The organism is Pedobacter sp. JCM 36344 (assembly GCF_046546555.1).
In the GTDB taxonomy this organism is placed as follows: Bacteria; Bacteroidota; Bacteroidia; order Sphingobacteriales; family Sphingobacteriaceae; genus Pedobacter.
Genome location: NZ_JBKHKK010000010.1, coordinates 57,672 through 115,342, shown reverse-complemented (window position 1 = coordinate 115,342; position 57,671 = coordinate 57,672). Strand labels below are relative to the sequence as shown.

Below are 57,671 nucleotides of genomic sequence, written 5' to 3'. Positions count from 1 at the left end.
ACACTTTCTGCGGCGTTTATTGGCTTTCAAACCTTGAATAAGCAATTCAGCTTTGAAAAGGGAAGTATTTTTGATGTTGCCGCTCTCAAGTTAAAAGTTGAATCAAATACTCTGGACGGAGTTGTAATTTCTGGTGTCCCACCGGTTAAGATTACAGAAGATACCGTTAGCTTTAATGCAACCTCTTTTCCAGTAAGACAGGGCGATGCGGTAGATGAAATATTAAAAAAGCTACCCGGCATTAAAGTAGATAAAGACGGCAATGTAACTAGCCAGGGAACCCCGGTGAGTAAAATCAGGGTAAATGGTAAAGACTTTTTTGGAACTGACGTTGCCACCGCGATAAAGAACTTGCCAGCTGATATCATTAAAAACCTTCAATTTATTGACGACTATGGAGATCAGGCTAAGCTTACAGGATTAAAGACAGGGGAACCAGAAAAGGTACTGAACCTGACTATACAAGAGGACAAAAAGAAGGGCTATTTTACCAGAGCCTCCGCAGGACTTGGAAATTCTGACAGGTACAATACCAGTTTGAGGGCCAATAGCATGAAAGGTGAGCGTCAACTTAGTTTTGACGGCACGGTAAATAATGCCAATAACCGTGGCGGTGGTGGGGATGGCTTAACTACCCGCAATGCAGCTGGATTAAATTACCGTAATGAATGGACTAAAAAGCTCTCTGGAAATGGTTCTTATAATTTTGAAAATGTAAAGAACAATACCGTTAGTACTGCGCTTACCCAAAATTTCCTTCAAAATACTGGCGGTCAGTTTACAAGATTGGAAAACTCAAGAAACGACAATACCAACATGCGTAACAATCACTCCTTCAACGGAGAGTTAGAATATAAACCAGATACAGTAAACTACCTTAAAATCTCCCCACAATTTAATAACAACGCGAATAACGGAAAGTATAGTGGGATCTCGAACATTGCACAACAAGATCTGCTGACCAAAAGAACAAGCAACAATAGCAGCGCCAACAATTCACTAAACCTTAAGACTAATATTTTTTATAACCACAAATTCAGTAAAAAAGGCAGAAATTTCAGTTTTTGGGGGAATGTCAACTTTAACAATGGAGGTAACAGCAATAATATTTACAATGATTACCGAATTACTGATAATGGAGTAGACTCAACAAGAATCCAAAACCAGCTAAACGATCAGGCAACCCAGAGTTTCGGTACCTATGCCGGAATGTCTTATATGGAGCCATTGTGGAAGAAAACCTTTATTGAATTCAATTATAACTACGGTAGAACTTCCAATACTAACAATAGAAATGTGCATGATGTTTTGGGCGGTTTGGAGCAATATAATACGGAACTGAGCAACAATTACGACTATCAATTTATCACCAATAAACTGGGTGTTAATTATCGATATATAGCGGATAAATTGAATTATACATTAGGTTTGAATGCGCAACCGACATTGCTTACGGGTCAGAACTTAACCAGGGATATCCAGACGCAGCAAAGAACTTTTAATATCATCCCATCAGCACGACTAGCCTATAAGTTTACAAACCAGAAATCGTTTGACATCAATTATTGGGCTAGAAACAATCAACCTGGTTTTTATCAATTGCAGCCAATTACCGACAATTCCAACTTACAGAATACGATTACAGGTAATCCTAACTTAAAGCCTGAATTTGTGCACAGCGTAAATGCACATTATAAGCAGTCGGATTGGAACCTCGGGCATGTGTTATTTGCAAATGTATCTTATAGTCAGACCCAGAATAAAATCGTGACTACCAAAATCCTGGTTCCAGGTACTTTAAATCAAACTACCAGCTACACCAATACAGATGGTTTTTATAACCTAAAGGGAGATTATTATTTTAGCAAGCCTTTTATGGAACGTAAATTCTCTATTGGTTATTCCGGATATGGCGAATTAAATAACAATGTTGCCTTTATCGACAACAATAAAAACTTTGGTAAGAACACCGTTTGGAGACAGGAACTAGAGTTTAAGGTTGACCTGGCAGAAATTATGAACCTGGAGATTGAAACTTCCTATTCGCAAAATAAAACCGAATATTCTCAAGAGGGTCTTGATGACCGACTAACCAGACGCTATGAATATGGAATTGAGGGGAGGAACTACTTCTTTAAAGACCTGACTATTGGGTATGACCTTACCAAGCAGATAAACTTGGGATTTAACAACTCTCAAGTACGTAACCCGACTATTTTGCGTTTGTTTATGGAGTACAAGCTAATGAAAAAGGATAGAGGCACATTACGTATTGATGGGTTTGACCTTTTTGATCAGAACTCAGGGATTTCCAGAGATGTTTTTGATAACGTGATTGTAGACAGACAGGTCAATCGGTTAGGAAGATATTTTATGCTGTCGTTCATATACAGATTAAATAAGTTTGGATAGACGCCAGTAGTCTTCTCTAATGCCACGGATCAGGTTTTTGAAGCGTAATTGTTGGCTGTCGGGAAGTGTCAGTTAAATATTGTATTTTTACAAATCTAGCTTTCCCAACTTTTTCACCATGAGTAACGTTGATAACGATATCAATCCTCCCGAAAATAATAACTCTGAAGCCCTCACAACTTCTTTTTTAGAGGCAGATGTGGCGCTGGTTGCACTGGACTCTGCGAATGTTGGAATTTGGATCATGGATGCTCACTCCGGCGAGTTCCGGTCCTCTAAGCGTACGAAAATGTTGTTTGGACATGAGCCGGATGAGGAGCTCAGTTTTGAGCAGGCAATGCAAAGTGTGGCGGAGAAACATCAAAAGATTGTGCTGAAAGCAGTTCTCACTGCTATTAACAATAAAACCAGCTTGTATATTGAGTGCCCGGTGTTCCTTCCTTCAGATCAAAAACACAGGTGGCTGAGTATAACAGGCGGATTCGGTTCCGCAGACACGGTCGACAGCTTCTTTTCTGGGATTGTAATTGACATTACCAAACAAAAGCAAAATGAGATGCGTAGGAGTAAATTCATTGGCATGGTCAGCCATGAGCTCAAAACACCGCTTACTGCGCTAAAAGCATATGTACAGTTGCTCAGCAACTGGGCAAAGAAACAGAAGGACAACTTTACTATTGGGGCCTTGTCAAAAGTAGAAAGGCAGGTAAAAAAAATGCTCAGTATGATCAATGGGCTGCTAAGTCTATCTGGAGCAGAAGCTGGAAAGATCCATCTCACCAAACAGTCTTTTTCCATATCCGAACTCATGGATGAAGTGATCGAGGAAACGATGTTTTTAACTTCTTCCCATCAAATCATCAGAGTGCCTTGTGAGCCGATCACCGTGAATGCTGATCGTGATAAAATCGAACAGGTGCTGGTTAATCTGTTAAGCAACGCAGCCAAATATTCCAGCAAAGACCTTCCAATTGAGATCGCCTGTACTCATATTAATAATTTTGTTGAGGTAGCGATTAAAGACCAGGGGATGGGTATAGCCGCTGATAATTTAGCTCAGCTTTTCGATCCCCATTACAGGGTAGAGCGCGTAGAAACAGAGAAAATTGCCGGATTCGGTATCGGTCTTTACCTCTGCGCCGAGATTGTAAAACGACATAACGGAAAGATCTGGGTTGAAAGCGAACTCGGCATTGGCAGTATCTTTAAATTTACGCTTCCCTTGTAGCATCTTTTGAAAGTATCTTTAACTTTGTGGCTAAGCTAAAGGGATGGATGTGGTTTCAAACCCCGTATCGATAGCTTTATAAATTTCCATTTGAAGCAATTTCTGGGCAGCTTTCTTATAAGCTTTATTTTTTGCTCAATTGAACTAATCCGGGTTCGTCAACGATGCCCAATGCCTTGCCATTTACCTTAATCAGGCGTTCAGCAAGTAATTCGTTCATGGTTCTAAATACAGTCTCGTAAGTTGCACCAGTGTAGGCCGCCAAGTCTTGCCTGCTTAGCTCCAACGCTAAAAATCCATCCTTATCTAATCCAAACTGTTCTTTCAATTCTATGAGGGATACTGCCAAACGGCTTTTTACCGACATTAAGGCTAGGTTTCGCATTTTTTTTTCTGATGAATGAAGTTCATTTGCATAGAACATCAGCATCTGATGAGCAAAGTCGTGATTAACTTTTAGGGTAGTTTTAAAAAACTCAATATCCACAACGCAAAAATGAGTAGTTTCTAGCGAAGTAGCAGAAATTGGATAAACGTCAAATTTAGTCGTGATCCCCCTATGACCAAAAATGGCACCATCGTTGGCAAAACGTAAAATTAGTTCTTTGTCTCCCCATTTTTTATGAATTTTAACATTTCCAGACGTTACAAAATAAACGCCGGCGACAGGCTCGCCTTCAGTAAAGATTAACTCCCCCTTTTTAACTACGAAATTCTTCCTGTTACTTGCAATTGCAGGATGCCACTCGGATAACGAGTGCTGGCACATAAAACATGTTTTAAGGTCGCAACCGCTATCTTTTTTCATAATTCCAATCTTGTATCGATGTAAAAATAGCAAATCATTAGAGAATTACGATAAAACAGACACATACATTGCCCTTCAAATTTCTTAGAGTTATTCTTACTTACAGAAAAACATACTGCACATTTGGTACTCCTTTATAAATAAGATTCTCATCGTTCAAGTATGCATCCAGTAACACTCCTTAACGATTTATGATCTGATGATTGGTAATTTTCCGCGTAATAAATTGGCGATGTTAGAAACGATCAAGGTTTTTTTACTTAATTCTTTGCCTCAACCGAAAATATATAAACCTTGCGGCCTAATCTTCCTTCCGCATCAATACCTTCTATTGTTACTTTGTAAGTACCCGGTCCATCTGCATTAAAAAAACTAAATGTAGTTTTACCACTTATATCCGTTTTTACTCCCGGATTCCAATAAATAGTAGAACGAAGGTCGGGAAAGTCATCTTTGCTACCCGGACGATCATATTGGGGACTATAAAATTCCTTGGCTTTGTCAAAGCTTTTAGGTGAGATATTAACGATACTAGGATTGTAAGCAGCCGTGTGGCTACCCCCGTTTTTTGTGGTGATTAATATCACACCGTTCAAGGCATCTGGTCCATATATATTTGTGTAATTGACTGATCTTAAAATCTCTACGTTGGCAATCTGATCTGGTGGAGGGTCATTTTTGTTAAAAATAGCGTCTATGGCGTCTGCATCTCGTGCTGGAGACAATGCACGTCCGTCCAACACGACTAACATCACCCCGGTAAGTCCGTCCCCCCCATCTAATGTTGGACTTGCTCTAGTAGAACGAGGAAGTCCCCCCTTAAAAATGACCCCTGTTATTCTACCCTCAAGGCAAGCCATTAAATTCGGACAGGTCTGGAATTCTTCGTTCTTAATAATCTGGTCGTATCTCCCCGGACCATTTAGATTAAAATTTCTTTGTTTGGGAAGATTTTTCTGGTAAGCCTTCGCTACAATATTAACTTCCTTTAATTTTTTTGTCCTACTCAAACCGCCAAGTTTTTCCAACACTTCATCCTGCTTTCTGCCGTTATCAGCATAAGATTTAGTGCTTCTGTATAGATCTGTATTCAGTGCAGCAATATTTCTGTTTTTTAGGGTATTTATTTTAGGTACCGTGTCCAGGATCACCTCTACATTACTGCTCTTTTTTTGAGAGCGTGCCTGTATTGAAAACTTCAGGCTATCTGCCAAAAACATCCCATCAAATTTAAATCTTCCTTCTGCATCAGTAGTGGTTCCTTTTACCATGTTAGCCCTTACAGACATTAACGTAACAGCTGCATTTACTGCAGGTTTATTGCCAAGTGTTACCACCTTTCCAGAGATGTAAGTTCTCAAACCTTCTGCCTTAAATGCGGGTGTTGCCGCAGTACCTGGCTTTACATCTGACCATACAAATCTCCTGTACCCTTGAGTAAGCATCAGGTTGTCTAAAGCCAGGTTTACCTCATCATTGTCTGCTGTAAAATAGTAGTTAGGTTTTTCTACATATCCTTTTATGTCAGAAGTTAAAAGCAGATTGGAAAAAATAGTACTTGCGCCGGCATCGTCAAAAGGCATCTTACTTTCATCAACAACAGTGATTGAAAAATTGCCTGTACTAGGTCGATCCTCCGAATCCTTAGCTTCCAGCTGCAGCTCTACCTTTTCTTTACTTTTATAAATCTGTTTTGGTGTTTTCAGAGTAAGTAAAAGCTGGTCTTTGGTTTTAATAAAGGCAATTCTTTCGTTTAAAGGTTCCCCTTCAGCAGAGAATAAAGTGAACTGCGCTATGCCAGAGGGAAATGCTTTTTTTTCCAGCCAAAGGGACGTCGTAGTTTTGTTTATTTTTAGCGGTGTGGCAGCAATTATTTCTCCACCAGAATGAACAATGCAGTTTGCAGTGAGTGCTGACGGACCAGTAATCATTTGTTCTGGCACGCGAATTCTTACTAAAATGCTATCTGCATTGGGCTGAGACACACTCAATACATATCCATTAATCAATGGCCTTGGTAGAGCAACTGATTTTTGAGATCCATCGGGAAAGGTTATTTTTGCGGTATAAGTTTTACCTGCTTCTGGTCTGATCGAAAAATTGCCCATCCCTGCATGACCGCTTGTGAAGTCGGCAATATGATGTTGTTCCTCGTCTAAAACTTCTCCTTTTACTGATATTCCATTACCGTCTGTTCCTACAGCTTTAAAAGCCAGTTTGGAAGCGACACCATAGACCAGATTTCCACTTTCCGGGAAGAACTGGATATCGCTTTGCAATAGGGCAGCTTTATTAAGTAATTGTTTACCGTCTGCGGCTGAGTAGCTGTAATCTGCTTTTGCGATAACCGCATTTTCAAATGGACTTATTACCGTAAACGTATGATCAAAAAAATAATCTGCTCCTGCATTGCGCATCCATTGTGTATAAGCCCTGATCCTGTAGTTACCCTCTTTTAACTCATCGCGTAATGTAAAGTTACCCATACTCATACCAGCGCTCAAGGGAAGTTTCAAGGCACTTACAATAGAATCTTTTTCATTAATAAGGTCTATATACAGTGCTCCGCTTATTGCCGAAAGTTGGTGCCGGGAGCCAGTAGTAACATAAGCCTTAAACCAAACCGTATCGCCCAGAGCGTAATAAGGTTTATCCATATGAAGATAAATCTTTTCCTGCGGAAGGCTATCCGTCCATTGATGCATTGCGTTCACCAGCTTGTCCAAAGGATCGTTAACATTTGGGGCAAAGGCCAGAAAAGCCATAACTATTAAAAAGCATCCAATTAATTTTTTGAGAGAAGTTATCATTATGCAAGGATATATTTGGTTGTAGATAAAGGCAAGTTGGAAAGGAATAATGGGTACAACACCTGAAAATATTCTACAGAGGCGTAAGTTGTTAGAGCCCAGTGCTCAGCACCTCTTCAAGGCACAAATATTTGGTTTGTGCCTTTTCAATTAAAAAAGAACGTCCTAAAAATCAAATCCACCCGTTTTAAGCCTTTCTGTTAGGTCAAAACGAGAGCTTACGTTTATAAAAGTTCATTATTTAATTGATGACAAGCTTAAATGTAACATAGTTTTTAAATTACGTGGTTCGGTGCAAGACAGAGATCAAGCCACATCGAATACTTTCTGAGACCCGCTTTTGTTTGCAGAAGCATTTCCAAAAAATTATGGATGCGTAGATGAGGTAACTTTCAAATTAGTATTGCCAGCGATGCCTGATAACGAAGAAAAGCTTGAGGATTACCAGCAACATTCCATCGATTATAAGTTTGATTCTTTTCTGATCTAAAGCTGTACAGCCAAGTATTGAGATGTGGATGAGGAGGATTAACTAGCCCCTGTCTATAGACAATTTCACCGCCTCTGCAAATTTAGCCACACCGGACAGGCGTAAAGGCTATACAGAGCGGGCAGCTTTTAATTATTTCCATTGACTTGCCCGGCCTTGATACCTGTCCGGCTATCCGCTCTTTGCTGCTTAAGCGGTAAAATGGGCAAAACTGTTCAATGTATAATAGAATAGAAGCTGAAAACAAATCGCAATAGTCATTTGGTAACTATTAAAATACGAGATACTGTCTCGTATTTTCGGATTGATTTATTAAATGTTTCAATTAGGGTTAACCGATAGCAGCGTTAAAAGCCAGAGAGTAAGTAAAACCATTGGTTGTTCGTTATTAACATCATTCCTAATTCTATACCTTAGTAGGACTAATGAATAATCAAGTATTAAACTCGTACCTCCAAAAGCTAACCCGTCTCAACCGAGCAAATACCCTTTATGGCAAAGCACCACATAAGCCAGTTCTGTTAATCTCTATTATAGAACTTATTGAAAAAGGGTTAACTCAAAACAACCGCGTTTATGTTAACACAGATTTAGTAGGCACTTTTCAGGAGAACTGGCGTTTATTGGTGAATACTTTACACCAACCAGATTTTACACAGCCCTTTTATTATCTGCAAAGTGAGAAGACTGGAGGAGAGCAATTCTGGTTCCTGCAACCCAAATTGGGGTGCCAAATCAATGCACATATTAAAAGTGTAAATAAACTGGCTGAAGTATTGGATTTTGGTTATTTCGCAGAAGACCTTTATCTGCTGTTAACTGATCCGGTATCGCGAAGCATTATCAAAACGGTTTTATTGGACACCTATTTTCCTGCGACTAAGGGCAATTTTATTGAAAGCAAAGTAAAAGGAGATGGATATATCCACGACCTGAAAGAGTATATATTAAATGAACCGGAAGCGCAATACAAGCATATTAAAATAGAAACAGAAGAAGATGTATTTGTACGAGGGGGATTGTTCAAAAAACTGGTGCCCAAAGTTTATGATTCAACATGTTGTTTTTCGGGTATGCGCCTGGAATCCATTTACGGACATAGTTATATAGATGCCTGTCATATAGTTCCGTTCAGTTTAACACATGATGATAAGGTAAATAATGGGATCGCACTTTGCCCCAATCTGCATCGCGCATTTGACAGAGGTTTAGTAAGCATTGATACGGATTACCGCATTCTAATCAGTCAACAAATAACCGAGATCGAAGAACATCCTTATAGCTTGAAGCAATTAGAGGGAAGAAAAATGCGCTTACCTTTTGGTAGCAGGCACTATCCTTCATTAGAAAACATTAAATGGCATAGAGAAAATCTGTTTTCTATAAAATCTTAACCCCTGAAATAGTTGACTAATCGTGAACAAACGAAATAATTCCGCTCCGATCTGAAATGAATTGCGCAATCATTTATTGCGTAATTTCCATAATTTCTGGTTTATGTTCTTTGTATGAGAACTATAGCTCAACGCATCGTGTTTTATAGCTCAAAATTGCGATTGTTTGAGCTATAAAGATCAAGGTAATGAGCTGTAAATTATAACCAGTAAATAATATAGCTCAAATTATTATTAAATATAGCTCATTAATTAAAAAATATGAGCTATATTTGTATTTGTGCTGAGCTATAAATATTAAAAATGAACCTGAAGGACCAAATTATTACGTTCATAAAAGAGCACCCATCCTGTTCTTCTAATGAAATACACCAGAGCCTGGATGTTAGTATAGCCACCGTAAAACGGATGCTGTCCAGGCTTATTTCGGAAGGTTTGATCCTTGCTGAAGGGAAATTAAAGGGGACAAAATACATTTTAAGCCCTTCCTATGAGTTACTTTTTCCTGTTGACGTGGTAGAATATTTTAAAAAGGAGGTTGACGAACGGCAAATCAGGGAGAATTTCAATTTAACGTTGATGCCTGAGGTTTTAACGAAAGCAGCTCTATTTACAGATGCTGAAATGCAGCATCTTGAACTGCTGCATCGGAAATACCAGGATAATATATCGCATTTGTCCAAAGCAGAATATGCCAAAGAATTGGAACGGCTTGCTATTGATCTGAGCTGGAAATCATCCCAGATAGAGGGAAATACTTACTCGCTTTTAGAAACAGAACGCCTGCTGAAAGAAAAAGAAACCGCAGCAGGCAAACCGAAAGATGACGCAACGATGCTTCTGAACCATAAGGAGGCCTTAAATTTCATCATTGAGCATCCTGATTATGTCGCACCACTGAGTATCCGTGGAATAGAAGATATTCATAGTCTGCTTATTAAGGATTTAGGTGTCGACCGGAATATCCGCCAAAGAAGGGTAGGGATCTCCGGAACAAATTATAAGCCTTTGGATAATGAACATCAGATCCGGGAAGCGCTGGAGGAGATGTGCAATCTGATCAACAAGAAGGAAAGCGCGTTTGAAAAAGCACTGCTGGCTTTGATATTGCTTTCCTATATCCAGGCATTCGGAGATGGTAACAAAAGAACGGCACGTATTGTAAGCAATGCCCTGCTGATGGCATATGGCTATTGTCCTATTTCATTCAGGACGGTAGATTCTGTTGAGTATAAAAAAGCCATGTTGATATTTTACGAGCAGAACAACATAAGTGCCTTTAAGGAAATATTTAAAGCTCAGTTTGAATTTGCGGTGAAGACCTATTTTTGATCAGATATTCCTTGTTTTTTTGCCCTCTTTTGGGTGTATTTACATAGTCAAAATAGGTGTTACTTAAGTGACTACCTGAAGATTAATTTTCTTTATAAGTCGTTTATATAGAGATATTTACCTAATTCGGTTCGAGCCCAGGTGGACGCACAAAACGGGTTTTAAAGCCCTTCGAAAACCCTCTAAGTTGCTGATTTAGAGGTTTATTTTTTAGTGATCTTTTTCTAATAGAAGGCCCGGTAGGTGCGTCATCAACTGGGTTAATTCAAATTGGCTTCAAATACTTTGTTCTGCCGGATATGGTCGTTGTCAGTTGGTAAGTTAGGTGTTAAAATCGCCTTGCGAGTTCATAAAGGCAATTTTATAAGGTTTTTACCCACATACCACAATACGTCAAAAATGTAAAATACAACGTTCCCATCTGCTTCACTTTGCCAGTTCTGCACAGCATTAAAGTCTGGCCTGATACCCCTATTTGTGTATTTTATCGCTAATGCGTATATTTACTATTCCTTAATCAGGTTTTCAGCTATTGTGCAGCAATATGATGTCTAAATTTTGTGCGGTACTGCTATGCTGCCTTTTTGTTTCGAACGCGCAAGCGCAAAAAAGTATAAAGGATAGCCTGCTTGGCCTGTTGTCGCAGGTGAAGACGGACACGGCTAAGGTGCGGTTATTGAATGAATTGAGTTACGAGGTGGTGGAAGCAGATACTGCGCTGGCCCACAAGTATGCGAACGAGGCTTTGGTGAAGGCACGGTCGGTTGGGTATTCCGAGGGAATGGTCTCGGCCTATTATAATATCGCATACGTTTACGAATTATTATATAAGCAGCGGGTCGCTGAAAGTTATTATCTGAAGGGGATCGCAATCGCGAACCAAAAGGCGTTGCCGAGGTCGGCTGCTTTCGGTTACCAGAATTACGCGGTGCTGCTGAAAAAAGAACGGAAGTTCAAGCAGGCTTTGCAGACCAATTTACAGGCGGTGCATTTATACGACCGGTTAAGGGATACACTGCATTTAGCGGTGGTCTACACGAATGTGGGCAACTGTTATTCCAATCTGAACTTGCCGGAACTGGCGATCACTTATTGCAATAATGCCTTATCAAGAGTAAATCGTATATTTGAATATCAGTTTGAGAGCACTTAGAATTTGAAGTACTTCATAAGTTAATAAAAATGAGTTATTTATAAAGATAGGCTCGAGCCCAGTAATTTAATGCCTCCCTTTTAACCGCTGCAGCGGTCATAGGCGAGCATTAATTGGCCTGCCATAAAACCATTTCTGATCAAACACTCGTTTATTATTAATACGTCAATGAACTTCTCGTCCCGCTTCGCAGAAGGCAAATATATATTTATACAAAAATACCTATATAGATGCCTAACAACTAATTATCTAGGAAAATGTCCGCGAATGTCCGCCGTTTATGCAAAATGTCCGGTATTATGTCGGCGAAACTTTTGGTACTTTTCGATAAATCCGAAAACACTGGACTCTAGATGACAGGCTGAACGACCGATTTGCTTTAAGATACAAACTCATATCTAGACCGGAGCTCAGAGGTATCTCCTAGGATACTCCTTGCGGTATTAGTGCGTAAAGGCCGCCCTTATCCCAACGAATATGCTCTGAGTATGCTTTGAGTGCTATGGTTGTATAGTCCTAGAATAGCTTTACACTAGTCCTGGAAAAACTTGACATGGAGTTGCTACATGGAGTTGCTACATTTGAACAGACATTAAGTTAAGGGAATTTGATAACTTAACATTATGTCAGGAGAAAGAAAAGCGTACTCGAAAGAGTTCAAGGTGCTGAGCGTTGAACTGAGTAATACCAGAAACGATTTGACAGCTCTAGCCAAAGAATTGGACATTCCACCGTCGTTATTATATCGCTGGAGGAAGGAGTATTCAAGTAAACAGAATAGTGTTTTCCGGGAAACGGAAAAGTGATTTTAACACAGGCAGAGCAAGAGCTAGCCATATTGAAGAAAGAACTGCGTGAAACGCAGATGGAGCGCGACAATCTAAAAAAGGCTGTAAGCATCTTCTCCAGGAGCGATGGCAAATATTCGGGTTCATAAAGAATCACAGAGGAATGTATTCTATTGGGAAGATGTGTTCCGTATTTCAAGTAAGCAGAGGGGGATTTTATACCTGGTTGAAAGGCAAACTATCAAACCGGAGTATTGAGAATCAAATGCTGGAGCAGGCGATATTAGAAGCTTTTCAGAACAGTAAAAGCATTTATGGAAGTCCCAGGATCACCCGGGTGCTCAATAAAAAGCAAATTAAAGTATCCAGGCCAGTAGTAGCCAGAATAATGAAAAAATTGCATTTGAGAAGTATTGTGAAGAAGAAATTTAATGTAACTACAGATTCTAAGCACAAATTACCAGTACACGAGAATAAACTGGATCGGGATTTTAGGCTTGGCACTTTAGCGGCAGCCTGGGTAAAAATACTTCGATGAGTTTGCTTTCAGATATAACTATCGTAATTTAGCAACACAAGATCAATTCAACATGGTTATTAAGAACACAGGTTGCAGATTAAAATACAAAGACTTAATATCATGAAACAACCCACAAAAAAAAGCACCACTACCAAGAAGGTAACAGTGCGAAAGAAAAAGGCACCACCAGACCCAATAGAAACAAGTGGTGATGATAATTTCGATAATGCTATTGATTTGTTTTTGAAAAAACCTAAATAGTTGTTTAAAACCTTTTTTATAACCTATTAGCCACTTTTTAGTGGCTTTTTTTATTCCTAAAATTATGTGTTTAATGTAATATTTAAAAGGAATGGCCGACATATGTGGCACTAGTGTTTTTTAAATGCTATGGAATCTTTTGCTATGGATGGTGGCGTTTTCAGGACTTCTTTCTTGTGTTTTAATGCTTGTTCATGCTTTTCTTCATGCTTGTCGGTTGATTTGAAAATATCATACCCAGTAAACAGCGCAGAAATACCTGCAATTATTAAAGCGACTATAGAAAATAAATTAGACCTTATACTTGTCTTATGTTCTTTGTGAAATAAAAATCCAGAAACAGTTAAGCTACAAAAAAGTGGACTATTTTCTGATACTCCAAAATTATAAACATCATAGTCAATATGACCTGCTTTCATCATTTGCTCTAAGAATTTTAATGAATTTTCTTTTTTTAAATCCCAATAACCATCTATTATATCGTTATTCTTGAAGTATTCATTCATTAAGGTAGTTACATCCATTTTAGAATTTAATCCCCCTTCTTTATATAGATAACCAAGTACTATAAAATATAATTTTGGTGAACCGTTATTCTTCATTTTCAATGTATTTTATATTTATTGTAAACATGCCTTTTGCTTTGTTGATGATTAAGTCAACCATTACTTCACCTTCTTCATCAACCCATTTATTTGTTCCTGATTTGATATAGGTTTCATTAATACGCTTGATATAAGATAGTACATAATCATTGGTAGAACTTAATGTATATCCAACACATATTGAATCTCTAAACCAATACATTTTAAAACAATCTTCTTTATCGTCAAAATAAGAAACAGCCTCCGTTTTATCTGTTGATTTATTGTGTGTCTGTATTTTATACTTTATTTTACTTAAAATAAGTTCTTTTTTCTCACCTAAAAAGGCTTGTGATTTAACAGTGCCAATCATGCATAAAACACACATCAGCGATAGTAGAATTTTTCTCATTAGTCGTAATTTGAGTTATAAAAAAAGGCGTGAATGTAATTCCTTTAGCTTACTCAGGGTTACGACGCCCTACCGTGCATAAAGACACAGGCAAGCCTTATCGGCGTACTACATCGTTTATATTGCATGGTGCTTAAAGTCGTAATTCGAGCAGCAATAAACCTAGTACAATCTCTTTCCTATTGCTATACCTTATAGCATTGTTCCAAAAGTAATTAACAAATCATTATATAATCAATATTTAATCAAGAAAAATCATGGAACCCAGTGCCAATCCTCTAACTGCTAAATTTGATTTAGTAGAAAAAAAAAGAAAAAATTAGAAAATAAGATCAATAAAATGCTAGTCGAATTTCAGGAGAAACACGTTATAACGTTTAGTGTGTCAAATACACATTATTTGCCAACTAGAATAGGCTTGACAATGTTGATCGACTTAGATAAACACTAGCTTAATTTTTTATAAAATTGATACTCAATTCTAGGCCCTATAGCATAAACTTCATATTGATTGTTTTTACTAAATAGCCTAGCTGTATCGTCGGTTGTTTTATTTGCTTTATAAAAGTCAAAGAATGCTAATATTTCATCGTGTATTTGCGGTGTAATATGAATAGTCATTTTTACATCAGCATGCATAAAAGGATTTTCACGAGTTGCTTTAAAAGTTAAGGCTTCTTCAAAAGTCATAAGAACAAATTAGACTACAATATAATAAACTACTTAAATAACCGCAAGGCTTTGGTTAGCTTTGTATATAATTACCCTTATTTAATCTTAATTTTTTATTGATAAACGTATCAGAAGGTAACTGGGTAAAAGAGCTTAATTCTCGTTAGTGAGGAGGCAGGCCTACTTCGTCTTCATAATACTGAATTTGTACTGGTAGTTTAGCATCACATATCGCCTGAGTATAAGTTGCTCATTAGTGATCACGGCATTCAGGTTGCCATACCTGCTAACGGCTATGTTTTGATTTAAAAGGTCATATACCGAAAGTTTAAACTGTCCGCGGTCCTTCTTTTGAGTTAGTAAAGATAACGCCACGTTTACGATATGAGAACTCCGAGGGAAACCAGGTGCAATTTGTGGGTTAAACCGGTAGGAGTAGTTTGGTTCCAATACAATTTTCTTAGGAAGTCGAAAAGTCGCGGAGGTGCCCAGACTATGTGAATAGGTGACTACGCTGGAAAAACTCTCATTGTTGTAATCTACTGTCGACCTATTATAACGATAATAGAGATTTAGTATAGCTACAGACCTATAGTTCATACTAAAATTCTGTGAAAATCCCACTGATGCAGATTTTTGCCTTGCTTCTGCATTGTTTAAAAACACTATATTATCTTGGAAATAGGCATTTAGACCAGTACCGAAGCCAAGTTGCCAGTCCTGAGATTTTTTGAATTGCTTACTGACATATAAGCCGCCGTTGGCCGAATAGCTACCATCTTTATTTACTACTGTGGCGGTTGTAAAACCATTAGTATCGATGAGCGCACGTTGCACAAAGCTGTTCTTATAGAAGCTGGTGTTTGCATATCCACTAAAGCTAAGCATACGTGGAGTTATGTACTTATAAAAGTTACCACGCAAGATTCTTTCTCTGACGGCTTTAAGGTTTGGATTTCCTACGAAGGTGTATTGCGCAGAACTCTGACGTTCCATTGGCTGTATGTTAAAGATATCAGGCAAATTTATCCACTCTTGATAGGACAATGAAAATCCGCTGTAGTCAATCGATAGCGAAGGGAACCAAACCGCAAATTTCTGGCGGATGTCATTAGCAGTTGAATTGAACTTGTTGTTTACATCTTGAATTTCCAAATCTATTGCTAACCTGACTCTCAGCTTACTGGTGATCTGGTAATTGAGCAAGGGCTTAATATTCTGGAAAAAACCTGTTCGCACGAGGTCATTGCTTTGATTAGGCAGGAACTGGTCATACCGGGCTGTTGACGGATCTTTGTCGTACGTAAAAAGCGGCTCTGCCCAAAAATAATACCTGCTGTTCGAGAAGAGTTCTGCAGTAAGCTTCTTAGTTAAAGGTAAATTATACAATACCGACAGGCCCGTCCATCGGGTCTTACTTCCCGAGTTGACGTATCGGTCAAATAATGAAGATGGAATATCAGGAGTAAATGAATTCAATTGATTGAAGTTGTAAGAGTCGTTACCGCCACCATTTAACGTCAGTAGATTGTTGATCGTTAATGACCTGCCTTTCTTAAATCTTCTGTAATAATTGAGGTTGTGTGAAAAAGCGTCACTGTAGGTTCTATTGCTGGCCAATCCTTCCGTCTCACTCAATTTGCTAACCAGGGTGTTAGACTGATTTAAAAAGCTTGAATAGTTTACTTTTCCAGGAGAAAAGGTCAGGCTGGGTCGGTAGCGGATCGTAGTGTTCGTATCTGGCTTCCATTCTACCAATCCACCAATCGAATGGCTCGTAGAATTTCTTCGGTATTCATCGGTACGCAGGGAAGAAATAATGGTATTATTTAAAGATTGTTCGTTAAGGTTCCTGGTTTCATTGGTCTGAATGGTGTTGCCATAAAAGTAAGCGAGGTTCAGTTTCAGCACTTTCCCGTAATCATTATTTATGTTCATACCGCCCGATTTTACATTGGTAAGGCCGCCCGACTGCTGTCCACCGAAATTGCCATTATCTATTTGATCTGTGCCCGACCTATTGAATCCGCCCATGCTGTATAGTTCGTCGCTACTAAAGCCCGTGCTGTTTAAATTGTTGCCATTTCCCATAACGCTGAATTGCAGCGTATCCCTGAAGCTGCTCAGGATCCCGCTGGCTTCATAGCGTTCTCGGGACCCAATACCGCCTGCAAACCTGCCTATGGTACTTTTCTTTACAGCGTTTTTTAACTTCAGGTTGATGACGTTCTGCAAATTGATCTCATTAACCCGCTTATCAGGATCATTTTCCCTGTCCAGATACACTTGAATCTTATCAATCATCTCCGCATCGAGGTTTTTAAGTGCTATCAATTGATTTGTACCAAAGAACTCTTTTCCATCAATAAGAATCCTGCTGGTACCTCGACCGTTAACCAGTATTTCTCCGTTGTTATTTACCTGCACACCCGGCAGCAGTCTGAGTAGCTCTTCGACCGCGGCGTTCGGACGCGTCTTGAAGGCTTCGGCATTAAACTCAATCGTGTCTTTTTTTACCGTTACGGGCGATCTTGCACCCGCAATTATAACCTCATCCAAGCTTCTGCCATTTAAATTGATGACACCAAAGTCGAGCACACCGGCCTTTAGATCCAGGTCTTTACGGTAAGTATTATAACCTACATAGGTAACAATCAGTTTCAAAGCTCTTGAAATAGGAAGTCGTGAGAGCTGGAAACTGCCATCGTCTTTAGTAACCGTGTAAGATACAAGGGAAGTGTCTTTCGAATTTACCACCGCTACAGTTGAAAAGGCAAGAGGCTTTTTAGTTAGTGAATCGGTAATGATACCTTTTATTGAGGCGGTATTTTGACCATAGGAAAAAGAGGTTGCAACAAAGCAAAGGAATAGTAGGAGGGAAGTATTCTTCATGAGAGCAGATACTTGTTTAAGTATATTTTTCGGTTAAAGTAGTAAATTTTAGTTACAACTTAACGTTAAAATGTAGCCATGAAGAATATGGGATTGCCTTTATGGCTGTATATCCGGCTTCATCAAATATTAGTTATCTTTATTAATAATAAGCTCATTAACCATTTATAAAGCCACTGGGGAATCATGTAATATTTTGATCCGCAATTAGGAAGCTACCAAGTAGATAGTTCTACTGCACTTACAAGCGTCCAGGAAATAACAGGTATGAGATAATAGTGCAATTAGGCACATAAGCAATATCACTCTATAATTCTAAATAATCATGAAAACAAAAATTATAATTCTAATTTCGGTGTTTTTACTACCCAGCATGTCGTTTGCTCAATCGGCAAAAGAGAAAGTTACGGCCGTTTTTATTGTAAGGTCTGATTCTTCGAATGAGGTTATAACTCACGCCTTAATTGCGCCATTTTCTAGTGTAAAAAGTTTTGACTTTTTGAGTTCTCAGGCTACAACAAAAAGATTCCCAAATTCAGAAAACTTAGTAGTTGCTGTTGTAACACTAAACCCGAATGTTAAGCTTATTAGTCTCGAAGATTTTTATAAACGTAGAAAAATAACAAATTGGAAACAAAAAGGTCTAATAGTAGACGGAAGTACCATTCCTAATACTAATTCGTACGACGCATTAATAGAGGAAAGTGCAGTCACTTCCGTTGATTTTAAAGGCGAGAACGTAAAGATAGAAACTGTGAGCAAAGACAAATTACACGCCTTAAAACCTTCTCAAAAATAATTGACTGATGGTGCAAACCAATCGGCTATTTACATTGCCTTCAATACGAAGTTTTTTATCTCCAGCCTAGCTTTTACATACCGCCAAAGGCCCGAGGTTACTTGTACCATTAATTTTACTAACGCGTCCTGCTTTGAAGGAATGGAATAAAAATCACATAATCAAGGCCAAATGCTGTGGAGCAGTGATTAAGGATCAAGCGGAATTCTTGGGAGGAAGGATTTAAGCATAGATTTTTGATAATTTGAAAAGAAAGAAATTGATGTCTCTAACCCTATGGGGGTAGCTCTGTACGCTTTGACTTTAGCATTGAAAGATTCAGCCAATGCATTTATGCTTCTATTGATGAAGAAGTTTAATATTGAAAGGTAATGTAATTGTATTGATCTGGCCACCGTCCGGAAAGCTTCAATCCCTCAACCCGCTTGTACCATATTACGAGTTTTTTAAAGGCCTGTTATTTACTCTTGCAGACTTTAAAGATATCCCCCAGCCCTAAAAATAGATCATAAGCATCTTCATTTCTGGATATCTTTCAAACAAAAGTTCAGCACGTTTGCTTTGTATACTTATCCATTTTGAATGATGCTTGAAAAGCAGTTATCTGCTTCTGGCAAATAATTGATTGAGCGTATCTTTGTTAGAAAGCACTTCTGGTTGATAACCTACTTTGAGGACAAAAGACACCTAGTGAAGATAATTTTTAATGGAATGTTGATTTATGGCAAAGATGAGTATCAAACTACAAATCTCAACAGCATTGCCGCGATAACATACCTAAAAAACAAAGAGTTACAGAGACAAAAAAAAGGGGAAAAGTATCTTTAAAAGATTCTTTTCCCCAACGATGGGTGGAATATGGGGCTCGAACCCACGACCCTCGGTACCACAAACCGATGCTCTAACCAACTGAGCTAAAACCACCATGTGTTTTTCAACGCTACAAAAGTACGATTTAAAATATTTTAATCAAATAATATTAAAGTTTCACACGCATTATCTTTTAATCCTTTCAATCTCAACCTTTTGAATTTACAGGGGGATAGAAATTCTATCCCTTAAATTGCTTATTGGCGTTAAAAACATAGATTTGCCACTGTATGATCGAGATATATACTGATGGAGCTGCTAGTGGAAATCCTGGACCGGGGGGTTATGGAGTGATCTTGAGGTCAGGAAATCACTACAAGGAACTCAGCGCAGGTTTCCGTATGACTACCAATAATAGGATGGAACTATTGGCAACCATTGTTGGCTTAACGGCCCTGAAAACACCTGGGCAGGAGGTAACCATTTTCTCCGATTCAAAATACGTCATAGATTCTGTGGAGAAGAAATGGGTCTTCGGCTGGCTAAAAACTGGCTTCAAAGGGAAAAAGAACAAAGATCTATGGTTGATGTTCCTTAACGTACACAAATTGCACAACGTCAAATTTGTTTGGGTAAAAGGTCACAACAATCATCCTGAAAATGAGCGCTGCGACGAACTCGCTGTGGCAGCTTCTAAAAATAAGACAGCCCAAACTATTGATACTGTTTTTGAATCAGAAAACAGAAATCGTAATCCACAGAATAACGATACATTTAGTGTTGGTTCTTAAATCATCTTATATCTACTGATAATTGGGACATCAGCCTATTTACAAGCAATTTTTATTCCCAAAAATTAAGCTGTTTGTCTACTGAAAATAAATTAAATAATTTTGCCCCGAAGCATGTTACTGGTTGATATGGCGTTTTCCCAGCTATGTCTCGGCTTCGTGTTAGCAATGTGTTTGCTACCGGAAAAGACATAGGAAACATACTGGAAGTACGTATTCAAAACTACCTAAAACTCTTCCGAGGTAACTCCATATCGACCAAAACATTTTTCGTTCATAAGATTATTGATCGTACAAACCTGTTATAGATTTTAGCTATCATTTCATAGAATTAAATGATTGTGTTTCCATAATTTAATACCTTAAATTTATAGCTATACGTAACAGCCATTGATAAACCCGGCTGGCGTATTAAACGAGAACTAAAACTTATTAGCATGGAAAACAATTCAAACGATATCAGTAAATGTCCTGTAAATCATGGAGCTTTGAAGGCCAATGTCGGTGGCGGCGGTACCAGAAATAACGACTGGTGGCCAAAACAATTGAAACTTAATATTTTACGTCAGAATTCATCTTTGTCTAATCCAATGGACAAAGATTTTAACTATGTTGATGCTTTCAATAGTCTCGATTTGGAAGCTGTAAAAGCCGACCTTCATGCCCTCATGACGGATTCTCAAGACTGGTGGCCAGCAGATTTTGGTCACTATGGAGGATTATTTATTCGCATGGCATGGCACAGTGCAGGTACTTATCGCGTGGGTGATGGTCGTGGTGGGGCAGGTGCAGGTCTTCAACGTTTTGCACCGCTTAACAGCTGGCCCGATAACGTGAGTCTGGATAAAGCAAGAAGATTACTTTGGCCAATCAAACAAAAATATGGTCGTAAAATTTCCTGGGCAGATTTAATGATCCTTGCCGGCAATATTGCCTTGGAATCTATGGGCTTCAAAACCTTTGGTTTCGCAGGTGGTCGTCAGGATGCCTGGGAAGCAGATGAATCCGTTTACTGGGGTTCAGAAACTACTTGGTTAGGTGGTGATTTAAGATACAGACATGGTTCTGATGGGGCGCCAAAAGATCATGGCGTGTTGGTATCTGATGACGATGCCGATGGCAACATCCATTCCAGAGATTTAGAAAATCCCCTTGCTGCTGTACAAATGGGATTAATTTACGTAAATCCTGAAGGTCCAGACGGAAATCCCGATCCAATTGCCTCTGCAAAAGATATCCGCGATACTTTCGGTCGCATGGCTATGGATGACGAGGAAACAGTTGCCTTGATCGCCGGCGGACATACATTCGGTAAAACTCATGGTGCAGCGCCTTCAGATCATGTTGGTAACGAGCCAGAGGCAGAGGATATCGCTTCGCAGGGGTTTGGATGGAGTAATAGTTTTGGTTCGGGTAAAGGTTCAGATGCCATTACAAGCGGTTTGGAAGTAACCTGGACAACAACGCCTACACAATGGAGCAATAACTATTTCGAGAATTTACTGGGTTTTGAATGGGAATTGACTAAGAGTCCTGGAGGTGCGCAACAATGGGTGGCAAAAGATGCGGGTGAAATTATTCCGGATGCTTTTGATGCCAATAAAAAACACCTTCCGACAATGCTTACAACTGATATCGCACTGCGGGCCGACCCTGCATATGAAAAGATTTCCAGACATTTCTTACAAAATCCGGATCAATTTGCTGATGCTTTCGCTAGAGCATGGTTTAAATTAACACACCGTGATATGGGGCCACGCGAGCTGTATTTAGGTGCGGATGTTCCGCAAGAAGTATTGATCTGGCAAGATCCAATACCAGCTGTAGATCACCCTTTGGTAGATGAATCTGACATTGCTACGTTGAAGTCAAAAGTGTTATCATCGGGTTTGAGTGTTTCAGAACTGGTTTCTACTGCTTGGGCTTCGGCGTCTACTTTCCGTGGCTCAGATAAACGTGGTGGCGCAAATGGTGCTAGAATTCGTCTTGCTCCGCAAAAGGATTGGCAGGTTAATAAGCCAGTACAGCTACAGAAAGTTTTAAAAGTACTGGAAGGTATTCAGGCTGACTTTAACGGTTTAAATGCAACTGGTAAAAAAATCTCGCTCGCAGATTTGATCGTGTTGGCTGGCACTGCAGCGGTCGAGAAGGCATTTTATGATGCAGGGCACGCTGCTAGTGTTATTTTTACACCAGGTAGGATGGATGCTTCGCAAGAGCAAACAGATGTAGAATCGTTCAGTTATCTGCAACCGATCGCTGATGGTTTCCGTAATTATCGCCGATTAAAGTTCTCCGTTTCAACAGAAGAATTATTGGTTGATCAGGCCCATCTGCTTACGTTAACCGCTCCGGAATTGACAGTATTGTTGGGTGGGTTACGTGTATTGGATATCAACGCAGACGGGTCAAAAAATGGGGTGTTTACACAGCAACCTGGCAAGCTTAGCAATGATTTCTTTGTCAATCTGCTTGATATGAACACTGTCTGGAAATCGACATCAGATGATAAGGAAGGCTATCTTGGAACGGATCGCATTAGCGGTCAACCGAAATGGACAGCATCCCGCGCAGATCTTGTGTTTGGTTCCCATGCAGAACTAAGGGCTATTGCAGAGCTTTATGCCGGCGCAGATGCGCATGACAAGTTTGTGAAGGATTTCACAGCTGCATGGACTAAAGTGATGAACCTGGATAGGTTCGATTTGAAGTAAAGATTTTGTAGGTTGTGCTTAAAGCTGATCATCTCGAAAGGAAGTTGATATGTCGATCAATATTTCCAACTTTTGATGATCAGCTCATCGCCTACGCTACAAATAACTTCTCCCTGGTGAATTATTGCTTCATTTCCGCTTTCCTCATTGGCATTGCATCTATGGTATCATAGAGCTTTTTGAGTGTTAGCACTGACTTAGAGCTGAGCTTCTTGGTGCCGTCTTTACCGGTGAGGGTGATCTTGAAGGCCGTACTACCAAAATGTTCTTTTATACTGATATCCCTGACTTTAATTCCTTTTGGATCTGAAGCTAACACCTTCAGCTGCTCCTGAAATAGTTTATCAGATTTGTTAATGGCATAAACGTCTAATACTCTTTGATCCGAGTTATTCTGCAATAATGCAAATAGTATAAAAATCATGACTTTCATTTTATGGATTCGTTTTCTGTCTATTTATTTCCCAGTTGTTGTCGTAAAAATCAGCATATTCAACTTGGTCTACGCCAGATTGCAACATTTTTAATCGGAAGAGCATGATGTCGGGAAAGCCGCTACCCCCCGCAAAATACTGATTGGCATTTGCTGCATTCATTCCTGGCAAACCGGTTCCGGTGATTACGGAAACTGTATTTGCAGCTGTTCCGGAAATCGGCCAGATAAAGTAGGCTGCTAGATCATCACCTTTCCAGTTCTTATTGCCAATACTTGCCTCGTCTTTACCAACCTTAACTGGACAGTCTGAGAGTAACGTTTTCCAGGCAGAATTGGTATTGGAATTCCCAATCAAAACCACATTTCGATTTGGATACTTGCTGCGGGAATATGCATTGTCTTCAATAATATCTATAGCCCCATTACCCCGGTAATACCAGCTTTCGGCATCAAAATTCGCCTTTGCCATACTCCATTCCTGCTCGGCTTTGGAACCACCCGTACCATAGACATAAAGCATGTTCTTATTAAAGCCTTCCTTAAATGTTCCGTAGCGGTGTGGACCTTTCACTTCTAATCCAGGCGCTTTAACAATCTTCCAGCTATTTGCTTGCTTTTCAAGAAATAGGCTGTCGTTGCTTTCAGTGACCTTATATTCAATAGGAGACAAGCTATCCAGGGTAATGGTGATGGTTTTTTCTTTAGCGAAATCCGACAAATTCAGTTTTAGTAGCGCTACATTATCGAGGCTACCCTTTATTGTTCCCGTCTCTAGATTTCTGGTAAGTTGCACCCGACTATATTTTAAGGGTACCTGCTGTTGATGGATGCTGATCCAATGATTGGAAGCCGAAATACCCGGACTCGCTGTCGTAAAGTCAATCACATTTGTGGCCTTTGATACGGGAATGGTGTGCCATTTAAAGAAATCAAACAGTGGTTGCCAGTCTACGCTTTGATCTCCATACCAATGTGAGCCACCAGGATATTCATAATAACTCATATCTGCATGGAAACTTGCAAGCTGCGTTTTCATTTGTCGGGCATAATTCACAGAAACGGTTTCATCTGCATCTCCATGCAAAATGTAAACGCCTAGTTGTTTATAGTTATAGGCTAGCTTTGGTACATCACTTTGATTGCTGCTACGTAGCAGCACCTGCCCAACGGCTGATGAACTGGTATCGGGAATGAGGCCATCTGCCGAGCCATATCCTTTTAAAGTCGGATATCCTGCGCAAGGAGCCATGGCAGCCCATTTATCCGGATAGGTAGCACCCAGAAACCATGTCCCATGGCCACCCATGGAATGACCAGTTAAATAGATGCGCTCCGGATCAGGTTGCAAATCTTTTTTTGCAAGTGCCAGCACTTCAAGTGCATCTAATCTACCCCAATCTTCCCAATTGAATCCTCTTGGTCGCCTATTGGTTGGCGCAACCAAAGTGCCCCAGTCTTTCGATTTATAGGCTCTGGCTTGTCCAATTGCTTCCACACCTGCACCATGCACAGAAAAGAACAAGGAAGCACTTTTGCGTTCGCCGCCAATTTGAGGTGCTATAGCGTAATATTGCAGACTTCCATCGATACCGCTGATGAAGGTTTTACTGTATTTGTCACCTTTCTCTACGCTTTCAATCTTCAGGATTTGCTCGTCTAGTACTTTCCCCTTTAATGATAGCGTTAATTTGCATTCGTTCTGCGCCTTAACCGTCACTTGTTGTGGGTCAAAACTAAAGTAAACTTTCCTGGTTGCATAGCCTGGAATTGGAGGCAAGGAAGTTGTACATTCTTTACCTTGGAGGCTGCTCTTGATCTTGAGGTCTTTTAAAATGTTAGGAGAGGTGTTGACAACAACTACAGCTGCCTGGAGTTTCTGGCTGGTCAAAGGGAGCGCAATGCTCGGGAGGGTGGCATCTCTTAAGTCTAATGAAATCTTTTTGGTAGGGAAGGTTAACATTGCCTGAGTAAAAAGGCCTCTGACTAAAAACTGATTCTTTCCTTGCTTTAATTGGATCGGAATGTTCATCCAACCAGCAGCATATGGGTCTCCCATGTGTGGTTGACCGTTTATAAATACAGCAGCATTTCCAACGATATTTAATATGGCGGACTCAGATTTGGAAGACATATATTCCAAATAAACGTAACTGCCAGTGCCGCCGCGAGCCCTAAACTGTCCAGCAGTATCGCTCATTATTGTTGTCCAGCTGATCTCCTTTCCGTCCTTATCCTTTCCAAAATTACTCCCTTCAATTGCTGGGGTAAGTGTGTTGGTATATAGCGCATAGACGACTGGATCTGTGTAGATTGCTTCTCTGCCGTACTTCAGGCTGGTACGTAGCGTAAGCGCTTTGGTAAAGTAATATTTACGTTGAGCAAAGAGCGTTGTTGGAGCAGTTAAAAGGAGGGTTATAGCATAGATGAGTAGCCTTTTTTTCATACAATGAATCTACAAATATTTGCTCAAATGCGGCAAAATCTTGCTTATTATTCTTATCGCTTAAGTAGCCTTTAAATGACAGAACAATTAGGGAAATTCAGGTAAATTGCGCAAGTGAATAAAATTGACCAGTTACGATCATTACTCATTGAATTTTTTTACGGGGAATATTTTAAAGATGCGTTGCGAAATACGTTATGTGTTGTTTCTCCGGTTGCGCTGTTTTTCATGCTGGGATATAAGCAAGCTGCTATTGGAATTGGACTAGGGGCTTTAGTTATCAGTCTCACAGATCTCCCAGGTCACAGAACAGCCAAGCTTAAAACAGCATTGTTAAGTGTTGTTCTGTTTTTTATCACAACTTTCCTTGTCGGCCTATCTTTTTCCAGTCAGTGGCTCACTGCTTTTTGTATTTTTTTCCTCACGTTCATCTACGCGATGATGAGCGCCCTTGGAACTCGCGAATCAGTAGTAGGTACTATGTGTATCATCCTTGCAGTTTTCGTGTTGGGTTTGCATCCTGGAGACAACCTGTTTTTTAGTCTGATGATAATGGCCGGGGGAGCATGGTATTACACTGTAAGTTTGATTCAGACCGCCATATTACCTTTCAGGTCAACCCATCAGGCGATTCATGAATGTTTGTCGGCAACAGCTAGTTTTTTGCTTACAAAAGCAAAGTTCTACGATCCCTCAACCAATCTTCAGGAATGCTACCAGGAAACTATATTTCAGCATCAGCAGGTTTTTGAGAAACAGGAACTGATAAGAAACTTATTGCTTACAGATAAGCACGCAATGGAGCCAACAAATGCCAAGGGGAGGCGCTTGCTAAATATTGTCAATAGTACCTTTTCACTTTATGAGCAGGTAACTGCGATACATTATAACTACGATGATTTGCGCCGGCGTTTCGCTGGCACAGGTGTATTGGAGACGGTAATTGTATTAATTGAATACCTCGCATCAGATTTGAAGAAATTGAGTGTGAGTTATCTACAGCGTTCCAAAAGATCGATAACTGCGAATAGGTCGTATGAAGATCTATTAAAAAATCTGGAGCATGCCGCTAATGGTTGCAAAAGTAGTGACAGGGAAACTATACTAAATATCAAATTGAACCTAAGGCAAGTAGGGATCTACGTTCATCAGGTTAACGATTCTGAGGCTGAAGATCAATTTGCGAAAATCAAGTTCAGTGATTTTGTTGCACCTCCTGCAACATTTGATCGTATCGTTAGTAAACTTACGTTGAGCTCCCCGACAGTTAGATTTTCATTAAGACTGTCAATTCTTTGTCTTGCCGCCTGCCTTATTGGCTTCGCTTTTCCTAACGCTAAGTATAATTATTGGGTTTTGCTAACAGTTGTGGTGATAGCGAAACCAAGGTTTTCAGTCAGCTGGAATAGGAACATACAAAGACTCGTAGGGACTTTTATCGGCATTGTCGTGGGTATGGCAATGTTGCTTTTGATTAAGAATAGTTTTATTCTTTTAATACTGTCGGCGATCTTTTTAACTGGATTTTTTACTTTCAATCGCCCCAGATATGCAATCAGTGTATTTTGCATTACACCGAGTGCCTTAATTGCGCTTAGTGTCCTGCAGGGCTATTCCACTGAGATATTGTTGGAAAGAAGTCTATTTACAATTCTTGGCTGTGCGATAGCATTCGCAGCGGCGTACCTTTTTCCAATATGGGAAAGCGATACTTTGAAGCCGGTGCTTGCCAGGTTGTTGTCTGGGAACTATCAATATCTCGAAACAGTTTTAGCCTCGAAATCAGGAATAAAGAAACTGGATGTTTCTACAAAGTTGGCGAGAAAAATAGCCGATAATACTCTTGCTGGATTTTCTGAAGCCATCCAGCATGTTCTACAAGAACCTCAGCGGAAGCGGATAAATATTCAGATGCTCTATGAAATACAGGTGATGAGTTATAGGATCAACGCGATGACGACCGCGCTAAATATTAGTTTGCTGCCGGGCAATACGGAATCGATACAACCGATCCTTAATGAGGCATTAGCGAATATAGATTTTGCTACGAAAAATGCAGCTTCTTTTGATCCTGGAAATATGAAATGCTTTTCGCCTAAGGAAATTGAGAGTTCTAAGAGCCTGATGGAAACTATAGCTGCCCTAAGTTTGCAGCTTAGGGCAGCGGTAACAAATTGTTAATTTGAATTATTTGACGCGCTCTATGTATTCGCCTGTGCGGGTATCGACTTTTATCTTGTCACCTACGTTTACAAACAAAGGCACTTTGATTTCTATACCATTTTCAGTTGTCGCGTATTTTTGCGCGCCAGATGAGGTGTCACCTTTAACAGCTGGTTCAGCATAGGTGATTTCCAGGTCAACAAAATTAGGTGCTTGTGCCATGATCGGTTCTTCGCTTTCCAAAGAAACAACAACATCCATTCCTTCTTTTAGAAATTTGGCTGCAGGGCCGAATAGCGCTTTTGGAATATTGAACTGGTCGAATGTAATGTTATCCATTACCACGAAATAATCACCTTCATCATATAGATATTGGTAATCATTGGTTTCGACGCGGCAAATTTCTACCTGTTCATCGGTTGCTAAGCGGGCTTCTACTATTTTGCCTGACTTAATGTTACGGAATTTACCTAAATAAAAAGCGCCACCTTTACCCGGTGTACGGTGTAGGATTTCTGTAACGGTAACCAATTCTCCGTTGAAACGTAAAATATTACCAGTTTTGATGTCTGAAGCCTTTGCCATAAAATATTTTGTAAAAATTTGAGCTCAAAGATATATCCTTTGTTCTAATTATAAAGTTTTTTTAATTAAACGGAGTTAAAGCGTTGGTTCAGAATAACGAATGTGCTAAAATAGCCCTCCGCATAAAAAATAGCCCGCTTTTCTACAAACGGACTTGCTGGTTTACTCCTGAAGTATGATTTACAAATTGATTAGAATCTGTTAGCCTTTTAAAACAACTTTCTTTCCTGTCTTTACGGCCAAATAGATTGCATCGATAATTTTCATGTCTTTCAATGCCTCCACACCGTCTATAGGAACTACAGGTACCTTGCCCTCCAAAATGATCTGGGCCATCTCTTCCATTTGTACAGTTTGGTGCGTTGGTTCTGGCTGGTTCAGAACCCCTTTGTGCGTTCTGCCTTTGATGGGGCCATATCCGGTAGAAGGCAATAGCTCTGCAAAGCCCTTTTCACCTGTAAGGAAGAAACGGTCAAGGTTGTTCATGTTGTAAGTGGATAGGCAAGAGGCGACTGCTCCACTGGGGAAGCCAAGTTGGAACTGGATGGTTTCGTCCACACCTTCTTTAAACTTCACCGGATCAGTTTTTGTTTCTTGTGCGGTAACCCAAATTGGCTCTTCACCTATCATATACCTCGCTCCATTCAATGCGTAAATACCGATATCCATCATGGAGCCTCCACCTGCGAGTTGCTTATTTAAGCGCCATTGTTTTGGGTCACCTGAAGTGAAACCGCAAAGACCCTGAAAGAATTTGATCTTTCCGAATTCTCCAGCCTTTCTCATCCGGATAATCTCTAGCGTCTTTGGCTCGAAGTGCATTCTGTATCCAACTAACAATTTAACATTTGCTGTTTTGCAGGCATCAATCATCTCCTGTGCTTCTTTAGCGTCTAAAGACATTGGCTTCTCGCAGATGGCGTGCTTTCCGGCTTTGGCGACACGGATGACCTGATCGTGATGTAACGCATTTGGGGTAATTACATAAATTGCATCGATATCAGGATTGTTTTTTACCTGATCGAACGTTTCATAGTTATAGCAATTCTTATCCGGGATGTTGTATTTTTCCTGCCAATCTTTAATTTTTGAAGGCGTACCGCTAATCAAGCCAACGAGTTTTGCCCGGGTGCAGGATTCCATGGCCTGGGCAACTCTAGTTCCATAGCTGCCCAGACCCATAATTGCAACGCGAAGTACTGGTCCTTCATAAGGTGCTTCTGATTCGCCGGGGGTGTTGGACCATGCAGCGCTAGCATTCCCAAGCTGCAACATTAAGGCAGTAGCGCCAATCTTTTGTAAAAAGTCTCTACGGTTATTCATAGGTCAGGGATTTTATTAATTAATGCCATCTAATTATTTAGCATAATATTAAGCAATATATTCAAAGCATAGAACTATCCATCAATTTAAGGTTTTTTAAATTGGATTATAATCTCAAGCCATTACATTTGAAATATCCGTCGAATGACCGGTAATTAATTACCACAAAAATTACCAAATATGAACACAAGAAAAATCAACTTTCTTTCAGGATTATTTTTTCTGATTGCACTGCAGCTAAATGCCCAGGAGAAGCAGGCAGGAGCGTCAACAACTCACCTGAAATTATGGGATAATCGTCCGGCTAAAACCTGGATGGAAGATGCGTATCCGATTGGTAACGGTCGCATTGGAGGGATGATTTTTGGAGGTACGCAGAAAGAACATATTCAATTTAACGACAATACACTTTGGACCGGAAATGAAACTGAACGTGGGATGTACCAGGCCTTTGGCGATCTCTATGTCGACTTTGTGAAGGTTGATTCAATTGCTCCGGTCGACTACAAGCGGGAACTTAATCTCAATAATTCTTTGCATCAGATAACTTATACCGCTAATGGCATAAAATATAAACGGGAGTACTTTTGCAGCTTTCCGGATAAGGTCATGGTGCTGAGGTTTACTGCCGATAAGAAAGGCGCTTATTCAGGAGTGCTGACGTTAAAAGATGCGCATGGTGGTCTGGTAAACAATTCTGGTACTGATGGAAAAACACTACAGATAGGTGGTAAACTTGATAATGGGATGCTTTATCAGGCCAATGTAATGGTGAAAACGGAAGGCGGTTCAGTAAAAGTCGAATCAGATGGAAAAAGAGGAAGCCAACTGCGGATAGAAAATGCAGATAGTTTTATCATTCTACTTGCAGCGGGTACAGATTTCCTTAATGATCGTAGTAAAAAGTGGAAAGGGGAATTACCGGACTCGAAAAATAAAAAGATTCTGGCAGCTGCTTCTGGAAAGCAGTTTACTGTGTTGATGGATGCCCATGTTAAGGATTATAAGTCGTTATCTGCCCGTGTAACTCTTGATCTTGGTAAAAGCAGTGCTGCAACGCTAGCTATGCCGACTTACAAAAGATTGCAGAATTATAAGAAAACACCCGATCGGGAGTTAGAATCGTTGATCTTTCAATATGGCAGATACCTATTAATCAGTTCTTCCAGAAAAGGTGGCTTACCAGCCAATCTTCAGGGGCTTTGGAACAACACTAATAACCCACCGTGGGGAAGTGACTACCATACAAATATAAACTTGCAGATGAACTATTGGTTGGCAGAGCCAACCAATTTATCTGAATGTGCTGTACCTTATCTGGATCATATTAACGCAATACGAGAAGTTAGGAAAATCAATACGCAAAAAGAATATCCTGGTGTTAGGGGCTGGACGCTGAGAACCGAAAGTAATCTGTTTGGAGGGGAAAGCTATCTGTGGAATACTCCTGGAAGCGCCTGGTATGCTCAAGCCCTTTGGGAGCACTATTCTTACGCGAGGGACAAAGCTTATTTAAAGAATTTTGCTTACCCAATTATTAAAGAAGTTTCTGAGTTTTGGGATGACCACTTGAAGCGCAGACCGGATGGGACCTTAGTTTCGCCATTGGGATGGTCGCCAGAGCATGGACCTACAGAAGATGGAGTCAGTCATGATCAGCAGATTGTTTATGATCTGTTCACAAACTACATTGAGTCGGCGGATATTTTAGGAGTTGACAAAATTTACAGAGATCATATTGCGGATTTGAGAACACACTTGCTTAAACCGAAAATTGGTAAATGGGGACAATTGCAAGAATGGGAAACCGATCGGGATGATCCTAAAGATACACACCGCCATGTTTCACACCTATTTGGCTTGCATCCCGGTAGAGAGATCACGACGATTAACACACCTGAATTGGCAAAGGCTGCAAGGACTAGCTTGCTGGCTCGTGGCGATGCATCCACCGGCTGGTCGATGGCATGGAAGATGAACTTCTGGGCACGTTTACAGGACGGCGATCATGCTTACCTGATTTTGAAGAATTTTATCACTCCAGTAGGTGGATCAGCCATAAATTACAATGAAGGTGGCGGAATCTACGCTAACTTGTTGTGCGCCCATCCCCCTTTTCAAATTGATGGGAATTTTGGATACACAGCCGGAGTTTCAGAAATGCTTGTGCAAAGTCATACTGGTGATCTCCAGATCTTGCCTGCTCTGCCAACAGCTTGGGCAGACGGCAGTGTCAAAGGGTTGATTGCGCGTGGTAATTTTGAAATCACAGACCTGGAATGGAAAAATGGCATGTTGGCGAAGCTGACCATCAAATCGCTTTCAGGAAATGATTGCCAGATCCGCACATTAAATTCCGTTCAGGCTGGTTTCAACATATTGTCAAAAAAGGAATCTGGAAAGGACTTTATATATAGCTTTAAAACACAGGCGGGTAAGTCTTACAGTTTTAGCGCTACAAACTAATGTTTGGAATACGATGATGTTTAAAAGACTTTAACTCTTGCAGCATTGTCTTGCTTTTCAGCCATTGTTTGTCTGGGACAAAAAAGACCATTGAAACTGGAATACAGTGCTCGATCAAAAAAGCGGGAGAAAACCCTGCCTTTGGTGAATCGGAGGACAAACTGAAAAGCATACCGACTCCCGGAGAGGGTGAATTATAGTACAGATTTTGCCTTAAAGAACGGTTTAGTTACCTCCTATAAAATAAAATCAGCTGTCCAAAGGAAAGATATAGTTAAAGTTAGCGGTGTGTTAAAGGAAATCTTTACGATTAAATAGTTGGTAGATAGTTTATTTTTCTTTTATATTAGATACTTCTAACCAATTCACTTATTCTCTCTTTATGAATTTTAAACGCTCAGTTCTCGCATTAGCCCTTATTTCGTTAATTTCATTCGCTTTTATTAAGAAAGGCGTAGATCCTGTAGACAACATTGTAACTGCGTTGCAAAAGTGGAACGATACCAATCCTCAGGAAAAAGTTTATTTACAGACTGATAAACCGTATTACGTAGTGGGAGATACCATTTGGTTTAAGGCTTATGTTACTATAGGTAACAAGCATCAATTGTCTGCAATGAGTGGCGCCTTGTTTGTTGACCTCATTACCGAGTCGGACTCCCTTGCTACTGCTTTAAAACTACCTATTACTGCAGGGAAGAGTAAAGGCAATTTCGTGCTTGCAGATAGCAGTTTTAGGGAGGGTAATTACCGAATCAGAGCTTATACCCAGTGGATGCGTAATGCTGGATCGAGCTATTATTACGATAAAGTGTTCAGTATAGGTAATTCAGTTACCAACCCCGTATTCGCTAAGATTGACTACGAGTTTAGTAAAGACGGCGCTAAGAATGTGGTAACCGCTGTGTTGACTTACACCAATGACAAAGGTGAGCCTATGATCAACAAGAGTGTTAATTACGACTTGTTGGAAAATTATGAAGTGATTACTAGTCAGTCAAAAAAGACAGATGGTGAGGGCATTGTGCGAGTGGTATTACAACCCGGAAAATCTGGAAAGATAGATGGTACTGTAATACATACCAAAATTAATACGATAGATAAAGAGGTTATTGTTAAGGATTTCGCGGTTAATGCGGTTTCTTCTCAAACTGATGTGCAATTCTTCCCTGAAAGTGGACCGCTAGTTAATGGCCTAAGAAGTCGCGTAGCTTTTAAGGCGACTGGACCTCAGGGCATAGGAGTTCCTGTAAAGGGGATTGTTACTGACGAATCTAATACTACGGTAGCTGAATTTGAAGCTGCTAATTTCGGTATGGGGTACTTCAGACTGCAACCTGAGGCTGGAAAGAGCTACCAGGCAAAAGTAACTTATCCTGATGGCTCTGAAAAGATAATTAAGCTTCCTGCTGCAATTGACAATGGTTACGTATTGAGCGTATTTAATAATCCTGAAACAGATACTATTTTAGTAAGGGTAAACGCAAGCAAAGCTGCAGTAGCTGCGGGACAATCATTAAGCCTGGTGGCGCAAACCGGTGGAAGTGTACATTATGCTAGTGCAATCCCTCTTAATAAACCAGCTTTTTCCATAATGATCCCTACTAAGGAACTTCCTTCGGGAATAGTACAGTTTACTTTATTCTCTGCAGCTGGAGATCCAATTAATGAAAGAATTGCTTTTGTGCAAAGTAATGATCTAATGAATCTGAAGCTTTCTACAACTAAACAAACATATGCACCAAAAGAAAAAATTGAGGTTACGCTTGAGGCCCTAGATCAGAAAAGTACGCCTCTAAGAGGTGATTTTTCCGTGTCTGTAATTAATGAAGCATCAGTGCCAGTTGATGAAACTAAAGAGTCGAGTATTTTATCGCATATACTATTGAGCTCAGACATTAAAGGATATATTGAAAAACCAGGGTACTATTTTAGCAATCCTTCAATCGATACCAAAACTAATTTGGATATTTTGATGATGACTCAGGGCTACAGAAGATTTGCCTGGAAAGACATTATGTCTGCTAATCCAATGAACCTGCCATTTAAAGCGGAGAAGCTTACATCCGAGATCAAAGGAAAACTGGTGACTTTAAATAAAAAGGCACTTCCGGTAATAGGGGGACAAGTGGTGCTAATGAACAATAAGCTAGGGTTGATAGGAACACAAATCACAGATGCAACAGGTAGCTTCAAGTTCAGCGATTTATTGATGACTAATGAGCTCAAGTTCACGGTGAGCGGTCTAAGTGAAAAAGGGAGTAAAAATGTGGAAATTTCAGTAGATAAGGTGCGACAGGAAATAATGACCCCTAATCCGAATCGTGGTGATTTGGATACTGACCTTCGCAAAACCTTACAAGCGTCCTTTGACAATAGCAAGAAGCAAGAGGAAGATATTCAAAAACGTGGAATGTTAGGTCGTACGCAGCAGCTGAAGGAAGTGAAGATTACTTCTGGTAAAAAGAAGAGGAGATTCGGTTTGGACATGATTATGGACGGCCATGCTGATCAGACCGTGAGGTTTCAACAAGGTGATGTAACTTTTATGAATCTCTTGGAATGGTTAAAATTCCGGGTTCCGAATATTCAATTCAGACAGGATGATTCCGAAGAATGTGGTCTGATTTTCGTAGCTGTTAGTAGAAATGAGGTCATGAAAATTCTGGTCGATGGACGACCGATTAGTCCTTGCGAGAGTCAGGATTTCTTCCAAATAGATCCGGCTGACATTGATCGGTTAGATATTGTACGTACCAATCAGGCATTAATTAATATGATTGGTGGAGCTGCACTTTCATTTACTACCAGGAGAGGGGTAGGTATGTTGCGTACAACTTACACGCCTAATGTAATTAACATAAGTCCTAGAGGTTATAATATTGTTAGGGAATTCTATTCTCCGGTTTACAAAAATGACGGAAATGATAGCCGCGTTGCGGATTTAAGGTCGACATTATACTGGAATCCTTCCGTTATGACTGGTGTGGATGGGAAAGCGAAGTTTAGCTTTTTTAATTCAGATGGACTTGGTACACATCGCGTATTGGTTGAAGGCATAAATGCAGAGGGTATCTTAGGTCGCCAGATTTTCAGATACGAGGTTAAATAATATAAACTTGGCGCAAACGTTTTCGACGATAAATGACAGGAATCAATTAAACATATTTTATCTTTAAATACTGAAGCAGGACATCTAGTCCTGCTTTTTTGCACAAGTAGAATAATGGAATGAGCGAAGTAAAGAAGATTTATAGCATGACGCAAACTATGCGGTGGTTCGGTCCTTCGGATTCCGTGAGATTATGTGATATCAGACAGGCTGGTTGCAGTGGAGTGGTAACCGCTTTACACCATATTCCTAATGGCGCGGCCTGGACTGTAAGCGAAATTCAGCTACGTAAGCAGATGATTGAGGAGGCCGGGCTTGAATGGAACGTAGTGGAGAGTGTTCCTGTTCACGAATCTATTAAGACACATGCGGCGGGTTTTGAAGCTTATATTGAAAATTATAAGCTGTCCATCTCAAATCTTGCATCTTGCGGTATAAAAGTGGTGACCTACAACTTTATGCCGGTATTGGATTGGACGAGAACGAACCTAAGTTTTGAGCTGGCTACGGGGGCTAAGGCACTGAAGTTCGAGAAGGCCGCATTAGTTGCTTTTGATGTTTTTATGCTACAACGACCAGGTGCGACTGGCGATTATACTGCAGAGGAATTAGAACGTGGTAAGAAAAGTTATCATGAGATGAATGAAGCCCAAAAATTGTTGCTTCAGAGAAATATCATTGCTGGTCTCCCCGGAAGTGAAGAAAGTTTTACACTCACACAGTTTCAGGAAACATTGAATACTTACGATGACATCGATGCCAATCAGTTAAGTGGTAATCTAATTTCGTTTTTGAAGGAAGTCACACCTGTTGCAGAAGCTGTTGGAATCAAGCTAGCCATCCATCCTGATGATCCGCCATATCCTTTATTTGGTTTGCCGAGAGTTGTGAGCACTTCCGATATGTTACAACGGTTGTTTAGTGCGGTTCCTTCTCTTGCAAATGGTTTGTGTTTTTGTACTGGATCATTTGGTGTTCGAGAAGATAACGATCTTATTGAGATGCTGAAAGCATTTGGAGATAGGATTCACTTTATCCATTTGCGAAGCACAAAGAGGAATGAAGATGGAGATTTTTATGAGGATAACCATCTGGAAGGTGATGTGGATATGTACGGCGTAGTAAAGGAATTGCTTTCGATTCAACAGCGTCGAAAAATTAGTTTGCCAATGCGGCCTGACCACGGTCACCAGATGCTCGATGACCTAAACAAGAATACCAACCCTGGATATTCAGGTATTGGAAGGTTAAAAGGATTGGCTGAACTGAGAGGTCTGGAATTTGGAATCATAAATGCGAATTTTGTATGAAAGAAGGAAACGTAATCGCGGAAGATTTTCTGCTGACTAATAAAGCTGCGGAATTGCTTTACAACGACTACGCAAAGCATTTGCCAATCATTGATTACCACAATCACCTGCCTCCCGATGAGATTGCGGCCAATAAACAATTCTGTAGTTTAACTGAAATCTGGTTAAAGGGCGATCATTACAAGTGGCGCGGGATGAGGGCGTTGGGTGTCGAAGAAAAGTACATTACCGGATCAGCGTTAGATAAAGATAAGTTCGCGGCCTGGGCCAAAATTGTACCTTCAACCATCAGAAATCCACTATTTCACTGGACACATATGGAATTAAAGAATCCGTTTGGGATCAATAATTACCTTAATGCTGATTCTGGAGAGCGTATTTATGAGTCTTGTAACGAATTGCTTAAAGAACCTGCTTTCTCTACACAGGGTTTATTAATGCATTTCAATGTGAAAATGGTTGGTACTACAGATGATCCATGCGACGATCTCCAACATCACATTGCAATTAGGGAATCTAATTTTCAGGTGGTTGTTAAGCCTTCTTTTAGGCCTGATAAGGCTCTAATGATCGGAAATCCGGGCTTTCGTGATTATATTTTGAAACTCTCCCGTATCTCTGAGATAGAGATTAAGGATATTGATACCTTGCTAATTGCCCTGGCTAAACGGCTAGATTATTTTGAGCAAAATAATTGCAGTATTTCAGATCATGGGCTATCTTCCTTGCCCCTAAAAACACAACTAACTGGGAAAGAAGAGCAAGAATTCCGTTCATTTCTAAAAAGTGAAAATACTACTTTCTCTAATCCAGATGCATTTGCTGGTCATATACTCACGGCATTATGCAAATTGTACCATCAGAAAGGCTGGGTTCAGCAGTTTCATTTAGGTGCTATACGCAATAACAATCTAGGGATGCTGAGCAAACTAGGAGCGGATTCAGGCTATGATTCAATAGGCGATTTTAAACAGGCAGAGCGGATGTCTGCTTTTTTAGGTAACCTAAGTATGACAGACCAGTTGGCAAAGACTGTTGTATACAATCTCAATCCGGCAGACAACGAACTTTTTGCAACGATGACAGGTAATTTTGCCGAAGGTGGCACGAAGGGTAAGATACAATTTGGCTCCGGTTGGTGGTTTTTAGATCAAAAAGATGGGATAGAGCAGCAATTAAATACACTCTCCAATATGGGAGTTGTAAGTAATTTTATTGGAATGCTAACGGACTCAAGAAGCTTTTTATCGTATTCAAGACACGAGTATTTCAGAAGAATTCTTTGTAATCTATTTGGTTCGGAAATGGAAAGCGGATTGTTGCCCGATGACCACAAATGGATAGGCAAAATAATCAGTGATATTTGTTACTACAATGCTGAAGAATACTTCAGTTTAAGGAAGTAAAAAAGCGATCATACTTTTTGGCCCATGGGCCCCTAGCACTAAAGACTGTTCGATATCGGCTGTTTTTGATGGACCGGCTATGAAAGTTCCAAAACCATAGTCTGCCTCGCCGATAAGATCGTATGCATGGTGCATCGTAGGAACCAATGTTTTCGCGGAAACAACCACTGCTAGTTGCTGACAGATAAATGGAACTGCCCGCTGATGCATCAACTCTTCTGTAATCCAGACAGCAGCATTCTCTGCTACTCCAAAATGAGCACTTATAATCGCAAGATCAACGTTTTCATATTTATGTGGGTCTTTATTTTTCCAATCAGATTCTGTTACATCAGCAAGTTCCGGTAGCATTGATATGATACGGAATTTTTCGCCAAACTGTGCTGATATGTATAGTGCAACTTCTTCAAGATTATTTAACGGAACTATCGTACCACCAATAGTCTTTAGAATTGCACTGAATGATTCTGTTAATGATGACTCCGTTTTCCATGATGGAAAAATCTCGGGTAGCTCCAAGAAATCAGGTTGATTTGCCTTTACCAGATTTAAAATACGTTCTCTACTTGTCATCATTTTGCTTTTTAAACCATTCGCCGAAAGATTCTTTCGGTACTTCGGGCATATCACGTTGCTTGTACCAAGAATTGATGTTGTTATTGACGGTAAACGGTAAATGTTTCATAAACCAACGACCTGCCTTGCCTGCAGTTTTGTAAACACCCGGGTTCGAGAGCGTGAACTCCATTGCTTTCATTGCCATTGCTTTCTTGGGATCCACATATCCTTCTTTAACGATTACCTGGCGCCATTTATAGAGCTGTTCATGAATGTTTATCTTAACCGGACAAACATTTGAACAGGATCCGCAAAGCGTCGAGGCGAATGGTAGATCAGCATACTCCTTCATGTCCAGATTTGGCGCAAGTATGGATCCAATAGGCCCAGCAATTGCCGTATGATAGCTATGTCCACCACTTCTGCGATATACTGGACAAGTGTTCATACAAGCGGCACAACGGATGCACTTTAATGAACTGCGGAAATCTGGTCGGCTTAGCTGCGTTGTTCTGCCATTATCTACTAAAACAATGTGCATTTGTTGCCCGGGTCTTGGCTTTTTAAAATGACTGGAGTAGGTTGTGATAGGTTGTCCGGTAGCACTCCTGGTCAGAATGCGCAGAAAAACTGCTAAGTGTTTGCGTTTGGGAATGATCTTTTCTATGCCCATGGAGGCAATATGAACATCGGCAAGATGAGCGCCCATGTCTGCATTGCCTTCGTTTGTACAAACTACAAACTCTCCTGTCTCTGCGACAGCAAAGTTAACGCCTGTCAGGGCAGCTTTACGAGTTATAAACTTTTCCCTTAGATGAATTCTTGCTGCTGCTGTTAAAAATATTGGATCGGATTCCCCCTTTGGTGTGCCGAGATGCTGATGGAAAAGTTCAGCAATCTCTTCTTTTTTCTTGTGAATACATGGAAGCACAATGTGACTGGGGGCTTCTTTAGCTAGTTGAACAATGCGTTCTCCCAAATCCGTATCAATTACCTCGATGTTATTGTGCTCCAGGTACTCATTAAGGTGGCATTCTTCCGTAAGCATTGACTTGCTTTTTACGATTCGATTGATACCGTTATCAGTCAATATTTGATGTACAATTTTATTATGCTCTTGAGCATCAGCTGCCCAATGGACTATAATTCCATTCTTTTGAGCCTTTTCCTCAAAGCTAATCAGATATTGACTCAGATTCGATAATACATTATCCTTGATTTGTGAGGCATTTTCCCGAAGGTCTTCCCATTCAGGAATGTTATGAGCAGCCTTATCCCGCTTGGCTCTTACAAACCAAAGCGTTTCATCGTGCCAGTTTACCCTGTCTTCATCCTTATTGAAAATATCTGATAGCTCAGCGTGGTCTTTTGTCGTAGTTCCCATTTATTGCGATGCATTTAATATTTCGGCGATGTGAATGACCTTTACATTGCTCTGTTTTCTTTTTAGGATGCCTTCCATGTGCATAAGGCAAGACATATCTGCTGCCGTTATAAATTCAGCGCCATTGTTTAAATGATCTTCGACTCTATCTTTACCCATTTTTACTGATACAGCTTCTTCAGCAACGCAAAAGGTACCTCCAAAACCACAGCATTCATCAGGTCTGTTCAAGGGAACTATCTCCAGACCGTCAACCATATTTAATAATTGAAGGGGCTTGGAGAACGGCGCGGCTACTAATTCAGACATTTGTGCTAGCATTAGTCCACGCTGTCCATGGCAACTTTGGTGTACACCAACCTTGTGGGGGAAGCTAGCATTGAGCTTTTCTACCTTCAAAATATCCGTTAGAAACTCTGTGAGCTCATAAACTTTCTTACGAATCCCTGTTGCTTCGGGCTCTCTCTTATCTGAATGAAGGTGATCTTTGATATGCAATGTGCAGCTTCCGGAAGGGGATACGATGTAATCAAATTCAGCAAAGTTGTCTATAAAGAGCTCGTTACAGCTTTTAGTTAAATGTTCAAAACCCGAATTGGCCATTGGTTGTCCACAGCAGGTTTGCTTTGTTGGGTAAACCACATTTACGCCTAACTTCTGGAGAAGGTTAAGGGTGGCAATAGCCGCATTTGGATAGAATTGGTCAATATAACAGGGTACAAATAGTCCGACGGTCATGCAGTAAATATAAGAAGTATAAAACTTAAAAAGTTTGATTTATTTCCAAATGATTGTGGATTTTTTACAGGAATGCTTCATTAGTATTTAGGCTGGTATTTTAAAGTTCTCAAATAATGTTTAGCTTGCCAGTAAGTAAAAAATCCTAATTGAGACTAAAAAAATGAGCAATATGTTAGAAAGTAGATTTGCAGTGAGTCCAAACGAAGTGAAACAAATGGACACGTCATTACTGCGAAGGAACTTTTTGATCAATAATCTTTTCGAGTCCGATGAAATTAACTTGACCCTTTCTCATTACGACAGGTACATTGTCGGTGGAGTCATGCCGGTTAAAGATATCGTACGACTCACTAATCCTGATTACCTTAAGGCAAACTATTTTCTTGAAAGACGGGAGATGGGTATTATAAACGTTGGTGGAGAAGGTGCTGTAATTGTAGATGGACTTAGCATTGACTTGGCGTTTAAAGAGGCGTTGTACCTAGGTAAAGAAAATAAAGAAGTATTTTTCAGTTCAACAGATTCAGCTAATCCGGCGAAATTTTATATCAATTCTGCGCCAGCGCATCATGCATATCCTACAAAAAAAGTTACTAGGAATGATGCCGAAGTAGTGGTGTTAGGTACTTTTGAGACCGCTAACCATCGTATAATCAATAAATTATTGGTAAATAGTGTAATTCAAACCTGCCAGCTCCAAATGGGAATGACTGAACTGAAAACTGGAAGTGTATGGAACACGATGCCAGCGCATACCCACGACAGACGGATGGAAGTGTATCTATATTTTGAAGTCCCTACTGGACAAAGTGTTTGTCACTTTATGGGTGAGCCCCAGGAAACCAGACACATCTGGGTGCAAAACGAACAGGCAGTAATTTCGCCAAATTGGTCGATTCATGCTGGTGCAGGTACCAGCAATTATACTTTTATATGGGGCATGGCGGGAGAGAATTTGGATTATGGGGATATGGACCATTGTGCAATAACTGATCTTAAATAATTGTTATGAAGAAGTATTTATCGCTGCTAATTGTTTTGTTGCTGAGTTATGTTGTAACAATAGCTCAAAAAAGGCAGGGCCTCACGATAGTAATTAAAAGTCCGTTAACACCGTCAGTTCGTTTACAGGAGATTGTCAGCATTAAATGGAATGATATCGTTTCAAAATACCCGGGAATAAAGTCTGAAAACTTCAAAGTTTTAGGAAAAGATAATATCGAACTACCATTCCAATTGGAATACAAGGGTTTGCCTGTTATCCAGAATCTTTTAGTCCAGGTTACCATTTCTGCAGGAAAAGTACTAAAGCTGAAAATTGTAGATGGAAAACCCGTTACCTTGACTCCAAAAGTTTTTGGTAGATATGTTCCTGAACGAAAGGATGATTTTGCATGGGAAAATGATAAAGTTGCTTTTAGAATGTATGGTAAAGCGCTAGAGGCTACAAATGAAAATGCATACGGAATTGATGTTTGGGCTAAGCGAACTGATAAACTAATCCTTAATAAGTGGTACAAGTCTGGAGATTATCATGCAGATCATGGTGATGGCCTTGATTATTACAATGTTGGATTCACCCTTGGTGCTGGTGATGTTGCTCCATATGTTGAAGGAAAAATAGCCTTTCCTAAAAACTACAGAAAATGGAAAATACTGGACCAGGGACCTTTACGCTTTAGCTTTCAATTAGAATATGATGAATGGGATGTTGAGGGCACCCTGGTAAAAGTTACTAAACAATTTAGCTTGGATGCAGGTTCTCAGCTTAATAGGGTAGAAGCAACCTTTTCTTTCTCCAATGGCAATGGCTTATTACCAGTGGTCGTAGGTATCGTAAAAAGAAAGGAAAAAGGAACAATATCCTCAATTGTTAATAACAATGGAGTTTTAGGTTATTGGGAGCCAGAGCACGGGCTGGACGGGGTCTTGGGAATAGGCACAATTATGCTTAGTCCTTCAAATAAAAGTATAGAAACAGAAACGCATTTGCTGCAGGAAACCATGTCTAAAAATGGAGAAGCCGTTATTTATTACACTGGAGCGGCCTGGAATAAAGCAGGAGCTATCAGCACTGCTGAAGAGTGGTTCCGTTACTTGAATTTATATAAAAGCACAATTAATTCTCCGTTAGAGATAAAAATCAATTAATACCATGTCAGTTTTAGATCTCTTCAGTTTAAAAGGAAAAACAGCATTAGTCACCGGTTGTAAGAGGGGTATAGGGAAGGCGATGGCTGAAGCTTTAGCAGAAGCTGGAGCGGACATAATTGGCGTTTCTGCCAATCTAGAGTTCGAAGGAAGCGAGGTTTCGGTTCAGGTAAATTCACTTGGGAGAAAGTTTTATGCTTATCAATGTAATTTCGGTAATAGACCTGCTTTGCTTTCATTTACGGAGTTGCTTTTAAAAGAACATCCAATTATAGATATTTTGGTAAATAACGCTGGGACTATATTAAGAAAGCCCGCTGTGGATCATCCTGATGCATATTGGGATGAGGTGATTGCAGTCAACCAGACCGCTCCATTTATTTTGGCAAGGGAAATTGGGAAGGGGATGATTGAGCGTGGTAGAGGGAAAATTATCTTTACAGCCTCGCTGCTGACTTTTCAGGGGGGGATTAATGTGCCGGGTTATGCTGCTAGTAAAGGAGCAATTGGACAGCTAACTAAAGCTTTTGCTAATGAATGGGCTGCTAAAGGCATTAATGTTAACGCTATAGCTCCAGGTTATATCGCGACAGATAATACGACTGCTTTGCGGGAAGACGAGAATCGGAGTTTCTCAATCATGGAAAGAATCCCTGCTGCAAGATGGGGAGAGCCTTCTGATTTCAAGGGACCAGTTGTATTTTTAGCGTCAGATGCCTCCAGCTATATGAATGGGCATGTGATGACTGTGGACGGTGGTTGGATGGGTAGATAAGATCTATTATATTTTGTTTAAATATATTTTCTGATACGACAGCGGGCTTTTTCCAGTAATTACTTTAAAATGTTTGTGAAAACTTGCAAAATTATGAAAGCCACTTTCATAACAGATTTGCTTGACATTCATATTGTCCTCAATCAATAACTTACAGGCATGGCCTACTCTGATCTCGCTAATAAACTGAGTATAAGTCTTTCTGGTTCTCGATTTAAAGTACCGGCAAAAAGAATTGGGACTAATATTAGCCACTCCGGCCATTTCTTCCATCTGGATCTTCCGCTTGAAATTTGCCAATGAGTAATTGTAAATGGTATTGATCCTGTCGTTCTCGGTGTCTTCAAAATCATGTTTAAACCCCATAGAGGATAACTGCGTAAGATTGGATGAGTTTTCTATTGCCGCAAGTGCTTCCATCAGATTGATTATCTTTTTAGTGCCCTCTGCAAGCAAAATGGATTCTATCAAGTCGCCGATATGTCTTTTTGACTTCTCATTTACCTGGACTCCGCGCTGTGCTTTTTCTAATATTGTTTTTAGGATTTTGTTTTCTGGAAGAGCAAGGAATTGATTTCCCCAGAAATTTTCGTTAAAATGAACCACAAGGACGTCTGCACTCGTTTTCTTATCCTCTTTAAAATAAACATCATCAAATCTCCAATAGTGGGGTAAATGTGCCCCGACTAATAGCACATCTCCAGAGCTGAATCTTTTTATGCTATCGCCAATAAATTGAGTGCCATTTCCTTTTTTAAAGTAGATCAACTCAACTTCTGCATGATAATGCCACCTGTTATTAATGTATGGAACCTCATCACGTCTGACACTAAATGAATGTACCGGGTTATTCGATACTTTTAAAAGTTGCGGTTTCATTTGATTTGGTTAGCTACTGAAATCTAAAAATAGAAAATCTTTAATTAATACACAATTTTAAATTATTTACTAGGATTTATGACAATATCGCACAATACTAATTTGGCTGTATAATTCTCGTATTTAACCAATAGCTACATTTAAGTCGTTAAAAAAAGATCCTTTAAACTTTCATTTATCAAAAAAGATAATTATATTTGAGCTTACCCTTTAGGGGGTATGTTTTTCATAGGTAGATGTAGGGTCGAATATTTATATTCGGCCCTTTTTTATTGGCAACGTTCCGTATCTTTATGGCGCTATGAAAAAGAAGAAAATCATTGTCGCTATTACTGGTGCAAGCGGGTCAATATATGCCAAAGTGCTATTCGATAATCTAAAGAAGCTAACAGATCAAATTGACAAAGTCGGAGTGGTAATGTCAGACAATGCTAAAGAAGTTTGGCGCTTTGAGTTGGGAGATACGGCCTACGCGAATTATCCTTTTGACTTTTATCAGAAGATGGATTTCAATGCACCATTTGCATCAGGATCTGCGAAGTTCGATACAATGATCATTATTCCCTGCTCGATGGGCACGCTTGGACGGATTGCACATGGGATATCCAATGACCTTATTTCACGCGCCGCAGATGTGATTCTTAAAGAACGTAGAAAATTGATAGCCGTTGTTCGGGATACACCTTTCAGCCTTATTCATATCAACAATATGAAGGTAGTTACTGAGGCTGGCGGTATTATTTGTCCAGCTAATCCTTCATTTTATAGCATCCCTAAAAATCTGGAAGACGTAGCACAAACTGTAATAAGTAGAATTATTGATCTAGCAGACCTCGAGCAAGATGCTTACCGCTGGAATGAGTAGCGACTTGATGCTAGTCCTACTATTATCAAAATTCTTCTTAACTTTGCCTATTCAATGAGGAAAGTTGCATTTTATACATTAGGTTGTAAGTTAAATTTTTCAGAAACTTCAACTATCGGGAGGTTATTTACGGATGCCGGCTATGCAGTTGTAGATTTCACAGATGGGGCCGATGTGTATGTGATTAACACTTGTTCCGTTACTGAACATGCTGACAAGAAATGCCGAAAAGTGGTAAAGGAGGCGTTAAAATACGCTCCAAATGCGTATGTAACAATCGTGGGTTGTTATGCACAATTGAAGCCTGCTGAAATTGCTGACATTGAGGGCGTGGATATGGTGTTGGGAGCAGCGGAAAAGTTTAGGATTGTTGAATACATTTCTGATCTGACCAAACAACCAAAAGCTATAGTTCACCAGCAGAACATTGAGAAAGTAAACCATAATTTTATTGCAGCGTACTCTATTGGAGATCGAACCAGGACTTTTCTTAAAGTTCAGGACGGCTGTGACTATCCATGTACCTATTGTACTATTCCCTTGGCTCGGGGTGGAAGCAGAAGTGATACCATAGAAAACGTGCTAAACAGGGCAAGACAGATCGCACGAAGTGGTGTCAAAGAGATTGTTTTAACTGGGGTGAATCTTGGTGATTTCGGAATCAGGGATGGGAACAGAGAAGATAAGTTTTTTGACCTTGTTAAGGCCCTGGACGAAGTCGAAGGCATAGAGCGAATCCGTATTTCTTCTATTGAACCAAATTTGTTGAGTAATGAGATTATTGAATTTGTAGCAGCTTCGAAAAGGTTTGTTCCACACTTCCATATTCCCCTGCAGTCCGGCTCAGATAAGATCCTTGGATTGATGAAGCGAAGGTACCGTCGGGATCTATATACGGAGCGTGTTGCTAGAATCAAGGAAGTCATGCCAAATTGCTGCATTGGAGTAGATGTAATTGTTGGGTTTCCTGGTGAAACACATTCCGATTTTCTCGATACCTATCAATTTCTTAATGGATTAGACATCTCGTACCTACATGTATTTACCTATTCTGAGCGTGACCAAACTGAAGCAGCAGAGATGATAGGTGTTGTTGCAGGTAGTGCCAGAGCAGATAGAAGCAAGATGCTGCACATCTTATCAGATAAAAAGCGTAGGGCGTTTTATCAAGGTCAACTTGGCTCTATCGGAGAAGTATTATTTGAAGATGATCAAAAGAATGGCTTTATGCATGGTTTCACTAAAAATTATGTGAAAGTAAAAGCCAAATATGACCCAGTGATGGTTAACGAAATTAAAACCGTAAATCTTGTTTCACTTACTGCGGATGGCGAGGTAGAAGTTACCGAAACAGAAAAATTTTTAGCGCATTAATCATATATTCGCATAAATTTTTATCCGTATGTTTCCCACAGTATCTCATTTTATAGAATATATTTTTGGTGTTCAGGTCCCTCTGCCATTCAATACTTTCGGGGTTTTTGTTGCGCTTGCTTTCGTGGCTGGATATTGGGCTTTTACGCAGGAATTCAAAAGGAAGGAAGCTTTAGGGATACTCCATTCAATCAGAAAATTAGTAGTTATTGGCCAACCCGCGAGTGCTGGAGAACTTGTTGGCAATGGTATATTTGGGTTCCTGATCGGCTACAAGCTGGTCTACGCGCTTTTAAACTATCAGCTCTTTGTTAGTGATGCCCAAACAGTTCTACTATCCCTCAAAGGTAATTTCTTTGGCGGAATTATCTTTGCCGCTCTTTTCGTTTACTGGGATTATAAAGAAAAAAACGCACATAAATTACCTGCGCCTAAGACAGTAGAGGTAACGCAGCATCCTTATGAATTAATGGGAAACCTCATCGTTTGGGCTGCCGTTTGGGGATTTCTAGGTGCAAAGATATTTGATAACCTGGAGCACTGGGATACGTTTATACAGGACCCTATTGGAAGCTTATTGTCCTTTAGCGGATTAACTTTCTACGGAGGCTTGATTTGCGGTGGCGCAGCTGTATTGTACATAGCTAACAAAAATGGCATCAAACCGCTGCATATGCTAGACATTGGTGGCCCTGGAATGATGCTCGCATACAGCGTTGGAAGGATAGGTTGCCATATGTCCGGAGATGGTGACTGGGGTATTGCTAACCTAAACCCTAAGCCATTTACTTGGTTACCAGACTGGCTTTGGGCTTATACTTATCCTAATAACGTTGCAAATGAGGGGGAACCCATCGCAAATTGCGTAGGTAAGTTTTGTCGTGAACTTGCCCAGCCCGTTTACCCAACACCGCTCTATGAAGTAATTGTCTGCTTCATCCTATTTCTGATTCTATGGAAAATCCGCCATTTATTAAAATCACCAGGAATGATGTTCGGCATTTATCTTATGATGAACGGTGTAGAACGTTTTTGCGTGGAGCTAATCCGAGTTAACTCACGTTATAATGTCGCAGGAATTCCATTTACGCAGGCGGAGTTAATTTCGAGTTTATTATTTCTATCTGGCCTACTTCTCGTAATTAATGCAGTTAAGAACAAAGAAAAATTAGCCAGTTACTAAAATTTAGATGCCTTGGATTACGAACTACTGTGTGCAAAAGTTATCGCAACTACCCGTCTAACCGGAAACTTTATCAGAAAGGAATCTTTAAGCTTTAATTCCGATTCAATAGAGTTTAAGGGTCTGAATGACTTGGTCTCTTACGTTGATAAACAGGCAGAAAGACTACTTGTGAAAAACCTGTCTAAGATACTACCGGAAGCTGGGTTTACTACTGAGGAAGATACGATTAACACCAAAGGCGAAGTGTTCGATTGGATCATTGATCCATTAGACGGCACAACCAACTTTATTCATGGAATCCCAACATATGCAATTAGCATCTCATTATACGAGGATGGAAAACCCGTTATTGGGGTTGTCTATGAGATTAACCGTGGAGAGATGTTTTCAGCTTATAAAGGCGGTGGTGCCTTTTTAAATAACAAAGCCATTCATGTTTCCAAAAGAACATCGCTTTCTGAATGCCTTCTTGCTACCGGATTTCCATATTACCAATTCGATAAGCAGCCCCAGTACATGCAACTGTTTTCTACTTTAATGCAGAAATGCCACGGATTAAGAAGGATTGGTTCTGCTGCAGTTGATTTGGCTTATGTCGCCTGCGGAAGATTTGATGCATTTTTTGAGTATAACTTAAATTCCTGGGATGTAGCAGCCGGTGCATTCCTGGTTCAGGAAGCCGGTGGCTCAGTGACGAATTTTACAGGAGGCGATGAATTCTTGCAAACCCGGGAAATCTTAGCAGGAAATGGATTGATCCATACAGAAATCCTTGACATGATGGAGGAACACTTCAACTCAAACTTATAGTCTGTTAGCAGTGAGCTCAGGTTGACGAGGTACTGAACTCAGACTGAGCTTTGGCTTTATACATTTCCTATTGGGGTTATATTCGCTATCTCATCGTGTTCTAGTCGGCTCTGAAGCGACGAGGAGCCTGGGATATATTGAAGAGGGATCGACGACGAGGAAAGCAAAACCCAAGCTTTTTGCAATATTACTGAATATTCACTAAGAGCTTTTATTAACTTCAGCTAAAGGTAACCCTTTAGCTACTATTAATCCAATGTACACAAAAAAAGCCGGCAATTTTAAATGCTAGCTTTCCATGTACCTTAAGTTTTTATTTTCTATAACGATTCTGATACGACTTCTTTCACTTCAGGAACCATTCTTTGTAGTAAGTTTTGGATACCTGATTTTAAAGTGATAGTGGAAGATGGACAGCCGCTGCATGAACCTCTAAGTTCTACAGTAACTACACCTTCATCAAAAGACTTATAGCTAATTGCACCACCATCTTGCTCTACAGCCGGGCGGACATAATCGTGTAGAATTTGCTGGATTTTGATCTCCAGGTCAGAACCCTCAAAAGCCGCAACTTCATCACTGGTTTCTTCTTTAATTTTATATTCAGATTCTACAGCACCTTTTACAAACTCTTTTAAGATAGGTTCAAGATCAGCCCATTCTGCATCTTCAGTTTTGGTAATAGTTACGAAATTGCTTGCAAAGAAGACGCCGTTAACGAAATTAAACTTAAACAATTCCTTAGCGAATGGAGACTGTTCAGCAGATTCTCTGGTGGGAAAATCTTCACTTCCGTTGATCAATAACTTATTGACCATAAATTTCATTGTGGCAGGATTAGGGGTCTGTTCTGTATATACGTTAATAGTCATTGTCCTTTAATTTGATACAAAATTAATTAATTCAATTCTTCAATTGTCCATGAGGGTGTCTGTTTTAGGTCATTTAACTAAAACACCCCAGTATAATTAAATGGAGTGATATTTTTTAGTTCAGACTTAAGGTCGTCGGTCACATTCAGTCCATCGATAAAGTCTGCCATTGTGGTTGCCGTTATCTTTTGATTGGTTCTTGTAAGATCTTTCAGCGCCTCGTATGGATTAGGGTACGCTTCTCTTCTTAATATCGTTTGTATAGCTTCTGCTACAACGGCCCAGTTATTTTCAAGATCTGCGTTTATGGCGTCCTCATTCAGAAGAATTTTGTTCAGGCCACGTAACGTAGAATTTATTGCGATCAGGGTATGGGCGATTGGTACTCCGATATTTCTGAGCACAGTTGAATCTGTAAGGTCTCTTTGCAACCTGCTGATAGGAAGTTTGGCTGCAAAAAATTCAAATGAAGCATTAGCCATACCAGCATTTCCTTCAGCATTCTCGAAATCTATAGGGTTAACTTTATGTGGCATTGCAGATGATCCTATTTCACCCTCTTTAATTTTTTGTTTAAAATAATTTTTAGATATGTAGGCCCAGATATCCCGATCCATATCGATGATAATGTTATTGATCCTTTTTAGAGCATCGCATTGCGCAGCAAATTGATCGTAATGCTCAATTTGGGTAGTATGTTGAGCACGGTCTAGTCCTAATGTTTCGTTTACGAAGTTGTTCGAGAATTCTACCCAATTAATAGATGGATAAGCGATGTGGTGCGCATTGAAGTTTCCGGTCGCACCGCCGAACTTTGCACTGTTTGGTAATGCTTTGAGATTTTTAAGTTGAACTTCAATCCGCTCTGCAAAAACTAAAAATTCCTTACCCAACTTTGTTGGAGATGCAGGCTGTCCATGTGTATGCGCTAAAAGTGGAACATCTTTCCAATCAGATGCCAATGACCTAATTTTTTGAACAAGAAGCGTAATGTTTGGATAGTAAACCTCTTCTAATGATAATTTAAAAGTGTATGGAATAGCAGTGTTGTTGATATCCTGAGAGGTGAGGCCGAAGTGGATAAATTCTTTATATGTTGTCAACCCAAGCTCATCAAATTTCTTTTTTAAAAAATATTCTACAGCTTTGACATCGTGGTTAGTGACTTTTTCTGTGTCTTTTACTTCCTGAGCATCTGACTCATTAAAAGATCCATAAATTGATCTGAGTTGTGCATAGCTTGATTTATCGAAATTATTAAGCCCAGGGAGTCCTTGTTCGCAAAGGGCAATGAAGTATTCGATTTCAACAAATACCCTATATTTTATTAGCGCATATTCCGAGAAGTACTTTGAGAGGTCTTTAGTGGTATTTCTGTAACGACCATCGATAGGGGAGATTGCTTGTAGTGAAGAAAGATTCATGAGATTGGTTTTGATAGCCGCAAAGGTAAGATTTTTGGCACAAAAAAAGAGCGTATCCAATAGCTGGATACGCTCTTTTTGTTATACTGGTTAAACTAAGACTACAATTTAGTTGTGTCTTTAGTTACAGTGATAGCAGTATCTTTTACAGTTGAATCAGTAATGTTAGTATCAACAGTAGTAGTGATTGTGGCAGTATCAGACAATGAAGTATCAGTTGACTCACCAGATTTTTCTGAGTTACAAGCTGCTACTGACAAAGTGATTGCTAAAGCTAAAAAGCCAAATTTAAACGCATTTTTCATTTTGATTCTATTTAAAGTAATTAATTAATTTTACAGATTAATACCTAAAATATTAAAAGGTAACCCAAGAGTTTTAAAAAAATAAAAATATTATTTTCCTTATTATTGGGTTACCATTCACGTTTAAATGTATTAATTGGTGAGTAATAAGTTAAGCAGTTCAGTTCCAACGGATAGAGAAGTTGTTTTAGGGATCTTAAACAATTCGGATGATGCGCTAAACAAGTTGTATGTGGGTTATTTCCCAATGATACTACAGTTTATCCTGAATAACAACGGTGACGAAGATGATGCCAAGGATGTTTACCAGGAAGGAATTATTGTTTTATACAATAAAGTTAAAAGCGGAGATTTTGAATTAAGTAGTAAACTAAAAACCTATATATACTCAGTTTGCAGAAGGATTTGGTTAAAGAAGCTTGCCCAGCAACGCAAAAAAACCAATAACGTTTCAGACTTTGAGGATATAATCGCTACTGACGTTGATATTGATGATCATGAGCAAAAAGAGGAGCAATTTGACAAAATGCAATCTGCCCTCCTTCATCTTGGAGAACCATGTAAAACAATTATTCAGGATTTTTATTTAAACAATTTATCGATGCACGACATATCTGAAAAGTTTGGCTATACTAATACCGATAACGCTAAAACTCAAAAATACAAATGCTTGCAGAGATTAAAAAAGTTATTTTTTCAGTCATAAGGTGATGAGGAACGAAATGAATTTAGAAAGTATAATTGAAGATTACCTAATTGGTAAACTTAATGAGGCCGAATTACAGGCTTTTGAGCAAATGCGTGCTAATGATCCCAGCGTAGATCATAAGGTTGTAGCTCATAAGGCTTTCTTGGGATCGCTAAAAAATTATGCAGCGATGATTGATTTAAAGGGCAAAATGAATGTGGCACATTCGAAGATCGATGTAGATGGTCTTAGCCGTAAATTAGGTCCTCATCCTTCCTTCATCATTAATATATGGCGTAAAAACAGAGCAGCAATTGGTGTGGCCGCATCATTCATACTTCTAACTTTGGTGATGCTTTATTCCATTCAGCAGAATACACAGCAAATTGGTAGTGTAGAACTTGTAAAACGCGATTTAGCAATTCTTAAAAACTCCAATAACAACCTGATTAGAAAAATAAACTCTACCGCTGTTAATAAAAATCTGAAACCTGCCAACTTCGGAGGTACAGGTTTTGCTTTAACAACCAACGGGTATATCTTAACAAATTTACATGTTGTTGATGGTGCAGATTCTGTTTATGTTCAAGATACGCAAGGCAACCAATATAAAGTTAAAGTTGATAGACGAGATACACAATATGATCTTGCTATCCTCAAAATTATTGATGAGTCTTTTAAGCTTCCTGCATTACCATATCGTTTAAAACAAAATGGGATTGGTATTGGCGAAGATGTGTACACATTAGGATTTCCTAAAGATGATGCGGTGTATGCTAAAGGTTACGTGAGTTCTAAAACGGGATATAGTGGAACAGACTCAACGCAATACCAAGTGTCTATCGATGTAAATCCTGGAAATAGCGGTGGCCCACTACTTGATCAGAATGGAAACATTGTCGGAGTTATTACAGCTAAATTAAAACTAGTTGACGGTGCAACATTTGCAGTAAAAAGTAGATATATTCAAGAAATCCTTAACATGATCCCTAATGATTCCTTAGGAGGACAGGTTAAGTTCAACAAGAAGAATTCATTACAGGGGCTTACTAAAACCCGCCAGGCAGAGAAAATGCAGGACTTTATCTTCATGGTAAAAGTTTATAAGTAACGTACATTATGTACCGTTGTCCCGGTGACAATCGGGGTATCTAAGTCAAGTGCAAACCATCATAGTGTGAATTATATCTTCACATCTTTAAAAAATATTTGAAGATAATTTATAAATTTAGGCTATGGATTTTGGAAAATTAACTGATGAACAACTAATCAGTGTTGACTTTACTTTACCGCCAGATGGAGCTCAAACCAGTATAACATTAGGTGGCTTGATCACTGACAAGAACCCTCAATTCTACGTCGGTTGTGCCAAATGGGGAAGAAAGGAGTGGTTGAATATGATCTACCCGCCTAAAGTTAAGGAGGCAAATTTTCTTGACGAATATGTCAAGCATTTCAATTCAATAGAACTCAATGCAGTTTTCTACAGTATTCCAAAGGCTGATCTCATTAGAAAATGGAAGGCTAAAGCGGATGAAAATGCAAGCAATGGTTTTTTGTTTTGCCCAAAGTTTTCACGTACTATAAGTCATATTAAGCGGCTAAAGGACGCCGATGTAGCTACAGACCTATATCTTTCCAGTATCTATGAATTTGGCGAATACTTAGGCCCTTGCTTTCTTCAATTAGGGGATAACTTCTCTCCGGCAAACTTTGATATTCTTGAAAATTATTTGAGCACTTTACCTGTAGACTTGAAAGTTTTTGTAGAGTTGAGACATCAAAGCTGGTTTTCAGATCCCTTATACCGAGCACAACTTTTTGAGATGCTGAGTAGGGTTAAAAAAGGTGCCATCATCACTGATGCAAGTGGTAGAAGGGATTGCGTTCACATGGAACTAACGATCCCTGAAGTATTTATAAGATTTGTTGGTAATGGAATGGCGTATCAGGCTTCAGATTTTGCACGAGTAGACGAATGGGTTCTCCGAATAAAAAACTGGTTGGACAAGGGCCTGAATAAGGTGTATTTTTTTCTCCATCAACATGATGAGAAGGATACACCAATATTGGCAAATTACACTATCCAGCAATTCAACAAACACCTTGGTGCAAATATACCAGAGATTAGATTCCTGAGTGACCAAGGAGATATTACAAATCAGGAACAATTATTTTAACATAAGTATACTTAAATTGTAGACATTATTATTTACTTTGTATTTGTTATCGTTAACAACTAAAATATAAAATTATGAGTTTAAGAATAGGGGATCCTGCTCCCAATTTTAAAGCACAAACTTCAATTGGAGATATTGATTTTTACGAATTTCTAGGAGATAGCTGGGGCGTTCTGTTTTCGCATCCTGCGGATTATACGCCTGTTTGTACTACCGAACTTGGAAGAACGGCTTTACTTAAAGGTGAATTTGAGAAAAGAAACGTTAAAGTGTTGGCTTTGAGTGTTGATTCTGCCGAGTCTCATAAAGGCTGGATTAAGGATATTAATGAAACTCAAAATACAAATGTAGAGTTTCCGATCATTGCTGATGAAGACAAGAAGATCGCTGATCTATATGATATGATTCATCCTAACGCTTCGGAAACGCTAACCGTTCGTTCACTTTTTGTGATCTCTCCAGATAAAAAAGTTAAACTTATGCTAACTTATCCTGCGTCCACTGGACGTAATTTCAATGAAGTATTGAGAGTTATTGATTCCTTACAGTTGACTGCAAAGTACAGCGTTGCAACACCTGCAGATTGGAATGACGGTGATGATGTCGTAGTTATGAACAGTATTAAAACTGAGGATATTCCGGAAAGGTTTCCAAAAGGTCATAAGGTAATCAAGCCTTATCTTCGTACCACACCTCAACCGAATAAATAATGTAAAGCCTCCCGAAATACATTCAGGAGGCTTTTTGCTTTTGAAGTTATTATCCAAATTGAGTCTGTATCTTTTCAAGAATCTGTTTTAGGTAAATACTTAGATCTGCCTGATGGTTATCAGTAGCCATCTTATCTAAGCTAGCCAGTACCTGCACTCCAATTTGAATCTCCCTGCCATATGAATTTCTTCTTCTAGAATCCAGCGATGCGATATAGGATAGTTCATCGACTATAAATGCTGCCGTATTTCGCGACAACGTATTGGCAGTTTTACTTTCTTTTACAGCATATAGATTATTAACTGTGTAAACTTTTATCAGCGTGTCTTCAATTGAATAAATCTTATAAGGAAGTTGCTTTACAGCCTTATTCATCAGCTGCTTAGCTTTATCAGGTTTCCCTTCTTCTAATAAATTTACACTGAGGTTGTTCATGTACTTTGCTGTCATACCGGCAATTCTTCTACTCTCAGGATCTTGATATTTAGCAGATTTGAAACCTTGGAAATCCAGTTTTTGCATCATGTTGTCATACATTACGTCAGTGTTGGTCTGTCCCTCCATTGTAAATTCCTTATCAGGAACAGAAGATTTAACAGGTAATAGTCTGTAGGCATAACCTTCAAGATATAAGTATTTCTCAAGACCTACATAGCTGTCAGTACTGATACTGGTTCCGAAATAAATTGGCCGCTCCCAGTTGTTACTAACCAGGATATCAAAGATTGCCAAGTTGGCTTTAAATACTACATTTTCTCTATATGTCCATTCTATTGTGGACGCTATTTTTGCTATGTCCTTTACCGCTAACGTCTTCGTTTTAATTATCTGGGCGGGATCAATAGTCAGCTTAAGCTTTTTAGTAGGCAAAAAATTCTCCATGCTACCATCAGAGAGTTGGACTTTGTCTTCGGGAGCATCTGAGGTCATGACTGCTAAGATGTCCTTTAATTCTACACTATCAGTAAAACCATACTCCATGTAGGGCATCCATTCTCTGTTGCCTTTGATATATTTTTTCGGGTCAGATCTGATTGGCAATGGGGCAGATTTACCAGACTGTTTCAACATTTGTTCGATATAATTGCCATCCGACAGATATTGAATATTTACTACCCGTACATCAGTGCGATAATCTTCAACTTCCTGGACGTACCAAAGCGGAAAGGTATCGTTATCTGCATTTGTAAATAGAATTGCATTTGGTGCGCAAGAGTTTAAATAATTTTTAGCCCAGTCTAACGCAGTAGTCTTATTAGAGCGGTCATGCTCATCCCAGCCTTCTGCTCCCATGAGGAATGGTACTGCAAACAAACAAGTTAAAGACGCCATTGCAAGACTTACTTTCGGCATATTTAGCTTTGATAGAAAGGATTCAATCCCAAGTACACCAAGACCAATAAAGATTGCAAACGCATAAAATGAACCCACATATGCGTAGTCTCGCTCCCTAACCTGCATAGGATCCTGATTTAGATAAACTATTATTGCGAGTCCGGTAAAGGCGAACAATGTTGCGACAATTGCCAGGTCATTGCGGTTTTTACGGTATAGAAAAATGATACCCATGATTCCCAAAGCCAGAGGGAGACCATAGAATTTGTTGTGGCCTTCATTATTAATAATGCTGGGAGGTAGCTTGCTTTGGTTTCCTAATCTGATGGCATCTAAGGGTTTAATGCCTGATGTCCAGTTTCCATCATTTGAGGGACCATACGATTGAATGTCATTCTGTCTTCCTACAAAGTTCCAGAAGAAATAACGCCAGTACATAAAACCCAGTTGATAGCTAGTGAAGAAGCTTAGATTTTGAAGAAAAGTTGGTGTTTGGCCCGGTTCCAGATGCAACCAATCTTTGTAGAATTCACTATGATTTGGCTTTTGACTATAGGTTCTTGGAAAGAGGAGGTTTTTGTCAAATTCCGGTTTGGAGGTTTTACCAGATATTTCGTAGGATTTCTCACCTGTCCTATATTCGATTCCAGTTTCTTTATAGTTGACTACATCTGCATCAAATGTTTGGCCGTAAAGCAGGGGAGTATCTCCGTAATTAGTACGTCCGAGATATTTATAAAGAGACAAAGCATTGTCTGGATTAGATAGGTTTAAAGTAGTTTTTGCATTCGCTCTTATAATAATTAGGAAATAGGAACTAAATCCGAAAATTACGAAGGTCAGGCAGGTCAAGGAAAGATTAAGATTGTATTTTTTATGTTTTACGGAGTAATATATGCCGTAACTTAAAGTCACTATAATTGCCAGCAGAAAAGCGCCTGCTCCTGTACCAAAGCTCATTTTTAGTGTGTTGACAAAGAAGATATCAAGCTTTGCTGCCATTAGAACAAAGTACTGGATCACGATATTCTGAACTGTGATCCATATTGCAGCAGCAATTCCCATCGCTTTAAAGATACCCATTAGAGTGACTTTGCTCGTTTTTTTGAAATAATAAACGAGTACTATAGCCGGAATTGCCAGTAAGCTCAATAGGTGTACACCAATGGAAAGTCCGATTACAAATGCAATCAGGACGAGCCAGCGATTGTCCAGGTTTCTTTCCCATTTAAGAGCTGCCCAGAATACTATAGCAGTGAATAATAGTGATAAGGAATATACCTCCGCCTCAACTGCAGAAAACCAGAAAGTATCTGAAA

General features: G+C 39.6%; 47 protein-coding genes and 1 tRNA gene (2 of these 48 cut by a window edge). 28 read left to right on the top strand and 20 right to left on the bottom strand.

All coding sequences use genetic code 11. The features are described 5' to 3' along the window. Window positions 1-2,412: the 3' portion of an outer membrane beta-barrel protein gene (locus ACHFIZ_RS11460; RefSeq protein WP_410885917.1), read on the top strand. It extends 222 nt beyond the left edge of the window; the window shows 2,412 of its 2,634 coding nt (coding positions 223-2,634); the start codon falls outside the window, past its left edge; the stop codon is at window positions 2,410-2,412. A 118-nt stretch (window positions 2,413-2,530) separates the two neighbouring features. Next, window positions 2,531-3,640, top strand: coding sequence for an ATP-binding protein (locus ACHFIZ_RS11455; RefSeq protein ID WP_410885915.1), 1,110 nt, complete (start codon window positions 2,531-2,533; stop codon window positions 3,638-3,640). Between the two features lie 124 nt (window positions 3,641-3,764). Here ACHFIZ_RS11455 and ACHFIZ_RS11450 read toward each other — a convergent pair whose 3' ends face one another. Together ACHFIZ_RS11450 and ACHFIZ_RS11445 are read right to left on the bottom strand one after the other, a co-directional pair. Next, window positions 3,765-4,448 (bottom strand): Crp/Fnr family transcriptional regulator, encoded by a 684-nt coding sequence (locus ACHFIZ_RS11450; RefSeq protein ID WP_410885913.1) that lies wholly within the window; start codon window positions 4,446-4,448, stop codon window positions 3,765-3,767. Between the two features lie 260 nt (window positions 4,449-4,708). Continuing rightward, complete coding sequence (locus ACHFIZ_RS11445; protein WP_410885912.1) at window positions 4,709-7,258, bottom strand: TonB-dependent receptor; 2,550 nt, start codon at window positions 7,256-7,258, stop codon at window positions 4,709-4,711. A gap of 915 nt (window positions 7,259-8,173) precedes the next feature. On the opposite strand from ACHFIZ_RS11445, the gene ACHFIZ_RS11440 reads away from it, so the two are divergent. The 7 genes from ACHFIZ_RS11440 (at window position 8,174) to ACHFIZ_RS11410 (ending at window position 13,196) form a co-directional block, all read left to right on the top strand. Further along, the gene (locus tag ACHFIZ_RS11440; RefSeq protein WP_410885910.1) at window positions 8,174-9,142 is read left to right on the top strand and encodes an HNH endonuclease; all 969 of its coding nucleotides are present in this window, start codon (window positions 8,174-8,176) and stop codon (window positions 9,140-9,142) included. Between the two features lie 303 nt (window positions 9,143-9,445). Beyond that, window positions 9,446-10,474 carry a Fic family protein gene (locus ACHFIZ_RS11435; RefSeq protein WP_410885908.1) on the top strand — a complete coding sequence of 343 codons (1,029 nt, stop codon included), beginning with the start codon at window positions 9,446-9,448 and terminating at the stop codon, window positions 10,472-10,474. A gap of 646 nt (window positions 10,475-11,120) precedes the next feature. After that, on the top strand, window positions 11,121-11,627 hold the full coding sequence (locus ACHFIZ_RS11430) for a hypothetical protein (RefSeq protein ID WP_410885906.1): 507 nt from the start codon (window positions 11,121-11,123) through the stop codon (window positions 11,625-11,627). Window positions 11,628-12,250: 623 nt separating this feature from the next. Continuing rightward, window positions 12,251-12,433: a transposase gene (locus tag ACHFIZ_RS11425; protein WP_410885904.1), complete on the top strand. Its 183-nt coding sequence runs from the start codon at window positions 12,251-12,253 to the stop codon at window positions 12,431-12,433. Continuing rightward, the gene (locus ACHFIZ_RS11420; RefSeq protein ID WP_410885902.1) at window positions 12,430-12,564 is read left to right on the top strand and encodes a hypothetical protein; all 135 of its coding nucleotides are present in this window, start codon (window positions 12,430-12,432) and stop codon (window positions 12,562-12,564) included. Before ACHFIZ_RS11425 ends, ACHFIZ_RS11420 begins: the two co-directional genes overlap by 4 nt. A 14-nt stretch (window positions 12,565-12,578) precedes the next feature. Further along, complete coding sequence (locus ACHFIZ_RS11415; RefSeq protein ID WP_410885900.1) at window positions 12,579-12,953, top strand: IS3 family transposase; 375 nt, start codon at window positions 12,579-12,581, stop codon at window positions 12,951-12,953. A gap of 102 nt (window positions 12,954-13,055) precedes the next feature. Next, complete coding sequence (locus tag ACHFIZ_RS11410) at window positions 13,056-13,196, top strand: hypothetical protein (protein ID WP_410885898.1); 141 nt, start codon at window positions 13,056-13,058, stop codon at window positions 13,194-13,196. Between the two features lie 110 nt (window positions 13,197-13,306). Here ACHFIZ_RS11410 and ACHFIZ_RS11405 read toward each other — a convergent pair whose 3' ends face one another. The 4 genes from ACHFIZ_RS11405 to ACHFIZ_RS11390 form a co-directional block, all read right to left on the bottom strand. Next, window positions 13,307-13,798, bottom strand: coding sequence for a hypothetical protein (locus ACHFIZ_RS11405; protein WP_410885896.1), 492 nt, complete (start codon window positions 13,796-13,798; stop codon window positions 13,307-13,309). Further along, on the bottom strand, window positions 13,788-14,192 hold the full coding sequence (locus ACHFIZ_RS11400) for a hypothetical protein (RefSeq protein ID WP_410885894.1): 405 nt from the start codon (window positions 14,190-14,192) through the stop codon (window positions 13,788-13,790). The genes ACHFIZ_RS11405 and ACHFIZ_RS11400 overlap by 11 nt, the downstream gene beginning before the upstream one ends. 447 nt (window positions 14,193-14,639) lie before the next feature. After that, entirely contained in the window at window positions 14,640-14,882 is a 243-nt protein-coding gene (locus ACHFIZ_RS11395; protein WP_410885892.1) for a hypothetical protein, read from the bottom strand. Between the two features lie 162 nt (window positions 14,883-15,044). Next, entirely contained in the window at window positions 15,045-17,756 is a 2,712-nt protein-coding gene (locus tag ACHFIZ_RS11390) for an outer membrane beta-barrel protein (RefSeq protein WP_410885890.1), read from the bottom strand. A gap of 325 nt (window positions 17,757-18,081) precedes the next feature. Between ACHFIZ_RS11390 and ACHFIZ_RS11385 the strand changes: the two genes are divergently transcribed. After that, entirely contained in the window at window positions 18,082-18,555 is a 474-nt protein-coding gene (locus tag ACHFIZ_RS11385; protein ID WP_410885888.1) for a hypothetical protein, read from the top strand. 188 nt (window positions 18,556-18,743) lie between these two features. On the opposite strand, the gene ACHFIZ_RS11380 is transcribed toward ACHFIZ_RS11385, so the two are convergent. Together ACHFIZ_RS11380 and ACHFIZ_RS11375 are read right to left on the bottom strand one after the other, a co-directional pair. Further along, window positions 18,744-18,968 (bottom strand): transposase, encoded by a 225-nt coding sequence (locus tag ACHFIZ_RS11380; RefSeq protein ID WP_410886033.1) that lies wholly within the window; start codon window positions 18,966-18,968, stop codon window positions 18,744-18,746. Window positions 18,969-19,404: 436 nt separating this feature from the next. Then, window positions 19,405-19,480: transfer RNA gene (locus ACHFIZ_RS11375), tRNA-His, on the bottom strand. A 175-nt stretch (window positions 19,481-19,655) separates the two neighbouring features. On the opposite strand from ACHFIZ_RS11375, the gene rnhA reads away from it, so the two are divergent. Continuing rightward, the gene (gene rnhA, locus ACHFIZ_RS11370; protein ID WP_410885886.1) at window positions 19,656-20,156 is read left to right on the top strand and encodes a ribonuclease HI; all 501 of its coding nucleotides are present in this window, start codon (window positions 19,656-19,658) and stop codon (window positions 20,154-20,156) included. A gap of 437 nt (window positions 20,157-20,593) precedes the next feature. Continuing rightward, entirely contained in the window at window positions 20,594-22,870 is a 2,277-nt protein-coding gene (gene katG / locus ACHFIZ_RS11365; protein WP_410885884.1) for a catalase/peroxidase HPI, read from the top strand. 121 nt (window positions 22,871-22,991) lie between these two features. Here the strand turns inward: katG and ACHFIZ_RS11360 are convergent, their stop codons facing one another. Beyond that, on the bottom strand, window positions 22,992-23,294 hold the full coding sequence (locus tag ACHFIZ_RS11360) for a DUF4174 domain-containing protein (protein WP_410885882.1): 303 nt from the start codon (window positions 23,292-23,294) through the stop codon (window positions 22,992-22,994). A 10-nt stretch (window positions 23,295-23,304) separates the two neighbouring features. Continuing rightward, the gene (locus tag ACHFIZ_RS11355) at window positions 23,305-25,749 is read right to left on the bottom strand and encodes an alpha/beta hydrolase-fold protein (RefSeq protein WP_410885880.1); all 2,445 of its coding nucleotides are present in this window, start codon (window positions 25,747-25,749) and stop codon (window positions 23,305-23,307) included. A gap of 114 nt (window positions 25,750-25,863) precedes the next feature. On the opposite strand from ACHFIZ_RS11355, the gene ACHFIZ_RS11350 reads away from it, so the two are divergent. Continuing rightward, window positions 25,864-27,930: an FUSC family membrane protein gene (locus tag ACHFIZ_RS11350; protein WP_410885878.1), complete on the top strand. Its 2,067-nt coding sequence runs from the start codon at window positions 25,864-25,866 to the stop codon at window positions 27,928-27,930. Between the two features lie 6 nt (window positions 27,931-27,936). Here ACHFIZ_RS11350 and efp read toward each other — a convergent pair whose 3' ends face one another. Continuing rightward, window positions 27,937-28,497 carry an elongation factor P gene (gene efp / locus ACHFIZ_RS11345; protein WP_410885876.1) on the bottom strand — a complete coding sequence of 187 codons (561 nt, stop codon included), beginning with the start codon at window positions 28,495-28,497 and terminating at the stop codon, window positions 27,937-27,939. Between the two features lie 201 nt (window positions 28,498-28,698). Then, window positions 28,699-29,820 (bottom strand): Gfo/Idh/MocA family protein, encoded by a 1,122-nt coding sequence (locus ACHFIZ_RS11340; RefSeq protein WP_410885874.1) that lies wholly within the window; start codon window positions 29,818-29,820, stop codon window positions 28,699-28,701. A gap of 180 nt (window positions 29,821-30,000) precedes the next feature. Between ACHFIZ_RS11340 and ACHFIZ_RS11335 the strand changes: the two genes are divergently transcribed. From ACHFIZ_RS11335 to uxaC, 4 genes are all read left to right on the top strand, one after another. After that, entirely contained in the window at window positions 30,001-32,286 is a 2,286-nt protein-coding gene (locus ACHFIZ_RS11335) for a glycosyl hydrolase family 95 catalytic domain-containing protein (RefSeq protein ID WP_410885872.1), read from the top strand. 382 nt (window positions 32,287-32,668) lie between these two features. Next, on the top strand, window positions 32,669-35,398 hold the full coding sequence (locus ACHFIZ_RS11330) for a TonB-dependent receptor (protein ID WP_410885870.1): 2,730 nt from the start codon (window positions 32,669-32,671) through the stop codon (window positions 35,396-35,398). Between the two features lie 119 nt (window positions 35,399-35,517). Then, window positions 35,518-36,708 carry a mannonate dehydratase gene (gene uxuA / locus ACHFIZ_RS11325; protein ID WP_410885868.1) on the top strand — a complete coding sequence of 397 codons (1,191 nt, stop codon included), beginning with the start codon at window positions 35,518-35,520 and terminating at the stop codon, window positions 36,706-36,708. Then, the gene (gene uxaC, locus ACHFIZ_RS11320; RefSeq protein ID WP_410885866.1) at window positions 36,705-38,114 is read left to right on the top strand and encodes a glucuronate isomerase; all 1,410 of its coding nucleotides are present in this window, start codon (window positions 36,705-36,707) and stop codon (window positions 38,112-38,114) included. The genes uxuA and uxaC overlap by 4 nt, the downstream gene beginning before the upstream one ends. Here uxaC and ACHFIZ_RS11315 read toward each other — a convergent pair. The 3 genes from ACHFIZ_RS11315 to ACHFIZ_RS11305 are packed head-to-tail and all read right to left on the bottom strand — an operon-like array spanning window position 38,103 to window position 40,794. Next, on the bottom strand, window positions 38,103-38,690 hold the full coding sequence (locus ACHFIZ_RS11315; RefSeq protein ID WP_410885864.1) for a LutC/YkgG family protein: 588 nt from the start codon (window positions 38,688-38,690) through the stop codon (window positions 38,103-38,105). The two genes, uxaC and ACHFIZ_RS11315, sit on opposite strands and share 12 nt — an antisense overlap. Beyond that, the gene (locus ACHFIZ_RS11310; protein WP_410885862.1) at window positions 38,677-40,056 is read right to left on the bottom strand and encodes a lactate utilization protein B; all 1,380 of its coding nucleotides are present in this window, start codon (window positions 40,054-40,056) and stop codon (window positions 38,677-38,679) included. Before ACHFIZ_RS11310 ends, ACHFIZ_RS11315 begins: the two co-directional genes overlap by 14 nt. Further along, entirely contained in the window at window positions 40,057-40,794 is a 738-nt protein-coding gene (locus tag ACHFIZ_RS11305) for a (Fe-S)-binding protein (protein ID WP_410885860.1), read from the bottom strand. Between the two features lie 163 nt (window positions 40,795-40,957). Between ACHFIZ_RS11305 and kduI the strand changes: the two genes are divergently transcribed. From kduI to ACHFIZ_RS11290, 3 genes are read left to right on the top strand one after another with little or no spacing between them, the layout of a single operon-like run. Continuing rightward, window positions 40,958-41,800, top strand: coding sequence for a 5-dehydro-4-deoxy-D-glucuronate isomerase (kduI, locus tag ACHFIZ_RS11300; RefSeq protein ID WP_410885858.1), 843 nt, complete (start codon window positions 40,958-40,960; stop codon window positions 41,798-41,800). Window positions 41,801-41,805: 5 nt separating this feature from the next. After that, window positions 41,806-42,948 carry a DUF4861 family protein gene (locus ACHFIZ_RS11295; protein WP_410885856.1) on the top strand — a complete coding sequence of 381 codons (1,143 nt, stop codon included), beginning with the start codon at window positions 41,806-41,808 and terminating at the stop codon, window positions 42,946-42,948. Window positions 42,949-42,952: 4 nt separating this feature from the next. Further along, the gene (locus ACHFIZ_RS11290; protein WP_410885854.1) at window positions 42,953-43,723 is read left to right on the top strand and encodes an SDR family oxidoreductase; all 771 of its coding nucleotides are present in this window, start codon (window positions 42,953-42,955) and stop codon (window positions 43,721-43,723) included. Between the two features lie 6 nt (window positions 43,724-43,729). On the opposite strand, the gene ACHFIZ_RS11285 is transcribed toward ACHFIZ_RS11290, so the two are convergent. Next, window positions 43,730-44,602 (bottom strand): AraC family transcriptional regulator, encoded by an 873-nt coding sequence (locus ACHFIZ_RS11285; RefSeq protein ID WP_410885852.1) that lies wholly within the window; start codon window positions 44,600-44,602, stop codon window positions 43,730-43,732. Window positions 44,603-44,903: 301 nt separating this feature from the next. Between ACHFIZ_RS11285 and ACHFIZ_RS11280 the strand changes: the two genes are divergently transcribed. From ACHFIZ_RS11280 to ACHFIZ_RS11265, 4 genes are read left to right on the top strand one after another with little or no spacing between them, the layout of a single operon-like run. After that, window positions 44,904-45,467, top strand: a complete 564-nt coding sequence (locus ACHFIZ_RS11280; RefSeq protein WP_410885850.1) for a UbiX family flavin prenyltransferase — start codon at window positions 44,904-44,906, stop codon at window positions 45,465-45,467. 54 nt (window positions 45,468-45,521) lie between these two features. Then, complete coding sequence (gene mtaB / locus ACHFIZ_RS11275; RefSeq protein WP_410885849.1) at window positions 45,522-46,841, top strand: tRNA (N(6)-L-threonylcarbamoyladenosine(37)-C(2))-methylthiotransferase MtaB; 1,320 nt, start codon at window positions 45,522-45,524, stop codon at window positions 46,839-46,841. Between the two features lie 28 nt (window positions 46,842-46,869). Next, window positions 46,870-48,024: a prolipoprotein diacylglyceryl transferase gene (locus ACHFIZ_RS11270; RefSeq protein WP_410885847.1), complete on the top strand. Its 1,155-nt coding sequence runs from the start codon at window positions 46,870-46,872 to the stop codon at window positions 48,022-48,024. Between the two features lie 12 nt (window positions 48,025-48,036). Beyond that, a complete protein-coding gene (locus ACHFIZ_RS11265) occupies window positions 48,037-48,837 on the top strand; it encodes an inositol monophosphatase family protein (RefSeq protein WP_410885845.1) in 801 nt (266 codons plus the stop codon). Window positions 48,838-49,157: 320 nt separating this feature from the next. Here the strand turns inward: ACHFIZ_RS11265 and ACHFIZ_RS11260 are convergent, their stop codons facing one another. The 3 genes from ACHFIZ_RS11260 to ACHFIZ_RS11250 all read right to left on the bottom strand — a co-directional run bounded on the left by ACHFIZ_RS11260 (window position 49,158) and on the right by ACHFIZ_RS11250 (window position 51,438). After that, window positions 49,158-49,709 carry a NifU family protein gene (locus ACHFIZ_RS11260; RefSeq protein WP_410885843.1) on the bottom strand — a complete coding sequence of 184 codons (552 nt, stop codon included), beginning with the start codon at window positions 49,707-49,709 and terminating at the stop codon, window positions 49,158-49,160. A 77-nt stretch (window positions 49,710-49,786) separates the two neighbouring features. Continuing rightward, window positions 49,787-51,133 carry an adenylosuccinate lyase gene (gene purB / locus ACHFIZ_RS11255; RefSeq protein WP_410885841.1) on the bottom strand — a complete coding sequence of 449 codons (1,347 nt, stop codon included), beginning with the start codon at window positions 51,131-51,133 and terminating at the stop codon, window positions 49,787-49,789. A 101-nt stretch (window positions 51,134-51,234) separates the two neighbouring features. Then, window positions 51,235-51,438, bottom strand: coding sequence for a hypothetical protein (locus ACHFIZ_RS11250; RefSeq protein ID WP_410885839.1), 204 nt, complete (start codon window positions 51,436-51,438; stop codon window positions 51,235-51,237). 139 nt (window positions 51,439-51,577) lie between these two features. Between ACHFIZ_RS11250 and ACHFIZ_RS11245 the strand changes: the two genes are divergently transcribed. The 4 genes from ACHFIZ_RS11245 (at window position 51,578) to ACHFIZ_RS11230 (ending at window position 55,016) form a co-directional block, all read left to right on the top strand. Then, window positions 51,578-52,144: an RNA polymerase sigma factor gene (locus ACHFIZ_RS11245; RefSeq protein ID WP_410885837.1), complete on the top strand. Its 567-nt coding sequence runs from the start codon at window positions 51,578-51,580 to the stop codon at window positions 52,142-52,144. A 4-nt stretch (window positions 52,145-52,148) separates the two neighbouring features. Further along, a complete protein-coding gene (locus ACHFIZ_RS11240) occupies window positions 52,149-53,237 on the top strand; it encodes a S1C family serine protease (protein WP_410885835.1) in 1,089 nt (362 codons plus the stop codon). 124 nt (window positions 53,238-53,361) lie between these two features. Next, on the top strand, window positions 53,362-54,306 hold the full coding sequence (locus tag ACHFIZ_RS11235; RefSeq protein WP_410885833.1) for a DUF72 domain-containing protein: 945 nt from the start codon (window positions 53,362-53,364) through the stop codon (window positions 54,304-54,306). A 74-nt stretch (window positions 54,307-54,380) separates the two neighbouring features. Continuing rightward, the gene (locus tag ACHFIZ_RS11230) at window positions 54,381-55,016 is read left to right on the top strand and encodes a peroxiredoxin (RefSeq protein WP_410885831.1); all 636 of its coding nucleotides are present in this window, start codon (window positions 54,381-54,383) and stop codon (window positions 55,014-55,016) included. Between the two features lie 49 nt (window positions 55,017-55,065). Here the strand turns inward: ACHFIZ_RS11230 and ACHFIZ_RS11225 are convergent, their stop codons facing one another. Then, window positions 55,066-57,671, bottom strand: partial view of a DUF2723 domain-containing protein gene (locus tag ACHFIZ_RS11225; RefSeq protein ID WP_410885829.1) — the 3' portion only. Its footprint extends 394 nt past the window's final position; 2,606 of the gene's 3,000 nt are visible here — the last part of the coding sequence; its start codon lies beyond the right edge, outside the window; it ends in the stop codon at window positions 55,066-55,068.

Coding starts and splice junctions, on each gene's coding strand:
- ACHFIZ_RS11455 (WP_410885915.1), top strand. CDS start 2,531: ATGAGTAACGTTGATAACGATATCAATCCTCCCGAAAATAATAACTCT.
- ACHFIZ_RS11450 (WP_410885913.1), bottom strand. CDS start 4,448: ATGAAAAAAGATAGCGGTTGCGACCTTAAAACATGTTTTATGTGCCAG.
- ACHFIZ_RS11445 (WP_410885912.1), bottom strand. CDS start 7,258: ATGATAACTTCTCTCAAAAAATTAATTGGATGCTTTTTAATAGTTATG.
- ACHFIZ_RS11440 (WP_410885910.1), top strand. CDS start 8,174: ATGAATAATCAAGTATTAAACTCGTACCTCCAAAAGCTAACCCGTCTC.
- ACHFIZ_RS11435 (WP_410885908.1), top strand. CDS start 9,446: ATGAACCTGAAGGACCAAATTATTACGTTCATAAAAGAGCACCCATCC.
- ACHFIZ_RS11425 (WP_410885904.1), top strand. CDS start 12,251: ATGTCAGGAGAAAGAAAAGCGTACTCGAAAGAGTTCAAGGTGCTGAGC.
- ACHFIZ_RS11415 (WP_410885900.1), top strand. CDS start 12,579: ATGTATTCTATTGGGAAGATGTGTTCCGTATTTCAAGTAAGCAGAGGG.
- ACHFIZ_RS11410 (WP_410885898.1), top strand. CDS start 13,056: ATGAAACAACCCACAAAAAAAAGCACCACTACCAAGAAGGTAACAGTG.
- ACHFIZ_RS11405 (WP_410885896.1), bottom strand. CDS start 13,798: ATGAAGAATAACGGTTCACCAAAATTATATTTTATAGTACTTGGTTAT.
- ACHFIZ_RS11400 (WP_410885894.1), bottom strand. CDS start 14,192: ATGAGAAAAATTCTACTATCGCTGATGTGTGTTTTATGCATGATTGGC.
- ACHFIZ_RS11395 (WP_410885892.1), bottom strand. CDS start 14,882: ATGACTTTTGAAGAAGCCTTAACTTTTAAAGCAACTCGTGAAAATCCT.
- ACHFIZ_RS11390 (WP_410885890.1), bottom strand. CDS start 17,756: ATGAAGAATACTTCCCTCCTACTATTCCTTTGCTTTGTTGCAACCTCT.
- ACHFIZ_RS11385 (WP_410885888.1), top strand. CDS start 18,082: ATGAAAACAAAAATTATAATTCTAATTTCGGTGTTTTTACTACCCAGC.
- rnhA (WP_410885886.1), top strand. CDS start 19,656: ATGATCGAGATATATACTGATGGAGCTGCTAGTGGAAATCCTGGACCG.
- katG (WP_410885884.1), top strand. CDS start 20,594: ATGGAAAACAATTCAAACGATATCAGTAAATGTCCTGTAAATCATGGA.
- ACHFIZ_RS11360 (WP_410885882.1), bottom strand. CDS start 23,294: ATGATTTTTATACTATTTGCATTATTGCAGAATAACTCGGATCAAAGA.
- ACHFIZ_RS11355 (WP_410885880.1), bottom strand. CDS start 25,749: ATGAAAAAAAGGCTACTCATCTATGCTATAACCCTCCTTTTAACTGCT.
- efp (WP_410885876.1), bottom strand. CDS start 28,497: ATGGCAAAGGCTTCAGACATCAAAACTGGTAATATTTTACGTTTCAAC.
- ACHFIZ_RS11340 (WP_410885874.1), bottom strand. CDS start 29,820: ATGAATAACCGTAGAGACTTTTTACAAAAGATTGGCGCTACTGCCTTA.
- ACHFIZ_RS11335 (WP_410885872.1), top strand. CDS start 30,001: ATGAACACAAGAAAAATCAACTTTCTTTCAGGATTATTTTTTCTGATT.
- ACHFIZ_RS11330 (WP_410885870.1), top strand. CDS start 32,669: ATGAATTTTAAACGCTCAGTTCTCGCATTAGCCCTTATTTCGTTAATT.
- uxuA (WP_410885868.1), top strand. CDS start 35,518: ATGAGCGAAGTAAAGAAGATTTATAGCATGACGCAAACTATGCGGTGG.
- uxaC (WP_410885866.1), top strand. CDS start 36,705: ATGAAAGAAGGAAACGTAATCGCGGAAGATTTTCTGCTGACTAATAAA.
- ACHFIZ_RS11315 (WP_410885864.1), bottom strand. CDS start 38,690: ATGATGACAAGTAGAGAACGTATTTTAAATCTGGTAAAGGCAAATCAA.
- ACHFIZ_RS11310 (WP_410885862.1), bottom strand. CDS start 40,056: ATGGGAACTACGACAAAAGACCACGCTGAGCTATCAGATATTTTCAAT.
- ACHFIZ_RS11305 (WP_410885860.1), bottom strand. CDS start 40,794: ATGACCGTCGGACTATTTGTACCCTGTTATATTGACCAATTCTATCCA.
- kduI (WP_410885858.1), top strand. CDS start 40,958: ATGAGCAATATGTTAGAAAGTAGATTTGCAGTGAGTCCAAACGAAGTG.
- ACHFIZ_RS11295 (WP_410885856.1), top strand. CDS start 41,806: ATGAAGAAGTATTTATCGCTGCTAATTGTTTTGTTGCTGAGTTATGTT.
- ACHFIZ_RS11290 (WP_410885854.1), top strand. CDS start 42,953: ATGTCAGTTTTAGATCTCTTCAGTTTAAAAGGAAAAACAGCATTAGTC.
- ACHFIZ_RS11285 (WP_410885852.1), bottom strand. CDS start 44,602: ATGAAACCGCAACTTTTAAAAGTATCGAATAACCCGGTACATTCATTT.
- ACHFIZ_RS11280 (WP_410885850.1), top strand. CDS start 44,904: ATGAAAAAGAAGAAAATCATTGTCGCTATTACTGGTGCAAGCGGGTCA.
- mtaB (WP_410885849.1), top strand. CDS start 45,522: ATGAGGAAAGTTGCATTTTATACATTAGGTTGTAAGTTAAATTTTTCA.
- ACHFIZ_RS11270 (WP_410885847.1), top strand. CDS start 46,870: ATGTTTCCCACAGTATCTCATTTTATAGAATATATTTTTGGTGTTCAG.
- ACHFIZ_RS11260 (WP_410885843.1), bottom strand. CDS start 49,709: ATGACTATTAACGTATATACAGAACAGACCCCTAATCCTGCCACAATG.
- purB (WP_410885841.1), bottom strand. CDS start 51,133: ATGAATCTTTCTTCACTACAAGCAATCTCCCCTATCGATGGTCGTTAC.
- ACHFIZ_RS11250 (WP_410885839.1), bottom strand. CDS start 51,438: ATGAAAAATGCGTTTAAATTTGGCTTTTTAGCTTTAGCAATCACTTTG.
- ACHFIZ_RS11240 (WP_410885835.1), top strand. CDS start 52,149: ATGAGGAACGAAATGAATTTAGAAAGTATAATTGAAGATTACCTAATT.
- ACHFIZ_RS11235 (WP_410885833.1), top strand. CDS start 53,362: ATGGATTTTGGAAAATTAACTGATGAACAACTAATCAGTGTTGACTTT.
- ACHFIZ_RS11230 (WP_410885831.1), top strand. CDS start 54,381: ATGAGTTTAAGAATAGGGGATCCTGCTCCCAATTTTAAAGCACAAACT.